Source organism: Peribacillus sp. FSL K6-5616 (assembly GCF_038008245.1).
In the GTDB taxonomy this organism is placed as follows: Bacteria; Bacillota; Bacilli; order Bacillales; family DSM-1321; genus Peribacillus; species Peribacillus frigoritolerans.
Genome location: NZ_JBBOYT010000001.1, coordinates 1,661,600 through 1,719,270, shown reverse-complemented (window position 1 = coordinate 1,719,270; position 57,671 = coordinate 1,661,600). Strand labels below are relative to the sequence as shown.

The following is a 57,671-nucleotide window of genomic DNA, read 5'->3' as shown; positions in this document are numbered from 1 at the left end:
TTCTATTTTATAAGATAATATAGTTTAAGTTTCAATCAATTGTTTATCATTGAAATAAATGACTTCACTAAGGATTTTACAGCCTTCCATTACCTCAAATCTTTCCCTTGCTTCCTTTTCTGTGCTAAACTCAAACATTTTTATGCCTTTTTTCGAATGGATAGTGATTATCCACATAAAATTCCCTCCACATGGAAGATTCATTTCCACGAATTCCTTAAAATACTTTCATTAAATCTCACTGTAAAGTGGTAAAGTGTTTAATGCTGAAAATGCGTAGGATGATAAATTTCATCCTACTATTCAGCACCATTACATTTGTTAATACTTCCAAAAGCCCATTCCATCCCCTGAATTTTTCAGCGGATGGAATGGGTAGACATTGATTGAGAATACTGATTTTTAAAGGCCCGTAAGGCTTTTGGATCCAGACTTCACTTTATCATTCACAACTTGAACACCGTTTTTCCATACTGTCTTAACATGGTTAACCCCAAATAAATATTGCAACTCCTGATAGTTTTCAACATTCCATAAAACGACATCCGCTTGTTTTCCCACTTCAAGTGAACCTATCTTTTCCTGTCTGTTGATTGCACAAGCAGCATTGTATGTTGCCGCGGTAAGCGCTTCAGCAGGGGTCAGTCGCATCGAGATGCATGCCAGGTTCATGACAAGCGGCATGGAAGTCGTCGGCGAGGATCCGGGATTGCAATCGGTCGAAATGGCAACAGCTACACCTTCATCAACCATTCGCCGTCCTGGGGCCGCATCTTCCCTTAAATACAAAGCTGTGGCTGGAAGCAAGCAGGCAATGGTTCCTGACTTAGCCATGGATTGAATTCCCTCTTCGGAGGCCTTTAATAAATGCTCGGCTGATATAGCCCCGATTTTAGCAGCAAGTTCCGCTCCCCCGTAAGGCTCAATTTCATCAGCATGAATTTTAGGGATCAAGCCGTACTTTTTCCCCGCCTTTAATATCCGCTCTGATTGTTCAGGGGTAAAAACCCCTTTTTCACAAAACACATCATTGAATTCAGCAAGCTTTTCTTCAGCGACGATTGGAAGCATATCATTAATCAGGTGATCGACAAATTCATCCTCACGGCCTTTATAATCCTTTGGAACCGCATGGGCTCCCATGAAGGTAGGAACTAGATCAATCGGATGCTCTTCCTGTAACTTCTTCATCACCCGCAACTGCTTCAATTCGGTTTCCAAATTCATTCCATAACCGCTTTTACCTTCTACTGTAGTCACACCATGAGCGAGAAACGAATCAAGGCGTCGTATGGTTTGTTCCATCAACTCTTCTTCACTTGCTTCCCTTGTCATGCGGGTGGTTGCATGAATGCCCCCTCCCCCGTTCATGATGTCCATATATGTTGCACCTTCCAGACGCATTTCGAATTCACGCTCACGACTTCCCCCATATACAACATGCGTATGGGGATCAACAAGCCCTGGTGTCACCAAATGGCCAGTAGCATCGAAAACTTCAGCTTCATGCATTCTATCAGCATAGAGTTTTTCCAATTCCTTGGTTGTCCCGACAGCTTGGATCAACCCAGATTCCATCCATATACTTCCATCCTCTATCAAACCAAGCTCCGACATTCCCTCTTTGGAACGCGGCCCTTTCCTTTCAGAAGTAAGGGTAGCAAGTTGAGTGGCATGTTTTATCCAAATTGGCTTTGTCATTTTTTATCAATTCCTTTACCAAGCATCGGGATATTAATACCTCTTTCACGGGCTGTTTCCTCTGCAAGTTCATATCCTGCATCAACATGGCGCACAACGCCCATCCCAGGGTCCGTTGTCAGCACTCGCTCAATCCTGGCTGCTGCTTCTTCGGTTCCGTCTGCCACAATTACCACGCCAGCATGCATGGAGTATCCCATTCCTACGCCACCGCCATGATGTACGGATACCCAGGTTGCACCTCCCACTGCGTTCACCATTGCATTTAAGATCGGCCAGTCAGCCACTACATCCGAACCATCCTTCATGGCTTCCGTTTCACGATTCGGAGAAGCGACAGATCCTGAATCCAAATGGTCACGTCCAATCACGATCGGGGCCTTCAATTCACCGCTTGCAACCATATCATTAAGGATTTTACCAAAACGGGCGCGCTCCCCATAACCAAGCCAGCAAATACGGGAAGGAAGACCTTGGAACTGGATTTTGTCTTGAGCCATTCTAATCCAGTTACATAAATGCTCATTATCAGCGAATTCACGTAAAATGGCTTGGTCTGTTTTATAAATATCTTCTGGATCACCAGATAAAGCGACCCAACGGAATGGACCTTTTCCTTCACAAAATTGTGGACGGATATATGCTGGAACGAAGCCAGGGAAGTCAAAAGCATTTTCTACGCCTTCATCTTTCGCAACTTGACGGATATTATTGCCATAATCAAACGTCACGGCTCCTTTTTCCATCATTTCAAGCATCGCTCTTACATGTTTGGCCATTGAAGCTTTAGAGAGTTTAATATACTCTTCTGGATTGGCATTCCTTAATTCTGCCGCTTCCACCATTGACATACCTGAAGGTGTATATCCATTAAGCGGATCATGGGCGGAAGTCTGATCCGTCAAGACATCCGGAATGAAGTTCCTTGCAATCATTTCCGGAAGAATATCTGAAGCATTCCCAATCAAACCAATCGATAATGCTTTTCCAGCAAGTTTAGCTTCTTTGGCTAAACGAATGGCTTCATCCAAAGAATCCGTTTTCACATCGGTATAACGAGTCTCGATTCTCCGGTCAATTCTTGTTTCATCAACATCAATTCCGATACAGACCCCGCCGTTCATCGTAACTGCCAGTGGCTGTGCCCCACCCATGCCGCCTAGACCAGCCGTAAGAGTGATGGTGCCTTTCAACGAGTTATTGAAATGTTGTTTTGCTAGCTCGGCAAATGTCTCGTATGTACCCTGTACGATGCCTTGAGAGCCAATATATATCCAGCTCCCTGCAGTCATTTGCCCATACATCATCAATCCCTTTTTATCAAGTTCATGGAATGTTTCCCAGTTCGCATACGCCGGGACGATATTTGAATTGGCAATCAGGACACGGGGTGCATCCGTATGCGTTTTAAAAATTGCTACCGGTTTCCCAGATTGGACAAGTAAAGTTTCATCTTCTTCAAGCTCTTTTAGTGATTTGACGATTGCATCAAAGCATTCCCAGTTACGTGCTGCTTTCCCAATCCCTCCGTATACCACCAAATCCTCAGGACGTTCGGCGACTTCAGGATCCAAATTATTCATCAGCATTCTAAGCACTGCCTCTTGTTGCCAACCTTTCGTATTCAAATCAGTGCCTCTATAGCGTATAACCTTATTTGTAATCGTATTCATTCTCATTTCCCCCTTGTTTTTGTTATATTTTCATTCTATAAGAAAAATTCAGAATAATTTATTATAATTTAATGATAATTTTATAATTTGTTTCACTATTTTGTAGTTAACTTTATTTTTTTATGAATAATTCCATCAATTACATTGTTATGAAATAAATAAAAAAGGACGATTCATTTTTTGAATCGTCCTTTTTTATAAGCCAGACCGATATGCTGATGGTGTACAGGCTTCAAGCAATTTGAATTTGGCATTGAAATAGGTTTGATGTGAATAGCCGGCCAATTGTGAGATTTCCTCCAATGATAAATCCGTTTCCTTTAATAAACGTTTAGCTTCCCTAATTCGAACTTGGTGCAGCGTATTTCGAAAAGACTCGCCGGATTCAGCCGCAAATCGACGGCTGAGTGTACTTTTATTGATTCGCAGAGTATCTGCACAACTCGCTAGATTCCACTGGGCGTCCCAATAGTTGGACTCGATCAGCTCCCTTGCCTTTTCGCTGATTGTGCGTGCCCCTTCCTGTAATTGTCCATGATCCTGCAGAAGCATATGGGTGGTGAACGCATGCAGCTCTTTCACTATTTGATGTATGACAGGTTTATGTACAATTTGCTGAAATACATCATAGTATATGGCTTCCAGGGAAGCATTTTGCAAGTTGTATGATTTCATATGCCTGCGAATCTGTGCAAGTACGCTTGTAAGTCGGATACGAACGATTTCCGGGTCGGGGTATGGTCGTTCGAAGGTAAGGAATTCACGTTCAATCCAGTTCCTGATAGCCTTCGCATCCCGTCGTTCGAGCATTTCTATCCATAGTCTTTGTTCAAGAGGAGTGAGGAATGGATCCATCTCTCGATGCGAAGTCTGTTGACTTTCGGCTAAGATGATATCATATCCATCGAAAAAGATTTGTCTCGTAAATTCACGAGTTTGCTGATACATCCTTTTTAAAGACTCGTCTGAAGTTGCCGCCTTTATTATGATGGCAAGGGGCTCATCCATTCTATCTTTCCAATGGGCAAGGAAGGCCTGATACTCTTCCTTATATATCTCCATTTCCTTTGTTTCCTGGACACATAAAATAAAATCCGATAAAGCGAAGATTTGATTCTTCCCAGTAAAAGAATATCGTTGCAGTTCATCATAAACTAATGGAAGGGTCTTGTTATCAGGTGTCAAGAAAGCGACCATGGTTATCCGGCTTTCATGCTTCCGGTCAGTCAAGAAGAAATCTGGATACCCAATATCCAGAGCATTCTCATCATCCATGGTGTTTGAAGAGATATGACCTGGACCATTTCTCAATTGAAAACGTAATTGTTGGATATGTTTTACCAAATCTGCCGAAGAAAAAGGACGGAATAAAACATCTTCAGCTCGAAAACGTAAGGCTCGATAAGCGGTTTGGAAGATTCGCTCAGATGAAATCCCTAACCATCGAATTCCCTTCCGCTTTAACGAAACACCCATCGCCTCACTTTCATCCGTCCAAATATCCATATCCAAAATAACGAATTCAGGTTGCTGATTGCGTATGCCCTTTTCGAATTCTTCAATCGTTTTCCATAAGATCAATCTAACTCCCGTTAGGTGGGACTCCACGATCCAACGAATTCCTTGAGCCTCAATCTCATCTTTTGCCACCAAATGTATTTCCACATCATCACCTCATTTCTGCTGTTATTCCACTAATGAATAATAAAAAGTCAGCACATGAATAGAAAAGGGTTCCCTGATCTTTTCGAAAGCACTTTCATCTCATCTCCATTCTAATCCCGCCGAAAACTACAAACAAGTCTTATTAGGCAGAACCTGCGATTTAGATTAAACTTTGACATTCTCAACTGATATTTTCACCCCATATATATGTGCTTAAATAAAAAAAGAAACATCGTGGAAACGTTGTGATTTCCAATGATGTTTCTTTTTTATCATTTTAATCTTCAATACATCTAGAACCTTTATAATCAATTAATATTGACATCAACTTCTTTACCTATGTTTTCTTCCGAAGCATCCGTCAATTTTAATGATAATAGGGTGATGACACCTATTATAAGTAATCCAGATAAAATAAACATCCCTTGAGTAAATGCAACAGTTCCGAGAATCATCGGTCCTACAAAACCGCCTAAAGCCGCAAATGAATTGACTATGGCTATTCCAACTGGGGCAGTGGACTCAGTGAAGAAAAATGTCATATAGGCAAAGAAACATCCACTGAACCCGTATAACCCGAAAGATGTAATCGTTAACATAAGCACCATCATAAAAACACTATTTGAAAAGCCGCATCCGATAAATCCGACTACCGCTATCATGAGGCAAACGAGCAAATGTGTTTTATGTTCATTAGTCCGATCTGAATTCCAGCCTACAAACATAACCGCAGGTATACCGACTAAAGATGGAATCATCGCTAACCAGCCTATTTCTAAATTAGTTGTTGCGTTTTCCGATAAAGATTTTATGATGGTTGGCATCCAAAATGACAATCCATAGATGGATGTGTATCCTGCAAAATAAAAAAGGGCCAACTTCCAGATTTTCGAATCTTTCAGCATATCAAGCTTCGTGACTTTATTTATTTTCGAGCTAACTTTTCTTTCCGCACTCAATTCGCCTTCTAACCAATCACTTTCTTCCTTTGATAACCATTTAGCGTTAGACGGTCTATTAGTTAAATAGAAAACAACAACAATTCCTATAATAATGGCCGGAATGCCTTCAAGAATGAACATCCATCTCCACCCAGCCATACCGAACCAGGAAATATTGTCAAGAATCCAGGTGGACACAGGCGCACCAATCAATCCGCCAATCGGAAGGGCTAAAAGCAAAACCGCTGTTGCCCTTCCTCTTTCGCGGGCCCTGAACCAATAAGTTAAATACAAAATTATACCAGGGAAAAAACCAGCTTCGGCAACACCTAATAAAAAACGGAGAATATATAAATGCATCGTTGTTTGGGCAAAACCTGTTAATATTACCACAAGCCCCCACGAAATCATTATACGGGCAATCCATATCCGAGCTCCCACTTTATGCATGATCATGTTGCTAGGAACTTCAAAAAAGAAATAGCCGATGAAGAAAATACCAGAAAGCAATCCAAAAACTTCAGCGGATAAGGCTAATTCTGCATTCATTTGTAAAGCAGCATAGCCTAAATTGACCCTGTCCAAGTAAGCGATGATATACAAAAGCAGGATAAATGGAAGAATGCGTTTCATCGTCTTACTGATCGTTCGTTTCTCTATTTCACCACTGGAATGATTCAAGATTATTTCCTCCCTTTTCATGCTACTATTTCCCAAAAAAGTTTACTACAACTCTTTTCCAGCTTCCCGACACTCTGGTTCATTCCTAGCTCTCAATTTATCCTGAAAACCACCACCCTCCATTTACATATACTGAATCCAACAATATTATTAATACACTCCATATACTCAGGGCTAAAGAGGAATAAGCCTTTCTGCAAGACAGTGACCGATTGTATAGGAATCCTTGAAAACCTCCTATTTAAACTGAATTAACCTTCCCAATACTTGACCCCAAATACTTGTAAGCGCTTTCCTAATGCGTGAAAACCATTTAAGAAAGCGTTGTGATTATTCATGATCTACGTTAGATTAAATAGACCAGCAATCATTTAACTAGACTGTAGTCTGATATTAAACTATATAGGAATATTCTGTCAATTATCATTTGGAGGTTTTTTATGATTGAACCAAGAAAGAAACAACTTAGGGGAGAAAAGACTCGTGAAAAAATTTTACAAATATCTCTAAAGCTATTTAGCGAAAAAGGTTACGATAAAGTTACCGTTGACGAAATCGTGAAAAAAAGCGGTTCATCAAAAGGGTCATTTTACCAACACTTTTCAGCGAAATCGGACATTTTTTTAGTAAGATTCATAGAAGTCGATGATTACTATCGCGAAGTCTTCCGTTCGTTCCCAGTCGATATGGACGCTACCGAGAAATTGTTTATTTTCATTCGCAAATTGATGCGTTTTCTGGAAGTAGAAATGGGCAAAGATTTAATGAAAGTGATTTACAGTTCCGCTTTAGATTCGAAAGAACATACTTACTTTTTAAATTCAAACCGCTCACTCTTCAAAATCATTCGTTCATTAATTGAAGAGGCGAAAGAACAAAACGACATTGGCACTGACCAATCAGTTAACGAAATTTCACAACTTATCATCCAAAGCCTGATGGGAATCATCTATCATTGGGGATTAAACAACTCAGAACAAAGCTTGGAATCACTATCCATACCGCTAACCAAAACAATCATTAATGGGCTTAAAACCAAGAACTAATAGATAAATCAAAAGATTCATTTCTAAAAATCTGACATTTAATTCAATATTAACCCCAACCTTACTGAATAGTCAGGGAAACTCCATTAATATATAAGGTTCATACATTTTCTTTATTTCAATTAAGTGTCAAACAAAGTAAACGAGGAGTAGAATGCCAGATATCATGAAACGATTTTTATTTATCACCCTATATGCACTATTATTTGGATTATCGCTGCAGGCTTTTAATTTCAAGCTTGACCACCCTATTGCCAAAGATATAAGCCGTCTGATGCCAGTTAAAATGAAAGTGATAAAGGCAGAAGATAGTGAAGAAGAAATCAAAAAAGTCGTTTTGGATGCCGAAAAAAACGATGATCCCATTTCCATTGCCGGAATGCAGCATAGCCAAGGAGGGCAGACATTATATCCAAACGGGATCCTGCTCGATATGAAGAACTATGATAAAATACTTGATTTGGATGTAAAAGAAAAACGCATCACGGTCCAAAGCGGAGCAACCTGGGCTGCTCTTCAGGAATACATCAACCCATATGGACTTGCACTGCAGGTCAGTCAATCTCAAAACATTTTTACCATTGGCGGTTCTTTGAGCGTTAATGTCCATGGCCGGGATATTCGTCATCATGCCTTGATAGAAACCGTGGAATCTTTTAGATTTCTTGACGCAAAAGGACAAATCCTATCAGTGAGCCGCGAAGAAAATTCGGAGCTCTTCCATACGGTTATTGGCGGGTATGGATTGTTTGGAGTCATACTCGATGTAACACTCCACCTTACCGATGACGAACTTTATAACATTAAAACTAAATCACTTCATTATGATGAATATACGTCGTACTTTAAAAGAGAAGTTCTTCAAAACGATGATGTTAAAATGCATCTTGCAAGAATATCTGTTGCTCCTGGCTCCTATTTGGATGAAATGTATGTAACGGATTATTATAGGGCAAATGACCAAACAAGGCTATCTGACTACAATACTCTCAAACGGGAAACAATCATTGCCGTGCCTAAATTCTTTCTTGGCCTCTCACGTTTTAATGACTGGGGTAAAAAAAGGTTTTGGGAAACTCAAAAAGCCTACACGGCCAATATTGATGGCAACTTGGTTTCGAGGAATAATGTGATGCGGTCGGATTCAGCATTCATGGATTACAGCAACCCCACCAAAACTGAAGTGCTGCAAGAATACTTCGTTCCGATTGAACAATTTGCTGATTATATCGATGACTTAAGAAGAACCTTATCTGATGAGAAAGATTTTAATTTATTAAATATCACAATTCGTTATGTGGAACATAATGATGAATCACTCATGTCCTATGCCAAGGATGATATGTTCGCTTTAGTGATGCTCATCAATCAAGGGACAGATGACGAAAGCAAGGATAATACAGGAAGGGTCATCCGTAACATGATCGATGTGACGCTTGACCATAACGGCAGCTACTATCTGCCCTATTATGGGTATCCAACCAAGACACAATTATTTGAAGCGTATCCGCGTACTGAGGAATTCTTTCGATTAAAGAAGAAATATGATCCTGATAATCGCTTCATGAATCTTTTCTATGAGGAGTATCATCCATGAATTATAAACGTTTTGTTTTTTACCAAGGCACTGTTGGAATGGCTGCCAGCATGATTTTCCCCTTTTATATTTTGCTAATCAAAAATGTGGGCACCAGTTATTCGCAATTCGGGTGGGCATATGGAATATTCTCATTGACTGCAGCGCTTAGCTATCCTTTAATCGGAAAATTCACTGACAAAACAGGTGACAAAGCATTTCTCCTTATCTATTCATGGGGGATGGCACTTATCCTGCTTGCCTTTCCTCTCGCATATGAAATTTGGCATGTCTATCTCCTGCAAATCATTATGGGAGTACTTGGGGCAGTACAAAGAAACACTGAAAAAACGGTACTGGCAAGATATGTAACGAAGAAAACCGCGGGTGCGGAAATCGGGAACTACCATGTTTGGACCTCCGTCGGTGCTGCAGCTGCGGTGATTGCAACCGGATATTTAGTCGACTTTTTAACGATCGGCAGCATCTTTTACATAGCCTCCCTAATGTTTGCCTGGAGTGGATTTATTATAATGAAGATGGAGGAAAATACATCACTATCTAATGCAGAAAAACTAAAAATATAAGCATTTATTACTGGTAGCGCCAATAAATCAGTTACCCCTTTTAAAAGAAAAGCATCTGCATTAACCTCAGCAGATGCTTCTTTTACCATATATTCATTTGCTGATCAAAAAACTATAAATGATCTTACAAAAAATATTAAACCTGCTGCCCATTTTTCAATTTGGTTTCGTTATATATACGAATATTAGTACAATTAAAGATAATGGACATTAGCACATATAATAAAATACTACTTTCTTTTCAATTTGATAATTATTTTTTCGTCTAAAAAAACTAATGACAGCATTATTATACCCATTCCAATCAATTGATGAATAGACAACGCTTCATGTAAAAAGAAAAAGCCTAAAATCATTCCGATGACAGGCACTATATAATTACTATATGAAGTAAATAATGCGCCTTCTTGCCGAATCAGCCTGTTAAATAATGCATAAACAACACCTGCATGGAAAATGCCTAAAATCGCTAAGTAGATAGATTGAGATCGTGCTATATCCATTTTGAAAGATTGCTCTAACAAAAGGGACAAGGGTATGAGCAATGCACTGGCAATCAGTAATACATTTCTCATATGAATGACGGAAGATCCCTCGTTTAATTTCTCCATGAAAATCAATGATAATCCAAAACTCATAGCAGCCAATATCATGAGGATGTTCCCCTGAATACTGTTAGAAAGGTCTTGGATTCCTTGTGTCGGCCAGGAAAGGAAGACAATACCTGCAAATCCGAATAGGATACTTGTAATCTCCGGCCTTGTGCTTTTTCTTTTGAAAAATGCTAGTAAAAAAAGGATGGTAAAGATGGGAACCATTCCTATCAGCACCGCTGCGATACTGCTAGGCACCGATTTCTGGCCTTGTGCAATAAAGACGAATGGCAGTACAACCTCGAAAAAAGCAATGATTATATACCATTTATAATAACTCCTGGGTACTTTTCGCTCTGCTTTTGATAAAAACAAACCAAAGAAGAGTAAACAGATACCGCCGATGCATGCTTTGATGGCAGACAATGTAATAACACCAACATTTTCTATGACTAATGCAATAAAGAAGAATTGAGATCCCCATATACCACTAATCATGAGTAACAACAAATATTTATTCATTACTTTCCCTCCCTTTTCAGCAATGGGTCGGCAAAAGTCTTACCATTATGCTTGGATTGAATTCCACCAAAATAATTCGTGCCGATTACCCCAGCAAGAATGATCATTGCACCTATTACATGATAATAATGAATCGATTCATGTAAGAAAATCACCCCTGCCATTATCGTAATCAATGTCGCTAAATTACTAAAAACGCTCATTTTAGATGCTGGTAATATAGATAATGAATAGTTTGATAAAAAAGCAGTAAGCAGTGACGATAATACCCCAAGATATACGATTGAAATGAGAAATGCACCATTTGTGAAGGGTAATAAAAAGCTGCTGATAGATTGGTTAATTATATGGTTGATGACGGCCATACTATTAAAAGTCACAAAACCATAGAATGTCATCACATACGTTAACGTAAATAGTGAATATTGCTTTGTTACCTTCCTCGCTACCACATTATAGAGAGCGGCAGCAATCGAGGATAATAAGATCAGGATCGTTCCTTTCAAACTGTGAGCCGCATGTTGCAAGTCATTCATGACAAAGATAAAGATAACTCCCAGCACAGATAAACAAAGAAAAAATTTCTGACCTCTACCTGCGTATTCTTTCAAAAATAATGAAGCTGATAATAATGTAAAAATTGGTATGGTCGCTTGGATAATACCCGCTTCTGAAGATGAGGTATAAATGAGACCAAACACTTGAAATGTAAAGAATAAAATTGGATAAAGGAACACCAACGGAAGAATTTTCACAGAATCCTTTGCACTCATTTTCACTGATGTCCTCCTAAATAGCTTAATAATTATGGCGATCAACAAAGCCATCGTAAATCGATGTGCCAATGTATCTAGCGGACTAGCTTCCATTAATGATATTTTTGTAAAGAAAAATGAAAATCCAATAATAATGGCATATAGTATCGCCGCAAGATAGGCTTTTTTATTTTCTGGCATATTGAGTAATCCTCCCTTTCAACACCCGGCCGGTTGTTAGTATCGTATTAAAAGTTCCACTACGATACAATACAAATATGAAGCATCTGTAACGGTACAGTTTTAGGAGGTATTCATGCTAAAATACGTAGCTTTGTTTAATGAATTTGAATCTCTCATCCAGAATGGACGGCTCAAAGCGGGCTTTAAACTCCCATCTATTCGTCAATTAAGCGATCAACATCAATGTAGTAAAAGTACAGTCTTGAAAGCCCTGCAAGAATTGGAAAAGAGGCATTTAATCTACGCGGTTCCTAAAAGCGGATATTATGTCGTACAAAAAGAATTTGATGGTAAACGCGAACCCACAACGGACATCGACTTTGTTACCTCCGCTCCCGCTTGGCATCAATTTCCGTATCATGACTTTCAACATTGCATTAACAAAGCCATCGATACCTATCAGCAAGAATTGTTTATCTATGGTACTCCAAAAGGACTGCCCTCTTTAATTAAAGTGATACAAAAACAATTAGAGCAGTATCAGGTTTTCGCAAAAGAAGAACAGGTTTTCATTACTTCTGGCGTGCAGCAAGCACTTTCCTTATTAACGTTAATCCCCTTTCCAAATGAACGTACTCATATACTCGTTGAGCAGCCTAGTTATCATCTATTTGTGGAGCAATTGAAAGCGTACAAGATTTCCGTGCGAGGAATCGAACGAACAGCAGAAGGTATTGATTTAGAGGAGTTAGAACGGATTTTTAGTGATCAGGAAATTAAATTCTTTTATACGATGCCACGTTTTCATAATCCGTTAGGGACTTCTTACTCTAAAATGGAAAGAGTGGAGATACTAAAACTTGCGGTAAAGTATGGTGTCTATATTGTAGAAGATGATTATTTAGCGGATTTCGAAGAAAATATGAAGGTAGACCCTATTTTTTCCGAGGACACCCATAACATGGTCATTTATTTAAAAAGCTTCTCTAAAATAATGTTTCCAGGATTACGCATAGGTGTGGCCGTATTGCCTAAACCATTAACGGACAGCTTCCAACTATATAAAAGAACAGCTGATATTGATAGTTCCATGATTTCACAAGCAGCCTTGGAAATCTACATAAAAAGCGGTATGTTTAAACACCATAGAAACAAAGTGCGACTTTCCTATTCATTGCGTGCAAACATGCTATATGATGCTCTAGAAAAGTACTCTGCTCCAGGCTTTTATCGCCCAGCATCCATATGTATGAACGCTCATATCGTACTGCCTCATCGTTTAAATAGTACTCACCTCATCAATAACTTACAGAATCAACAAGTACTGGTAGAGACGATGGGTCAAAATTATATAGATGGCTTTCACCAGGAAAAAATATTAAAACTAAACGTGTCCAATACAAATATACAAAAACTTGAGCAAGGAATAGCTCTTATTTTCAATGAATTGAATAAAAAGAAGAATTATTACTTATAAAACTTTTACATAAGGTATAGTCACTTTCCACACAACAAAAAATAGTGAAAATATTTTTTCTTATTGTAGAACTGAAAAAATATGGGAAAATGAGCACAAACAAAAAAGAGCCAATTAGAATCGGCTCTCAACAAAGTTTTATTTATAAAATTTGATACGATCCTCAAGTGGTTTGAATTCTTTATCACCCGGTTGAGCTGTTGGATTTCCAAATGGCATTTGCGCAATCAATTTCCAATTGCTTGGAACATTCCATTCTTTTTTCACTTCATCATCAATTAGAGGATTATAATGCTGTAAAGTTGCTCCCAATCCTTCTGCTTCAAGTGCCGTCCAAACAACTAATTGATGCATGCCTGATGTTTGTTGTGACCAGATTGGGAAGTTATCGGCATACGTTGCAAATTGTTCTTGAAGTGATTTCACTACAGATTCATCTTCAAAGAATAATATTGACCCATATCCCGCTTTGAAGGAATCCATTTTTTGTTGAGTGCCAGAGAAATCTCCCTCACCAACCGCTTTCCTTAAAGCCTGCGTCGTAATATCCCATAATTTATCATGTGCCGATCCTGTTAAAACAACAAGGCGGGAGGATTGGGAATTAAAAGCCGATGGCGTGTGTTTTACCGCAAATTCAACTATTTCTTTAATTTTCTCATCCGATACTTGGACTTCTTTATTGATTCCATAATATGATCGTCTCTCTTTAATGGCTGTGTAAAAATCTATTGTCATGATTCATTCCTCCAGAACATTTTTTCTATTTCAAATGATTATTCCATTTTTTATTTCTACCTATTTTAGTATGGTCATAAACCCATATATCATTCGCAATTATTCTTTAATGTATTCCTTGGTGCTTCTTACTGTATCAATGGGACGGACCAACTTTTCGATTTGATCCCTTTTCGGTTCCAAGAACGGTGGTAAAGATAACTTTTCCCCAAGCGTTTCATACGGCTCATCCCCCATGAATCCAGGACCATCCGTGGCAAACTCGAATAAAATTTGCGGCGCCACTCTTACGTAAAGCGACTCAAAGAAGTGACGATCGACATAACCGGACGTATGAAATTGGAAGCTTTCCATTCGTTTGATCCATTCTTCCAGAACGGAACGGTCTTCAACACGGAAGGCTGTATGGTGAACAGTCCCAGAACCCTGCCGTGCCTGAGGAAGGATCGAATTATGCTCGACGATCACTTGTGCACCATTCCCGCCTTCCCCTACCTCAAATAGGTGAAATGATCCTTCCTTGTCTATTTCTTTGAATAAAAGGACTTTTTCCATCATTTCTTTAAAGTAATCGAAATTGGCGATCCGAATGAAAATTGGTCCTAATCCTGTAATAGCGTATTCCAGAGGAATCGGCCCTTTTTGCCAAGGGATTCCAGCTGCAACCCCTTCATTATTTTCATCTGAGATCAATTGATATTGCTGATCATCAAAATCCACAAATGAAATGATCTTTTTGCCAAACTGTTCTTGGATTCCTGTATTCTTTACCTCTAATCGGTCAAAGCGTTTAACCCAATACTCCAATGCCGCATCAGTCGGTACACGGAAGGATGTTTTGGAAATCTCATTAGTCCCATGCTCTCCTTTAGGAATACCAGGAAAATCGAAGAATGTCATGTCAGTACCCGCACCGCCAACATCGTCGGCAAAAAACAGGTGATAGGTTTGGATATCATCTTGGTTAACAGTTTTCTTGACTAAACGCATGCCTAATATATTTGTGAAAAATTCATAATTTTTTTCAGCACTACTTGTTATGGCCGTTACGTGGTGTATACCTTTTAAACCATTCATACATAATTCCTCCCATTAAAACGATTCAATTTATGGATATTCAGCGTTTTCCTTAATCCCCTATATTTTTCCTTAAAAAAAGAGTGGCTATTCATTAAAGGGGTTTGATAAGGTGTTTCTTATTATCTTGAATTAATATATCTTTATTTAAAGATAATTTATCATGAATACCCTTCACTGTCAATAAGATTGTCTCAAATTAATATATCTCAAAATAAAAATAATTTCAGCCAAAAAACTTTTTTCCTTAAAGTAAAGACCATTCTGTATTGGGTTAATGTCATAGCTATAAATAGCGGCAAAGACAATCAATTCTTTGGCAATAATGAAGTAACACTATTAATGTGTTCCCATACGAAAGCCCCCAACATAAAGCAAACTCTTTACGTGAGGGCTATTTCGTTTTGATTACTTATTTTACTTGATGCAAATCAGCTTGTTTTCCAGATGAAGAGTTTGTGCCATCATTTTCTTTTGACCTCTTAGAGGAAAGATAAACTCCTGCGAAAATAATCAGCAGGCCAATGATTACATTAGGATTAATCGCTTCTCCAAGCAGAATATACCCCCAAACCATAGCGGTAGCAGGAATAAGGTATGTAACAGATGCGGCTAACTCAGGGCTGCCATTTTTATTGATGTAGAAATAGATCAGCTGGCCGACCCCAGAGCCAAAGCAACCAAGTCCGACTATGGCGAAAATCGTCAGCGGTTCCATCAGCATCACTGGCTTAAACGGCTCTGTTAGTAGCATCCCGATCAAACCGATAACGGCACCCGTGAGCAGCGTAAACGTCGTAATGATCAATATGCTGGTACTGGAAAGAAATCTTTTCGTAAAATGACCGGCAAAACCATAACAGATGGACGCTAGCAGCATTGTCCCAATCCCGATGAATTCCCTTCCGAAAAGCTGACCGATTTGAAAATCCATCAATACTAGAATTCCGAAGAAACCAATTAGAATGCCCATCCATTGTCGGGGGGTTAGAACGTATGAAAAAATGATAAATCCGATGATTCCCGTCCAGATCGGAGTGGTTGCATTTAGAATCGATGCCGTGCTGCTGTTAATCTCCGTTTCACTTAAAGGTATTAATCCCCATGCTAATCCGCAATTGAAGATTCCGACAACGACCAGTGCTTTCCATGGCAATTTCCAATTGATTTCCCTCCGCTTCCACCATAAGATGGGAAGCAGAACAACAGCACCCGCCAAACAGCGGAGAAATACAATCCCCCAAATGCCCGCAGGCGGTAGCAGCCACTTCATAAAAACAAACGATAAACCCCATATCAAACTAAGGCCGATTAAAGCCCCGTATAATCGAAGCATGATGCTCCCCCTTCCTACTTTCCTATTATGACAAACATTGTTAGGGATTTCATAAAAAAATCTTGCTATATAAGATGAACTTGAAATTTTTTTCAGCCAAAATGAAACAACAGCCTATAAAGGCAAGATAAAGATGTCTAAAAAAAAGTGGCTTGAGTTCATTAAAGAAGGCAAGCCACTGTGCAGGCTTGCCTTCATCTAAAAATGATGTAAAAAACGCAGCTTATTATTTCGTTTCTTCAGCCTACCGCCCGTTTAAATTTCTGTGCTAAAGTTTGGGATAATACCTTTTACTTAAAATTTTCTCTTATACCCATAAGCTAATTTGATATTGATATTAGTAATAAGTACGTTTTATCTGCTCAAATATTTACGTTTGTCGCCTAATAAATCAAGTGATTATTATATTTTTACATCGGCATCAGAATTGACCATTATTTTCATATTGGCGATGGCTACAGTTTCTCCATTTTGTTTTTTTATTTCTTGGTTGATTGTTACAACACCTTGATAGTCCTTTTCAAAAAGATCAATCACCTTTAATTCTACATGTATCGTGTCCCCAATAAAAGTAGGGTTTGTAAATCGTACTTTCTCCAAACCATAAAATGCAACGACGATTCCTGGTTCAAATTGAAATAAGCCGGTTGCAGCCGAAAGTATAAGCATTCCGTGGGCTATCCTTTGCTTAAATTGGGTATTTGCTGCATACTCCTTATCAGTATGGAGAGGAAACCAGTCACCGCTAAATGCTGAAAACATTACTAGATCTGCTTCGGTTATAGTACGTCCTTTCGACACCCATGTTTCTCCGATTTCATATTGATGGAAATATTTATTAAACATTTTTCCAATCTCCTTCTACTTGGGCTTAAATTAGCAGGCGGAAAATTCAGATATTAAATACTATAGAATATATAATTTAGTGATAGTTTTTAAAATCAACAACTATAAAAAATGTTTTGAAGACGTACTATCTGATGTAAAAAGCGTTTAAATCTAGAAATCGAAACTTATTTTCCAATGCTCACCGGCAAATATTTAAACGATGGCAAACAAGCTGAATATACCAATTACAAAGAATACAGCAAGTGTCTTTATAATGGTAATAACAAAAATGTCTTTATATGCCTGGCGATGAGTGAGTCCCGTAACAGCCAGAAGAGTAATTATAGCTCCATTATGTGGCAAAGTATCAAATCCACCAGCTGACATAGCAATGACACGATGTAAAACTTCCAACGGAATGTCAAAATGAGCAGCTGTTTGTATATACGTATCCGCCATTAGGCTCAACGTAATGCTCATCCCACCAGATCCAGAACCAGTAATGCCGCACAAAACATTTGTCATGATCGCCCCATTAATTAAAGGATTCGAAAACATACCAGTAAGATAGTCTTGTATCACAGTAAAGCCGGGTAAAGCAGCAATCACACCCCCAAAACCATATTCGGTTGCCGTATTCATGGTTGCAAGCAATGCCCCACTAATCCCTATATTAATACTCGAATTGAAATTTAATTTGACAGCTTTTAAGTTTAATAAGACGGTTGCTATTATTCCGAGAATAAGAGCCATCTCTACAGACCAAACACCGATAACTTTAGACATATCAACATTTCCATAATCTTTTAGCCCAATATTAGCAAAATCAAACCCTTTGGCATACCAAAGAGGAAACGACTCAGTAAAAAACTTATTCATTACTCCAACTAACACTAACGGAATAAAAGCAAGCCAGTCTTTTCTACTGATAGCTTTTTCAGAATCCATCCCCAACTTATTAGTCGTTTCAACCGATAAAGCAGAACTAGCTGCCATTTCTGCTTCAGCAGCTTCCTTATCAATAGCTTTATCCCCAATTCCAAAATACCCTTCACCATTTCTAGCTGCCTTATGTCGACAATGATTTAGATATAAAAGGCTCAAGGAAATGATAAATATTGCCCCAATAATCCCCAATGTCGGTGCAGCATAGATGTCAGTTTTAAAGAATCCCGTTGGAATGACATTCTGAATTTGCGGAGACCCTGGAAGTGAATCCATTGAAAAGGTAAAAGCACTAACTGCAATTGTCGCAGGAATTAAACGCTTTGGAATATTAGCTTCACGAAACAGCTGAGCAGCAAATGGATATATGGCAAACACTGCAACAAACAAACTAACTCCGCTATATGTCAGGATTGCGCCCATTATCACTATGGCTAGAATGGCTTGTTTAGCCCCGATAAAACGGACAATAATTTTAGCTATGCTCTTTGCAACACCGCTTATTTCAACCAATTTCCCAAAAATAGCACCTAGTAGAAAAACCGGGAAGTATAATTTAACAAATTCAACCAACTTAACCATAAATATATTAGAGAAGAAAGGTAAAACATGTCCAGGATCCGTTAAAAATACAGCAAACAAAGCGCACAATGGTGCAAAAAGAATAACAGAAAATCCTCGATATGCTAGAAACATAAGTAATCCAAGTGAAATAATAATTATCATTACATCCATATTGATTTCCCCCTTTTTCTCAAAATATAATATGTTATCATTTGTTGCTGGTTAGAATGCATTGCCCCAAGACTTCTTTGGCATCATAGTTCACTTTTCTAGTGAACATAAAGTAAAGAACTCTAATTAATTTCCCGAATAGATTTTTTAAAAAATAACATTATCTATTTAGTTTATTAACTAAAATCAGTAACTGCACAATCTTCTTTTTTCAAAAATTGGACTTCACTCTGATTTTGTCATGCTGGATTACTGATCAACGAAGTTCGGCTCTCTTTTACTAATAAAGGCTTCAACGCCTTCCTTAACATCCTTCGTCTGAAAAACATGACCAAAGTTTTCAGCTTCAATCATGAGTCCATCTTCAAGTGTTTGTTCATAGCCATAATCAATGGAATGCTTTGCAAAAGTTAAAGATTGTAAAGAATAATTGCAAATACATTTTGCGATTTCCATTGCTTTATTTATGGATTCCCCCTTTGGCACGACATGATTAACAAGCCCTATTTGTTTGGCCTCTTCTGCATTCAATGGCTCGCCAGTAAAGATCAATTCTTTTGCTTTTGCTTTACCTATCAGTCTAGGAAGTCTTTGAGTCCCCCCTGCCCCTGGAAACAATCCCAATTTAATTTCAGGAAGTCCAATCCTAACTTGTTCCTCCGCAATTCGAATGTCACAACTTAAGGCAAGTTCACATCCTCCACCTAATGCTAATCCGTTGATTGCAGCAATGGTTGGACGAGATAGACGTTCAATTTTATTAAGTGGTTCCTGTAGCCAAAGTGATTTCCCCTTTCCTTCTTCGACTCCTTTTCCTATCCATCCTGGAAATTCTTTAATATCTCCACCAGCAACAAAAGCCCTTTCGCCTTCACCTGTAAGGATAATGACCTTAACCTTGAAATCGCTTTCAATTTCATCCACCACAAGATTCAATTGTTCTATAACATCTGCGCTTAATACATTAACAGGTGGATTATCAATAATAATCAGTGCAATATTACCCTGTTTCGACCATGAAACAACTTGATTTTTATTCTTCATCGGCTTTCCTCCTTAACCTTATTTGAACTTTTGGGTTCCAGATGTTCTTGTATTGTTGAAAACGTGCATCAGTGGGTAAACACAGATATCTTGATAGAATCCATAGTGGTTATGTGCATTTTTTAAAAATTGAAATAATGTATTTATAAAACCTGTACCTTTTTGGATATTCCTTATTTATTCCGTACCACTAAACTGTTTTCGAAGAATATACTTTTGAACCTTACCGGATGGGGTACGTGGAATTTCATCAACAAATGTAACCTTTCTAGGTTTTTTATAGCTAGCAAGATGTTCCTTACAGTAATTAACAACATCTTCTTCCGTAAGTTTGGATCCTTCTTTTTTTACAATAACAGCACATACAGCCTCAATGTATTTCGGATCAGGAATACCAATTATAGAAACTTCCTTCACCTCCTCATGGCGGTATAAGACGTCTTCAATTTCCGCTGAGTAAATGTTTTCACCACCGCTTCGGATCATATCTTTTTTTCTGCCTGCAATTGATAGATACCCATCATGATCGAATTTTCCCAGGTCTCCTGTTTTACACCAACCATTCACAAATGTTTCCATTGTGGCATCAGGTTTCCTCCAATACCCCTCAGAAACCGCTGGACTTTTAATAGCGATTTCACCAATTTCACCAACAGGCATGGGTGTTCCATCTTCATCAATAATATTAATTTCTGTAAGCGGCATCGGCTTTCCAACGGTATGGCCTTTTGTAAAAGCATCCTGTGGTTCTAGCGATGCCGCAATTGGTTGTCCTTCAGTTAACCCGTAAACTTGAACAACTCCAATATGAGGAAACCTCTTTTTTAATTGTTCCAATGCCCATGGCATTAGCGGGTCACCACCTGTATATATAGTTTTTAAAGATTTTAGCTGATACTCTTCAATTTCAGGCAAATTTAGCATTTCATAAATCATAAAAGGGAATAAAAAAGCATCAGTCACATTTTCCTGTTCAATAACGGAAAGAATTCTTCCAATCTCGAATTCTTGGCTTTTTGTAATTATTACGCTGCCACCCATCATAAGAATAGGAAGTGCGATATCTTCCATCGCTCCAACATGGTATAGTGGTCCTGTCGTCATCGCAACTTCTATCCCTGTAAATTTCCATTTCAGCGCTTGAATCGTAGAAAACCAGAAAGTTGTATCATGAGTCCAAATCGCACCTTTAGGTCTTCCCGTTGTGCCTGATGTGTACATCAGCATGACCGGATCGTTTAATTTAATGTTATCGACTTTGACCTCATCTACCGAACCACTTTCTAAAACACTCCATGACTCAGACCAACCTGGGATTGAGCCATTTCTATGAGGAAGACAAAAATAACGCTCAACCGAAACATGATTAAAAACTGATTCCAGCTGACTGGCTAAGTTCGAATGGAAGCACAATATTTTTGTCTGTGAATCATTTAATGCATACTCAAGCTCAGCACTTGATAGCCTAAAATTAAGTCGAACGGCAATTGCGCCGATTTTCGCAATGGCAAAATATAGACTAAAATATTCGAGACAGTTGTAAAGTAAAATACCGACACGATCCCCTTTTCGAACTCCTAATTCGTAAAACTTGTTTGCATACGCATTTGATATATGGTGGAGATCCATGTACGTCATTGACTTTCCTACTTCTTCTTTTATTGCTATTTTTCTAGGATTTAAATTATTTAAATCATTTGCCATTTTTCTTGTTATAAAACCGACATCCAATGAAATTCCTCCTTTTCAGTTTAAGCAGATTCAAATTATAGTTTATCGATTCCTTTCCTCCTTTCTTCAAATTTGAATGCAAGATTCATTCCAACACGTAACCCCCCTATACTGACTTACTTTTTCTAATTATCGTGGAATATTCAATTATTTATTTTCTGATTTTTCAGAAAATAAATAAAAAAAATCAACTGAATTTAGATCAGTTGATTTTTTATTCATTAATTTTCATAATTTAAATAAAATTTAAATCTGTTCTATAGTCTTTTTCTCCTTTAATGTGAACTTTACCTACACTAATATTGAAATTAAAATATTTATCCGGGATTTCGGAATGAATTCTGAAATCCCGGATTAATTTTTATTGGTCAGAAATCTGATATTTTTTTATTTTATCGTAAAGGGTGGAATTCCCTATTCCAAGAGTTTCCGCAACCCGTTTTTTATCAAACTTAAACCTTCTTAACGCTCTTTCGATTGCCTTCTTTTCTGTTTCCTCCACAATATCCTTTAAACTTTCTTCTTTCATTTTAACGTTATGACGTTTTAGATAATCAGGTAAAGCATCTTTTCCGATTACTTCGTCATTTGATAGGTGAACACCTGCATCAATCACATTCTCTAGTTCTCTGATATTCCCTGGCCAGTTATATTGCTCTATTACTGAAAGCACCTCAGGATGTACAGAAGTTACTCGTTTTCCTATTCGAGCTGTGACTTTTTTTAAAAAATAATCAACAAGTACAGGGATATCTTCAATTCTATCTCTTAAAGGGGGAACAAATAATTGGACTGCATTAATTCTATAAAATAGGTCTTCACGAAATAGCTTTTCTTCCACCAATTTTTCTAAAGGGCGATTTGTTGCAGCAATCACTCGAACATTTAGTTTTTTTGGATAAAGCGAACCTACAGGCTCAAATTCCTTTTCCTGAAGAACCCTTAATAACTTGACTTGCATATGCTGAGGCATATCACCAATTTCGTCAAGGAAAACAGTTCCACCATCAGCAAATTGAAACTTTCCTATTTTCCCTCCCTTGTTTGCCCCTGTAAAGGCACCTTCTTCATAACCGAAAAGTTCAGATTCTAACAAGTGTTCCGGAATTGAAGTACAATTTATTTTCACAAGTGGTTTGTCACTTCTCCCACTTAACTGATGAATGCTATGTGCTATTATTTCCTTGCCTGTACCGCTTTCTCCTCTAATTAGTACAGAGATATCACCTCTAGCAACCCTTTTCACAAGTTCTTTTAACTGTTGTATTTCTTGTGAATTTCCAATTAAATTGTGTAAGGAATACTTTACTCCATTTATAACATCTCTTTCATTTTTGTAAAAATTATGTTTTGTCAGTATCTCCTTAATGTGGCTATTCATTTTGTTCCAGTCATCAAGATCACGAAACATTATTGTCCCAATCGCACCAATTATTTCCTTATTCTCGATAATAGGAATGCGATTAGCTATAACAAAATCACCCCGAAGAAAATGTATATCAGCGATTTCCGATTTACCTATTTGCACCACTAGGTGTAGCCTTGTATTTTCAATTATATTCGTCACATGTTCACCAATCACTGTACTGCGTTCAACATTTAAAAATTCACAATATTTATTGCTAATATATTGAATTTTTGCGTGACTATCGACAATTACAATTCCATAATATGTACTTTCAAACACCATATCTAATAGTTTATTATTGGATAATTGTCCAGTATTCATCATTAGTTCTCCTTTACCTAGAATGCTTTACCATATAATACCACGCAATCCATTCAATATATATTTACGAAGTGAGAATTCCCCAAAAATCACTGAGTTTTAAATGCCCTCTCTAGCCTAGGAATATTTTTTCCATATAGATGATTTATTTACCGCAAAAAAAAAGCCTGGCAACCTTTTTTATAGTTGCTAGACTTAAGTTCATTTTAAGATCAATCCCAATTAACAGCAATTTTAACGGATGCGAAAGGTTCGTTCCTCCACGCAGACCATTTAATAGGCAGCCAGGTCCCGCAGTGCCTTTTCCACTTTTTCAGGATTCACCATGAATGATTTCTCTAATGATGGTGAATATGGCATAGCAGGAACATCCGGGCCCGCGAGTCTCATGATTGGGGCATCAAGATCGAAGAGGCAGTTTTCTGCAATGATCGCCGATACTTCACTAATGATGCTTCCTTCCTTATTATCTTCAGTAATCAATAGGACTTTTCCTGTTTTAGATGCAGCTTCCATTATGGCTTCTTGATCTAATGGATAAACGGTTCGTAAATCAAGTATATGAACGGATATGCCATCACTGGCCAGCCTTTCAGCTGCCTGAAGCGCAAAATGAACACAAAGGCCATAAGTAATCACAGTAACGTCCTCGCCTTCACGTTTTACATCCGCCTTACCAATCGGTAAAACATAATCATCATTCGGCACTTCTTCTTTAATTAGGCGATAGGCTCTTTTATGTTCAAAGAAAAGGACAGGGTCATCATCGCGAATGGCGGCTTTCAATAACCCTTTCACGTCATAGGGTGTAGAGGGCATGACAATTTTAAGTCCCGGTTGATTGGCAAAAATGGCTTCAACGGATTGTGAATGGTATAACGCCCCATGTACACCACCGCCGTATGGAGCTCTGATGACGATAGGACAATGCCAGTCATTATTGGAGCGATAACGGATTTTTGCAGCTTCCGAAATGATTTGGTTGATTGCTGGCATGATAAAATCAGCGAATTGCATTTCCGCAATCGGCCTCATTCCATACATGGCCGCGCCGATGCCGACTCCTGCGATTGCGGATTCAGCAAGCGGTGTATCAATGACACGCTGTTCACCGAATTGTTCGTATAACCCTGAAGTCGCTTTAAACACGCCGCCCTTTACCCCTACGTCCTCACCTAATACAAATACACGGGAATCACGTTCCATTTCTTCCCGCATCGCCATTATCACGGCATCTATATAAGATATCACTGCCATCTTCTTTCCTCCTTACCTTTCTGCGTAAACGTATTTTGAGAGCGTGTCTTCATTTGCAAATGGAGCATTTTCCGCATAATCCGTCGCTTCGTTCACAACTTCCATTATTTCCTCGTTCAATTGTTTTTCCATTTGATCATCCATGATTCCCACTGCTTTTAAATAGGCGCCAAAAGTAATGATTGAATCTATTTTTTTTGCCTCCGATACTTCATCAGGCGACCTGTATTGACTATCATCATCATCGCTTGAATGTGGTGTAAGCCTGTATGAAACCGTTTCGATTAAGCTTGGGCCCTCACCACGCCTTCCTCTCTCAGCAGCTTCTTTCACCACCCGGTATACTTCGATCGGATCATTTCCATCAACCGTCACCCCTGGCATGCCGTAACCAATGGCCCGGTCGGACACTTTCCCGCAAGCCAATTGCTTTTCAATAGGGACGGAAATGGCATACTGATTATTTTCGCACATCAAGATGACCGGAAGTTTATGTACACCTGCGAAATTCGCTCCTTCATGAAAATCACCTTGGTTTGATGAACCCTCACCGAATGTAACGAATGAAACAATATCTTTTCCTTCCATTTTTGCAGCGAGTGCAATCCCCACTGCATGTGGCACTTGAGTCGTAACTGGCGAAGATCCCGTCACGATTCGATTCTTTTTTTGCCCAAAATGCCCAGGCATTTGACGCCCGCCTGAATTTGGATCTTCTGCCTTGGCAAAACTGGATAACATTAAATCCCTGGCGGTCATCCCAAACGCGAGCACCACCCCTAGATCCCTATAATAAGGAAGGACATAATCATTTTCACGATTCAACGCAAATGCTGCACCCACTTGAGCTGCTTCTTGCCCTTGACAAGAAACGACAAATGGAATTTTCCCAGATCTGTTCAACAGCCACATCCGTTCATCCACTCTTCTTGCCAACAACATAATTCTATACATCTCAAGCACCTGCTCATCACTAAGACCTGCCTGTAGATGGCGGTTTTCAACCATATGTTCATCCCTCCTAATAATTAAAACGGTTTTCTGTTAAAACCAGAATGTTCTCCTCACGCTGTCACCCAATATATAAATGGGTCTATATAAATTACTAACCTTTCATATTTAGCTGTTTGTTTGTCTCGCAAACTTAAATCCTATATGTATCTAAGGAAGGAAAGAAAAGCCCTTTTATGTATGCATGCTTGCCATTTAACACCCTAAAATGCGTTATCATCTACTATTATTACCTGGTACTAACTCAATGCAATATTATCCTACCACTTTTCATCTCACATTTTCAAGTTAATTTCACTTTGTATCGTTGTTTTCACGAGAAAACCTTTCTTTAACAAAAATACAATGGGTTTAACAGTTTTGGCCTGACCTGACTTTAACTCATTTCCATATACGCACCAAGACTAGATAAAAGCCGGTGGGTTGAAGTTATTGACTAAGCGGAAGAATAGCTGTAAATTAAAATGATTCATAAAATTAAATGTTCGAAATGGAACAGTTCAATACAGAAAGAATGGTGATGTTGAGTGGAGAATGAAAAACAATTAATGCGTTCCGTACAACTATTGCGTTCATTTTGGAACGTACAGAAAAATATCATGCGGTTCGTTCAAAAGACAGCCGCAGAAAATGGATTAACAGTTCCTCAATATTCCATTTTGATGACCATTACCCTTTACAAAGAGACCTCCCAAAAAAATGTCGGGGAGAAAACATTTCTTCCAAAAAGCACCTTGAGCCAAGCGGTCGATGGTCTAGTTCGCGGAGGCATGCTCCATCGTGAGCATGTGGAGGGCAACCGGCGTGAGATTCAATTGTCAATCACCGATAAGGGGGAAAATTTATTAAAAACGATTCATTTTCACGAAGGAAGCATTCATCAAGTCTTTCAAACGGCCATTGAAATCCTTTCCGAAGAACAGTTTGAAGAGTTGCTAAAAACGCATCTGCAAATTACAAACTTTTTAGAAGCACGAGCAACCGAACAGGGAGAGTGTACAAAATGATAAAAATACTGAAAAATTTATCAGTATATAAGTGGATTATTTTAGCAGTTATCGGTCTGGTCTTTATTCAGTCCATGTCGGACCTCTTTTTGCCTACACTAATGGCTGATATTATTGACAAGGGCGTTGTTCGAGGAGACACTTCTTATATTTGGAAAATCGGTGGTTTTATGCTGTTGGTTTCCGCACTTGGCGCTTGTGCATCCATAATCGCAAGTTACTATTCGTCCAAAGCAGCAATGGGAATGGGACGCGATCTCCGCCTGAAGGTCTTTAATCACGTTGAAAAGTTTTCGTTACAAGAATTTGATGAAGTCGGTACGGCATCATTGATTACACGAACGACCAATGATATAACACAAGTCCAGCAAGTGGTTATCATGATGCTTCGTATGGTTATCAGTGCACCTATCATGTTAATCGGCGGAGTAATCATGGCTGTATCCATGGATGCAAAATTATCACTTGTCATTGTTGTCACAATGCCTTTTTTGATTGGTTCAATCTTGCTTATTCTATATAAAGGTGTGCCGCTCTTTCAAACGGTGCAAAAACGATTAGACCGGTTGAACCTTGTATTACGAGAAAATTTAACTGGAATTCGCGTCATTCGTGCCTTCAATCGTGAAACACAAGAGAAAGAACGTCTAAAGAAAGCGAATAAAGAATTAACGGATATCTCAATCAAAGTCAATAAAATCATGGCCTTCATGATGCCTGTAATGATGCTTGTCATGAACTTGACGGTTGTTGGTATCATTTGGTTTGGTGGAGTCCGTATTGATAACGGCGGTATGCAGATCGGGGACTTAATGGCATTTATCCAATATGTTATGCAAATTATGTTCGCTCTCGTTATGGCATCCATGATGTTCGTTATGGTTCCGCGAGCTGCCGTGTCGGCAACAAGGATAAACGAAGTCCTTGACATGAAACCTTCATTCCTGGATGAGGGGACAGAAAAGGCAGATCGTGTACACGGTACCCTTGAATTTGAACATGTTACGTTCAGTTACCCAGGAGCAGAAGAACCTGCATTATCGGATATTAGTTTTTCTGCAAGTCCTGGTGAAATCACCGCAATAATCGGTGGAACTGGTTCCGGGAAAACGACGCTTGTCAATTTGATCCCTCGCTTCTATGATATTTCAAGCGGAACGATTCGCGTCAATGGTGTTGATATACGTAAGTCATCACAAGATGAAGTCCGTTCAAAAATTGGCTTTGTACCACAAAAGGCCTCCCTCTTTACAGGTACTATCTCTGAAAACATTCGCTTTGGAAAACAAACAGCCACACAAGATGAAGTTGAGCATGCCGCTCGGATCGCGCAAGCGGAGGATTTTATCAGCAGCATGAAAGGCGGCTATGAGGCAGAAATCGATCAAGGCGGTTCAAACCTATCAGGAGGGCAAAAACAACGGCTTTCTATTGCAAGGGCACTCATTCGAAAACCGGATATTTATATATTCGATGATAGTTTTTCTGCACTGGACTACAAGACGGATGCCAACCTTCGCGCAGCCCTGAAAGATGAAACGAAAAATTCGACGGTACTACTCGTTGCCCAGCGTGTCAGTACCGTCGTGGACGCTGACCGAATCATTGTGTTAGACGAAGGCCACATTGTAGGCATGGGAACACACCAAGAGTTGCTTAGCACAAACGACATTTACCGTGAAATTGCCTTATCACAGCTTACAGAGGAGGAAATTGCATGAGTAATCAAAAGAAACCTCAAGGCGGCGGTCAGGTCGGGCATGGTCCTGGTGGCGGTAACATGATGATGATGGGTCAAAAAGCAAAAGATTTTAAAGGAACACTAAAACGCTTATTGACCTATTTAAAACCGAGGCGCAACAAATTGATTTCCGTGTTCTTCGCTGCAATCATGAGTACGATTTTTATGATTGTAGGACCGAAGATCATGGGAAATGCAATTACAGAATTATTCGAAGGAGCATATGGAAAGTTCCAGGGAATACCAGGAGCAGCCATTAACTTTGATAAAATTGGCCAGATCCTTCTACTCCTTGCCGGACTTTATGCTTTAAGCAGCCTTTTCAACTATGTACAACAATACATTATGTCAAGTGTTGCACAAGACACGGTATATGACCTTCGAGAAGATGTGAACAAAAAGCTCGAGAAACTTCCACTCAAATACTTTGAAGGACGTCCAAATGGTGAAACACTTAGCCGAATGACAAATGATATTGATACAATCGGGAGCACACTTCAGCAAAGCTTAACGCAATTCATAACATCAATCGTAACGATTGTGGGGATTATCATCATGATGCTTTCGATAAGCCCGTTATTGACATTAATCTCGATAATCAGCTTACCTTTGTCAATATTTGCAATCCGGCCTATTTTAAAAAGATCCCAAAAACATTTTGCCGATCAACAGCGTAAACTCGGACAATTAAATGGCCACATTGAAGAGATATATACCGGCCATCAAGTCGTTAAAGCATTCGGATATGAAAAAAAGGCGAGTGCCCAGTTTACTGAAGTTAATGAAGGATTGTATAAAGCGGGAAGCAAAGCCCAGTTTATATCGGGTATCATCATGCCCGTAATGTTCTTTATCGGAAATTTGAGCTATGTCATCATCAGCGTTGTCGGCGGAATATTGGTAACTCAGCGTTCGATTTCAATTGGTGACATTCAAGCATTCATCACATATTCAAAGCAGTTCACCCAGCCAATCACACAAACGGCTAACATCGCTAACATTATTCAGTCGACGGTTGCAGCCGCTGAGCGTGTTTTTGAACTACTTGATGAAGAAGAGGAAATGAAAGAACAAACCACAGTTAATATAAAAAGGGCAAATGGTGCTGTCTCTTTTGAACATGTGGACTTTGGATATGGGGAAGAAATGTTAATTGAAGATATGAACATCGATGTCCTGCCTGGACAGACGGTTGCAATCGTTGGACCGACTGGTGCGGGAAAAACGACCATGATAAATCTCTTGATGAGATTTTATGAACTCATCGGCGGAAAGATTACGATTGATGGTCTTGATACACGGAATATGTCACGTAATGATCTTCGAAAGAATTTTGGTATGGTACTTCAAGATACCTGGCTCTTTAATGGTACGATTAATGAAAATATCGCTTATGGCAAAAATGGAGCAACTGATGAAGAAATTTTTGCAGCTGCTCGCACGGCACATGCCGACCATTTCATTCGGACACTGCCAGATGGTTATGAGACAATCTTAAACGAAGAAGCTTCGAACATCTCACAAGGCCAAAAGCAGCTTTTGACAATCGCCCGGGCTGTTCTAGCAGATCCGCCAATCATGATATTGGATGAAGCGACATCTAGTGTGGACACTCGGACAGAAGTCTTTATCCAAAAGGCCATGAACCGACTGATGGAAGGAAGAACCAGCTTTGTCATTGCCCATCGTCTCTCAACGATTAAGGATGCAGATTTGATTCTTGTTATGGATCAAGGAAAAGTGATAGAGAAAGGAACGCATTCAGACCTTTTAAGGGAGAATGGTTTCTATGCAGAGCTATACAATAGTCAGTTCACTGAAAATGTAGCTGGATAATAAGAAGGAGGCTCAATTCCGAAACGGAGTCGAGCCTCTTTTTTATTATGTATCAATACCCCCTTTTATTTCCCTTTTTCACAAATTCCCAATCTACCTCAATATTTTTTCTAACCCTTTGAAGAAGATGAAGCATCGTTTCCGTTTCTTCCAAAGAAAATCCAGATAACGCAACCTTGTCAGTATACTCCCCTTCTTTTTTCAAATAAGGATAGACCTTTTCACCTTTATCAGTTGCAAATAGCTTTTTAATTTTTTTGTTTTCCTCATCATTTTTCTTCTCGATTAACCCTTGTATTTCAAGTTTTTTAATGGCACGAGCTGCTGTCGTTCGGTCTACCTTTATCATTTCTGCTAACTTTTCCTGAATGATACCTGGGTTTTCACATATTCGAACAAGATACAAATACTGTCCTTTTGTAAGGTCAAATTCTTTAAATTCGATATTACTTATAGAGTCCAATGCCCTTGCTATCATTCCAATTTCACGGAGTATTTCCTTCATACAAAAAGCCCCTGACTTTTTTGTTGTATTTACAACAAAAATAATTTCATTTATACTAATATAGGATATACATTTATTATGACTTGTCTTTTTAAATAAATCTAGAAAAGGAATGAAGAACATTGGATTCAAAAAGAATAACTACTGAAAATGATTTAAAAATAGCCTTTCATATCAGAAAAGAAGTATTTGTCGAGGAACAAGGTTTCCCATTAGAATTTGAATTTGATGAATTCGATACACTTAATGCTTTATCTGAACACATATTAGTCTATTATAATGAAAAGCCAGTTGGAACTGGAAGATTAAGAGTTGTTGATGGGTTAGGTAAATTGGAGAGAATTTGCATCTTGGAGCCTTACCGTAAATTTGGTCTCGGGAAAATAATACTTAAAACGTTGGAAGAAATTGCAAAGGAACAAGGTATTACTCAGGTTAAATTACATGGGCAAACACAGGCAGAGGGCTTTTATAAAAAACTCGGCTATCGGACTTCATCCGATGTCTTTATGGAAGATGGCGGTCCACATCTATTAATGATAAAGGAATTGGTTAACGAATAAGTGTTAAATGTGAGTAGAACAAAAAATAACCTTTGATGGGGATCTTACTATTAACACTAGGTTGTTCTTTAACCATCCAACAGACAATTCTCTTTTAAAAGGGCAAAGAACAGAATGATTAATCTATTAACTTTGTATTGTGAATTATACCCCGGATAAGGGACACACATAAAAAGTGTCCCTTATCCCACCCTTTCCAACTCTTCAAAATAAAAGGAAAGTTTGGTTTACAAGTTTCAGATTTACATTTAACCCCAAAATCACTCGGCCATATTTTGCATTTTATGAGAGATATACAACAAAAAGACGAAGCTGTTTATAACATAAACGGCTTCGTCTTTTTATTACAGAACGGGTGCTTTTTCTTGAACGAGCGGGTGAAGGGCCTGGGTTTCATCAATATAAATAAAAGCATCGTATCTATCTGACATTACAGAAGGAACATAGTTACCATATTGTTCATATTCCGGTCTGTATACAACCCCAATCGCCCGATGTCCAATCCTCCCTTGGAATAGCTGACGATTTTCATCGGTGAAAATGAGCAACTTATCATAAGCCCCCGAAAGGTGCATCGCCTCCTCCCAACTTCCCTTCATTGCCGGGGGTACTGTTTTTATTTCGAAATCCATGCCCCACTCCTCTGCTGCTATAACAGTTCCTCTATAGGTTCCGAAACCTGTGATAAATACATCTTCAGTCGGGTTTTGCTCTCGAATGACCTGGCCGACATTAATCATCCCGGAATCCTTCATATCAGTAGCGCTGGCGTCACCAACATGGGTATTATGTTCCCATACAATGGCCTTGCCTTCAGAGCCGTAAAAATCCATAATTTCATTAAGTGCATCAACCATATGCATATCTCGAATATTCCATGATCTATCATCATGGACGACCATGGTCCTGTAATAATTTTCGGCATTGTATGCTACCAATGCATTTACTTGAAGATTCAAATTCAATTCTTCGTGATGGGGGTATTTTTCTTTTTTTCGTTGAATAGTCGTCAGTAATTTGGCTACTTCCTCTATACAGTCTTCCGAAAAAATGCCTGCAGAAACTGCGTACTCCTCGTTATTCCGATTGAATGGCTCAAAACAAGTGAACGCCTGTCTGGCAGCTTCAAGGTCAGTTGAATCAATTTGTTTTAAGTAACGGATAACTTCATCCATGGATTCCCAAAGACTGTAGATATCTATCCCATAAAATCCAACTTTCGTTTGATTTTGTCCAGACTCATTGTATTCTTTCATCCATTCAATCAGGTCGATCATTTCCTCGTTTGCCCACATCCAGGTCGGCCAGCGGTCAAAACTTTTTAGCACATCCTTTGCGGATTTAGTCACTAGGTCATAGCCTTTAACATACCTATTTATTGCCTGGCAAGCGGGCCAATCGCCTTCAACGGCTACAAAGGTGAACCTTTTTTCTTGAATCAGCTTTTTTGTTATTTCAACTCGGGCCGTGTAAAACTCGGATGTCCCATGTGATGCCTCACCCAGCAAAACAAATTTTGAATTATGAACTTGTTGAATGAGCTTATCCCAATCTGCTTCACTTGTAAGCATGACTGATTGTTCGACTATTGACTGAACAAGATTATGTTTCACCGTTTATCCTCCTTGTTATCTTACGAACATTATCGTTTGTACTCGGCATTATAAGAATTGGAACCTGCGTGTACGGACAGTAAAGTATCAGCGTATCCCACTAGACGATTTATAAGTTCATCACAAATAGAGTAAACCAGCTGAAAATTTTCTTCCTCAAATAGAACAGGGTCATCCAGTATGACCGTGGTGTTAATGAACATATCTTTGTTTCCATATAGGTTATAGTGAACTATAGCCTTTCCAGCAGCTCCCCCTGTACCTGGATCATTGAAGCCAGGTATGAAAACGAACCATTCTTCTGCAGTAGCGGACCTGAAGTTTTTTGTGAAAGACATTCTCTCGGTTACCGTCATGATCTTTTGTATCTCTTTCGGATTCATATCCTTGATCTTGTTCATTCCATTGCCACCTTAAAACCATGTTAACTATCTTCCGTTATATATTTTCCTTAAGGTTCCCATCCTATAAATATTAATATGAAATAGTGACCTTTTCCGTAAAAAAACAAGCCTGAATCCACCTCGGATATGATGCTTCCTCTGAACTCGAACACAGCAAAAAGTGATATCATGATTCATTCATCATGGAACTGTGCATATAAAAAATATTTTTGGGGTATCAAAAGAGGGAAGATAAATTCCCGGATTGGGTTGGGTTGGACTGGTCTGGAGTGGAGGAGTTGCTCATGGAAAAGATGAATCGGGGAATTTTAACGGCGCTGTCGGCGATTGGCATTGCGCAAGGGCTGAAAATTTTAACGCATTATAAGCTGACGGGAAAGTGGGACCTAAAGCAGGCTTTCACAACAGGTGGCATGCCTAGTTCCCACTCTGCGGGAGTGGCCGCCCTGGCATCATATGTGGCAGCGAATAAAGGATGGCTGCATACGGAAACATCGCTTGCGACAGTTTTTGGCGTGATTGTGATGTACGATGCTCAGGGGATTCGCCGCCATACAGGCGAAATCGCTAAGCTCGTGAATGATCTTGAAGATAATATGGCCAAATTTTCCGGAGAGTTTCCGAGCTTTGAGTATGTTGAGCGTGAGAAGGAACTGAATGAACTGCTCGGACATCAGCCTGTGGAAGTGGGAGCAGGTGCGTTGCTGGGAGTTGCCCTTGGGCTTATTTCGGCTAAATTGGAGGATGGCAAGCCCTCAAAACCGAACGGCTGAAAACGGTGGGCAAGCATTGATATTCTAGATTTTAAAGTAAGATATGTAAGGAACAATGTAACAGTAAAAGAATGTCCAAGATTTATAAATTGCCAACATAAATATAGATATTTTTAATATGAAAATAAACCATCTCAGTAAGGTGTTTACTATCTTTTCCTTCTTGCACCGTGAAAACAAAAAACCTCTAAGTGGTGTTAGAGGTTTTTTTGATACTTTAAACACTTGTAAATAGTTAAAAATCATTTTTAAACAAAATTGCTTTGCAAAACCAGGCTCAGTAAAGAATGTTAAAAATAAGCAGCAACATCAACACACTATTTATAATTTTTGTTGTTTTTTTATCCTCATTCTATATAGATTCCTGTACCTCTATTTCCATTTCCAATAAGGCGTAACTCAAACTTTTCCCATGTGTATCCATTCCGAGTGATATTGTAACTCCGCCAAGCAAAGCTTGATGGCAAACGAACTGAAGAGCAGCGATATTTGGAACCTCGTATCGAAAAATTTCACCATCAACAATGTCCTTAAAATGTTGTTTTACTCTCTCTATTGTTACTTCTTTGCATAAATGGGAGTAGTCTTTTTCCTGATATGGAATAAGCGAGAGCATCAAAATATTCCCTTTATCACCGGCGCGACTGTGGGCAACCTCATACAGTTTTCTCTTCATGCAGTACACTCTCCTTTATTACAACACTCACTTCAATTTCTTCTCGAGGAAGTAGAGAAGAAACAATTCCTAAAACTTCCTGTGTGTACTTTCTTGCTCCTCCTCCACCGGCTGGCCCGTTTGTGTAAAGAGATTCAACCTCTTCACCAATTTTAGCAGCTTCGCTTAGACTGCATGTTTTAGCTGCGACCCTCAGTCGGACTTCGTATGGTTCATTCCATTGTCCAAACGTATTACGGTGTGTGGATGAAACACCGATATAATCAATCCGCAATTCATCAAAACGCTTCTCAAGTCTCGTTCTCATAACGTCTCCTGCTAGTTGTGCTCGTCCCCATGCATTTGAACCTGCATAAGAAATTTCCCCTTCTCCAATAAACCCTGCATGGTAACCGACGCTTACTTTTAACGTTTCCGGCCGTTTCTTTCCTTTCCCTCCTGTTACTTCAATTCGATCCGGCCCTGCCTCACGAAGCTTTACTGACGTAAAATCGGCAATTACATCAGGTGTAATGTATTCGTTCGGATTTGTGACTTCATATAAAAGCTGTTCTTTCGCCGTCATCAGATTGATAACTCCACCTGTATTTGGAACTTTTGTAATCAAGGCAGAACCATCTGCTTGTACCTCCGCATACGGAAATCCTAAGTTCTCCAAGTGTGGAACATCCTTTTTTCCCGGATCTGCGTAATAACCGCCAGCAATTTGACCACCGCACTCCAAAAGGTGGCCAATAATGGTTCCCTGTGCAATTAAATCTGCATCGTCAACCGACCACCCGAAGTGGTGTACCATTGGCGCTAAAAATAAGGATGGATCTGCCACTCTCCCGGTCAGAATAATGTCTGCTTCTTTTTCTAACGCAGGTAAAATTGCTTCCACACCGAGATAGGCATTTGCCGATAAAATTGGGCCATATGAATGTAGAGGCTTATTTGTTTCCATAGACAGTGCATCTGTATCTAGGAATGCCAATACATCATCTCCTGTCACAGCCGCGACTTTAATAGAAAGACCTAGTCGTTGGGCAATTTCAATTACCTTTTCAGCGCCACTGACCGGGTTGGCTGCTCCCATATTTGTAATTAACCGCACACCATTTTGAATGAGTGTTGGTAGTAATAGCTCCATCCTCTTTTCAAGCAGCGGATCATATCCTAATGAAGAATTCTCTTTTTTTCGCTTGTGTGCCAGTGCGATTGTCCGTTCAGCCAAACATTCCAACACTAGATAATCCAAATTCCCTTTTTCTGCAAGAAGTAATGCGGGTTCCAACCGATCACCTGAAAACCCTGCACCTGAACCGATTCTAATCAACATAATCACCTCAAATAATAGTAATAGCTCCTGTTAGCAGGGCTGCGATAGTCATGATAATCGTTGTTCCAAATGCCCATTTAAAAATAAAACGCTGATGGTCCCCTAAATCAACGCCTGTCATTCCGATAAGAATAAACGTAGAGGCAGTTAAGGGACTTAATGGGAAGCCGGTTGTCATTTGCCCGAGTATAGCTGCCCGGCCAACTTCAATGGGGTCAATTCCAAAATTAGAAGCGGTTTGACTTATGATAGGTAAAACTCCAAAATAGTAAGCATCCGGTGTAAAAACTAAACTAAGAGGCATGCTTGTAATCGCTGTCAAAATAGGTACGTAGCCCGCCATCGCTTCAGGAATAATCGACACCATCGAAAGCGCCATAGCATCAATCATTTTTGTACCAGTCAAAATACCGGTAAAAATCCCCGCCGCAAAAATCATGGTCGAAACCATAACAACGTTGTTTGCGTGACTTGTGATACGCTCCAGCTGTTGTTTTTGGTTTGGGTAATTCACCAATAAAGCGATTGCAAAAGCAATAATAAACAAGGTAGGAAGTGGCAGCCATACTTTGATTAAAGCGATGAGAAGAATCAGTGTCAAAATAAGATTGAACCAAAAAAGTTGGGGACGTTTAAATTCTAACGTCGCTACCGCTAATTCTTGAAAAGCTATGTTGTCCTTTTCCTCCATATCTATAATCCCTAATCTTTCCCTTTCTCTTTTTCCAAGCAAATAGGATGAAAACAACACCCATAGGATGCCTGCAACCATAGCAGGTAGAATAGGATTAAATAGTTGAGCAGACGTGACATTCAACGTTGCCATCGCCCTTGCTGTTGGACCGCCCCATGGTGCAAGATTCATGACCCCGGCTCCCAGAGCCACTACACCTGCTAAAATCAGAGGGTTCATCTTTAATCTCTTATAGAGAGGTAGTAAGGCCGAAACAGTAATCATAAAAGTTGAAGCACCATCTCCATCTAACGATACAAGCATCGTGATAACTGCCGTGCCCACCACCACTTTTAAGGGATCTCCTTTCACGATCAGGAGCATCTTAGATACGATTGGATCAAACAAACCCGTGTCCATCATCAGTCCAAAATATAAAACAGCAAAAGCCACCATAATTCCGGTAGGAGCAACCTTTACGATACCCGCTAGCATCATTTCTCCTATTCCCAAGCCAAATCCGCCAATCAAAGCAAAAACGATTGGCACCAACACCAGAGCAATTAAGACCGATAAACGTTTTGTCATAATAAGGTAAAGGAAAACTCCTATTGTCAAGCAACCTAAAATAGCTAACACATTAATCCCCCCCACAAGGCATATTTACTAAAGATTCCATTGCCCTTTCTAAAAGAATTTTGCTGTGTACTATTCTTTTTGCAAGAACCATGCCTAAACAAAGAAAGTTAGATTAAATTATTATTTAAGTTAGATATTCTTAGGTGTTTGTTCACTCTAATGCTGATTTATCAGCTATTTAAGTACTCACTAAGAAAATTGAAAAAACAAAAAAGGAAAGCGCTTTATTGTTAGCGCTTTCCTTAATGGTAGATCAATTTCTAATTTTTTAGAAAATATAACTAATCATTCTCAAATAAATAATTTTATCCCCTAATTCTATGGCCTTGATGGATTTCTAATTTTTTAGAAATCTATTGATATTATTCTAATTTTTTAGAAATCACTTTAAATAATACGGTATTTTTTCATTTTATTATATAAGGTGGCCAAAGACACCCCTAGAGAATTTGCTGTTTTTTTTCTTCCTTCCATATCATTTCCGAACTTTCCCAAAATTTCTTGAATGTGTTTTGATTCTGCTTCTTCCGTTATGTCTTTTAGTGTTTGACCATTTGGTTTTAGAGTAGAATCTAAGCGATTCATTTCAAGCTTCATCATTACATCTGGTAAATGGTGGATTTTTATTTCCGTACCTTCCGCCATACAAGTTGCATAGTCAATAACATTTCTCAATTCTCGAACATTGCCAGGCCAATCATATGACCGAATAAATTCTAAAGTTTGTTCGTCTATCGTATACATAGAACCATCCCTTGCTGATGGAGTTAATGACGAACGAAGCAATGAATGAACCAGTTCAGGGATATCTTCTCTTCGTTCCCGAAGAGGTGCTATCTTTAAGCTTATAACATTAAGTCTATAAAACAAATCTCCGCGAAAATGATTTTTATTTACAAGCTGTTGTAAATCACGGTGTGTAGCGGCAATAATCCTGACATCAATATTTCGCTCTTCTGTTTCTCCTACTCTTCTGATCTTACTTTCTTGTAACACCCTGAGTAACTTAGCTTGGAGATCATATGACATATCACCAATTTCATCCAAAAAGAGCGTACCCTGGTCTGCCATTTCAAATAAACCGATTTTACCGCCCTTTTTAGCATTGGTAAAGGCCCCATCTCCATAACCGAATAACTCACTTTCTAATAAAGAAGGTGGAATAGATGCACAATTAACTGGAATAAAAGGCTTATTACCACGATGGCTTTCATGATGAATAGCCTGTGCGAATAATTCTTTTCCTGTCCCACTTTCGCCGATAATTAAAATTGGAAAATTGGAATCGGATACCCGTTTTGCCACATATACAACGTCCTTCAACCCGCCATCTTTTCCTATAATGTCATCAAAAGTGTATTTTACTTTATAAAGCGCATTCATTTGCTTTTTAAGCTGCCGGACTTTCTCGTTTTGTTTTTGAAGTTCAAGTGACAATTTATGAACTTCAGTTAAGCTTTTGCAGACGGACACAGCACCAACAATCTGTTCATTGATAATTATTGGAGCCATATCGACCACATATTCCCGGTCTTTTGTTTTTCGATAAACCCCAACACGACACTGGCAATCTTTTAGTGTTTTTGTAAGTTGCGCTCCGGGCCGATATTTTACCAGTGGCTTCCCTATGATATCAGGTGTAACACCAGTAATACGTGTATATTCAGGATTAATCATTTTTACGTACCCATTATGATCAATTACTAGAACACCGTCATTGATTGACTCTAAAATTGCTTTCCACCAGCCTATGCTATTTTCACTAATTAAAGCAGTGTTTTTATTATCTGATCGCTCTTTCAAGGAATTAACTCCTTTCACCCTTATATACTAATGTTAATCTAAAATTATTTCTTAATTTTATCTCTAAACCTTACATTCGTGAACATTCCCTTTGTGGTGTTATGTGTATTCCCATTTCTTCAAATAAAACCTCTCAATGTGTACGTTGAATACTATAATACTTAGATATTGTCTCTACTAAGTTAAAAATCAGCCATATTTCTATCTTAAAACTACCTTGAACCCGTGGGAAATCATTTTGTAACTAATAGGGTTTATTAGAATATCTTGACTGGAGTTTTTAAACGGTTCCAAACCGACTAACTCAATGATTTTAGAACCGAAAATGACCTAAGCCTCTCTGCTTCTTAGAAAGGCTTAGGTCATTTTATGCGGAATTCAATTCTTCCGGGACATTTTCATTGCGAATGAATACATATCCGATCGGAATAACCCTTTATAATATTCTACTAAGTTACCATCAGAATCAAAAATCATTCGTTCTGTAATCAGTAAGCACATCGTTTCGGCTATACCCAAATGTTCTGCATCTTCTTTTGTTGGAAAGCCGCAGGTTATGATTTGTTCCGCTTCACAAAAGTCAATGTTTAATTCACCTTCGAGTGCATCATACAATACGGTTGTACTTAAATCGAATTTCGTCAATTTTTTTCCTAGGTCCAAAGAATAATAATGCAATTCTATGGCTATTGGGACATCCCCCTGTAACCGCAGCCTTTTAATATGGTAAGATTCATCCTCAAACCCATTTGCATCAGCTATATTTTCAGGTGTCATTACACGGCCATGATCTAGCAGTTTAATCCCCATGCTTTTAGTGGTTTCCGTAAAACTTATCATCTTAAGCCATTCTTGCACAGGTTTAAGGGAGACGAACGTTCCCTTCCCATGCCTCTTTTCCAATATTCCCTCACGAACCAGGATGGAAACGGCTTCCCGTACAGTGCTCCTGCTGACAGAATACATATCCATCAGTTCCCTTTCACTCGGGATTTTGTCTTTATAATAACCTTCCAAAATCTGATTTTCCAATATGGTTTTCAATTGAGCATGTAAAGGGATTGGATTTTTAAAGTCTAGCTCCATAAAATTTCCTCCAAACAGAAAAAGACATCGTAATGTTCGTATCAGTTCTTATATTGTAAACCAAATAGTTATAATATTCAAACATGCCAACGTTCAATTTTTCCCTTAAATTAGGATTATGTTGAGTTTCCGCGTTCATATACCGTTTTTCTTCGAGTGAATAAAAAAAACCTGAATAGCTCTATGTATTCAGGGCTTATCCTATATGCAACCTTCATCACATTTCAGGCATATATGAAAGCTTATATATTAAATGATAAAGTACGAAATTATGGAAAGCAGCAAAGAGGTAATGGTCATGGCCAAAAGAGGACGCATGGCTTTTGTTCGCAGTGCCTGCAGGCTAACATTCAGTCCAAGACCGATCATGGCCATAGTCAATATAAATGTAGTAGCTTTGGAAATGCCATCCATTACGAGAGGTGAAACCGTAATATAGCTTCCAAACACATAACTTCCTATTAGGCTCATGATTATAAAACCAACGAGGAACCATGGAAAATCAATTTTGGCATCATGGCCCATTTTCCCGGATGTTCGCTTTTTCATCCAATACATAAAAATGAAACATAAAGGGATGAGTAAAAAGACACGGCCCAATTTGGCGAGGAGTGCAATCGCTAGCGCATCTTCACCAGCCGGTGCTCCTGCCAAAGCAACATGGGCGATTTCATGAAGACTGATCCCAGACCAGATTCCATAATCCAAAGCAGATAGCGGAAGGATCGGACGTAAAAGTGTATAAACAATGGAGAAAAGGGTTCCCATTAAAGCGATTATCCCGACGCCTATGGCTGTATCCTCTTCCTTCGCTTTCACGATTGGAGATATTGCCGCGATGGCTGCTGCACCGCATATCCCGGTTCCTACAGCAAGAAGAAGGGAAATGGAAGAATCTGCCTTAATCCACTTTGCAATCAGGACCATCACGACTATGGCGAATGTTACTGTCCCTATGTCACGTACCAATAATGGCAGTCCCTGATTAAAAATCACATCGATATTTAATTTCAATCCGTATAAAATAATGGCAAAACGCAAAAGTTTTTTTGCGGAAAATTCGATTCCCGTCCGGAACTTTTCTGGATATCCCGCAATTTGACGATAAATCACGGCAATGATGATCGAGCATGCAAGTGGACCGATTCGATCGAATCCTGAAATCTTCGACAGCCCCAAGCCTAAGAGGGCAATGAAAAAAGTGAAAGCGATACCGCTCAGCCACAAAAGCACCTTATTTTGAAGTGGGTTTTGCTGCACCTGTGGTGTTTCTTCCAATGGCTCATATTTTTCTAATTCCATACATTCCTTCCCCCTTTCCAGATAAACTAAATATCATCCCATCCTTTCAATCGTTTGAAAAAAATCGGTTTCTTCTAGATTAGGAAGTGAATTCCCTTTGATAAAATACTCGGATTCCTTTAAAAAAGGCAAGCTTGGATTTTGATTCGTCCACAATTCAGGAACCGCTAAAGTCTGGGAACGATGTGACCTTAAGGCACGGATTTTTTTCTTTAAAGTCCCTGCTATATTGACTTCTGTGACACTGCCCGGCCCGTTTTCCTTTAACCATTCATCATAAAAAGCATGCCAAAGGACAAAGTACAAACTATGAACCTTAATAGCTGGAAATAATGGATCTGGATAAAAATCGGGATCACCGGAGTTTAAGAAAGCTAATGCGGCAGCACGGCCAATCGCACAATGGTCTGGATGCCCCCCGTATTTCTCATGGAATGTAATTAGTGCATCCGGTTGAACTTCACGAATCACCTTTACGATTCTCTCCGCCAATAAATCGAAGCTTTCAAATTCAATCGTTTTATCCCTTATGTTTAAAAATCGCAGGTCACTGATCCCCAATTCTTCACAAGCTCTTTTTAACTCCTCCACCCTTAGTTCTGGCAATGCCTCCCTTGTTGTTACAATGGGATTTCCCATTCGTCTGCCCATTTCGCCTTTTGTCGCACATAGTAAAGTTATCTGAACACCTCGCTCAGACATTTTAGCAATGGTTCCCCCACACAGGAATGACTCATCATCGGGATGTGCCAGAACCACCAATAACCTTAGTTGTGATTGCATATTTCCTCCTGTTTTGGATTCCCCAGTTTTCCCACACTGTTAGACTCAATATGAAAAAATGGACATGGATGTCAAATCAGCTAGACATATCATGCCCATCTTCATTTTTTTCTTCTATATAGATAGCACCCTATACCTTATCCTCTTTTTGATTAGCATAATTCACATAAAACGGATTTAACCGTTTCTATGACAAAGCGTAAATCTTCAACGGTCGAAGATAAAGGCGGTGCAATGATGAGTACATTACCATATCCAGGAACCGTATCACCATTACGTCCGATGATAAGACCCTTTGCCTTGCAAGCCCCGATTATTTCACCCATGAACTCTTCGGAAACAGGCATTTTTGTCTTTTTATCTTCCACTAATTCAATGCCATATAAAAACCCAACTCCCCGAACTTCCCCTACTTTATCCAGAGCTGTCAATTCAAAGAGCGCGCTAAGTGTCGACTCACTAAGTTCAGATACTCGTTGAACGATGTTTTCATTTTCCAAGATTTCAATGTTCTTTAGCGCAACTGCGCAAGATGCAGGGTGGCCTCCATATGTTGACACATGCCTGAAATGATTTAAATTTCCGTTGTCTTTGAACTTCTCATAAATCCTGGAATTCACTGCCGTTGCCCCAAGTGGAAGATAACCGCTGGTCAAACCCTTTGCCATCGTAACAATATCCGGTTGAACCCCATCTGAGTGCATGAACCCAAACATTTTTCCGGTTCTTCCAAAACCTGAAACCACTTCATCCACAATTAATAGAACATCATGCTTCTTACAGATTTCCGAAACCCTTGTTAAGTATTCTTTTGAAGGAATAAGGACCCCGCCACCAGAGATGAATGGTTCAAGGATAACACCCGCTACCGTTTCAGCTCCTTCAAAGTTAATGACCTGATCGATATATTCAGCTGCAAGCAAATCGGAGTTTTCAACGTTTTCCCCAAACGGGCTTCGATAACTGTACGGGGGTGGAACATGCAGGAAACCTGGAACCGCCGGATCATATTTCACTCTCCGATTAGCCTGTGCAGTTGCGCTGAGAGCGCCAAAAGTATTGCCATGATAAGCTCTATACCTTGAGATGAACTTGTATTTACCCTGATTTCCATTTTGGGAATGATATTGCCTGGCTATTTTAAAAGCTGTCTCATTCGCCTCAGAGCCGCTGTTCGTAAAAAAAGTTGTATAAGGGCCCATTAAATGTTCACTTATTTTTGCAGATAATTCGATTGCCGGCCTATGACTTAATGTTAAAGGGAAGTAAGATAAGTTAATCATTTGTTCATAGGCTGCCTGGGCAATCTCTTTTCGTCCGTGACCAAGGTTCAAGCACCATAATCCGGAGACACCATCTAAATATTTATCCCCTTGAGTATCTGTGAACCATGAGCCGGATCCTTCTGTAGCCATCATGGGAGCATCCTTCTCATTATATCGATGCATCGCATGCCATAAATGGTCTTTATCCATTTGAACAAGGTCTTTCGTTTCAGTTTCCATCTTCACTTTTGAAACCCCCTTATTATTCATTGAATGCAACTAAGTTAAGTTCCCATGCTGTTACAGACCTTTTAAAGTGAATTGGTGATGGTGCGATGACCCAAATCGTTCATCAAGTCATCGCAGCTGTCCTATCACCTTTTCTTATTTATCCCAGTTTTTATGATCTAAATGAGAATATTTTTCTAATAATCTAGTAGGCATTTTTAATGCATCTTTTCTAAATGGCGGAGCCAATTGTGTTCCATCCACTTGTATATCAATGACAGTCGGTTTGTTTGATTTTATTGCTTTTTCAATGACAGCGCCTAACTCGTCTGCTTTTTCCACCCTAATACCTACAGCACCCATTGATCGGGCAACTTCTGCAAAATCAGGATTTTGGATATCGGCCCCTACAAAACGGTTATTATAAAAATCGACCTGATTCTTTTTCTCTGCGCACCAAGCATTATTATTGAAGACACATGCTATGACCGGTATGTTTTCTTCAACGGCCGTACTCACTTCATGTAAGCTCATGCCCCACGCGCCATCTCCAACAATGGCTATAACAGGCGTATTCGGCTCAGCTAATTTGGCACCTAGTGCAGATGGGTATGCAAATCCAGTATTCCCGAATGTAAGCGCAGCGATATGCCTGCGTCCCTGATTGAATTTCAAGTAAGCGTTTGCAGTTGAAGATACATTACCGATATCTGTAGTAACGATGGCATTTTCAGGCAACACTTTTGTCAATTCCAATAGGGCCCGACGCGGATTGATCGGGGTTCCATCGATCATCGCAAGATTCACCAATTCTTCTTCCCATTTTTGTTTTTCATTCGTAACTTCTACTATCCGCTCTTTTTCTTGTTTTAGGTTTGGTTTATTAGCCTTCAACCGTTTCAAGATTTCACGACTCGCTTCGCGGGCATCTCCGATGATCCCCACTTCCACAGGGTGCGTCCTCGCTATTTGCCTTGGGTTGATATCAATTTGGATGATTTGCGCATCTTTAGGGAAATAATCAATGTCATAGCATGGTAACGTTCCAAATACCGATAATCTTGTGCCTACCGCCAATATGACGTCCGCTTTCTTAAGTGTATTCATGGCAGCCTTTGAACCCATGTAACCGATTGGGCCGACTGACAAAGGATGATCAGCAGGAAAAGCATCATTATGCATATATGAGACAGCTACCGGAGCCGTTAAATATTCTGCCATATTCTTAATTTCCTCAATGCCATCTGAATCAACCGTTCCCCTACCGGAAATGATCACCGGATACTGTGCCTCGGCTAAAATTTCTGCCGCTCTATCCAAGGATTCAGAAGACCCGCAGCCCCTTTCATCCACGCGATATTGATGTGGTTGAAGTATTTGATCTTCCACTTCACCATAGAAGTAATCACGAGGGATATCGAATAAAACCGGTCCCCTCTCGGCATAGGCAATCCGAAACGCTGTCCTTAGGCAATCAGCGACCCGGCCTGGGTGTGTCACTCTAACCGTTTCTTTCGTGATTGCCTTGAAGATGGAAACCTGATCGCATTCCTGAAAACCATCCCATCCAACTGTTGGTGTACCAGCTGAAGGTGATATGACCACCATTGGAGTATGAGCTTGATTGGCCGCTGCGACAGAGGTGACCATATTCGTCATTCCAGGTCCGTTTTGCCCGATGACAACTCCTGCAACACCAGAGACACGACAATAAGCATCTTCCATATGTGCTGCACTTTGTTCATGGCGGACACCAATGAAACGAATGCCTGCAGTTGGCAATAAATCAAGCATATCCATGAAAGCAGATCCCAAAATTCCCGAGATATGTTTAACTCCCTCGGCCACTAATGTCTCAACGATGGCTTCACTTGGTGTCATTTTTACTTTCGTACCTCTTAACATTTTTGTTTCGACCATAGCACATTCTCCTTAATTAAATTTATTTCTGATAATGACGTTGCAACGTCCGTACCAGTTATAAGATGTATAATACTACCATTATGCGTAACAGTCAATGAATAATTTGAATATTTCGAATTAATTTAAAATATCTGTCCAACATAGGCACCAACACATGTATTTAACTCTTTTTTAACCAATAAATATATCCTTTTTTTCAGTCAATCTGTAGTTGATTCTATCGATGATCTCCAATAAATCACCTATTTCATCAATTACGAAATCAGCACCTGCATTCAAAAAACGGTTTTCTGCATGCTTCATCCGTTTTTGCAGTTCATAAGGGTCCATTTCACTGATTTCTGCTTCTGAAAGGCCGATCTCACTGCCGCCCTTCAATACGGCAACAGTCCACATTCCCGCAGAAATGCCTTCTTTGATGTCACTGATCGTATCACCCACTTTAACGATTTTGCTGAGTGGATACACTTGGAGATTCATCGCCGTCTTAAAGCACATCCAAGGAGCAGGCCTACCTGAAGGCACTTCGGTGGACGCAACGATGGAATCGGGTTTATAGCCCCATTTCTCCGCCTCTTCTTTAACAATATTAATCATTTCACGAGTATAGCCCGTTGTCGAACCGATTTTTATTCCTTGTTGCCTTAAACGGCTGACTAATTCAATTACGCCGGGTATTGGCTTGGCGTTGTCCTTTAGAACATTAAAAAGCAAAGCCTCAAAGTCCTTATATAATGAATTTAGATCTCTTTCGTCCGGTTCTTTTCCGAATTTAGCACTCCACAAATTAGAGATTCGTTTCATTTTCAGGAGTTCCATAATATGATCCATTTTCAATAAACCCATATGTTCCCTTGCTTCCTTAATGGTAATATCAATCCCCCTTAACCTGAATATCTCGACAAATGCTTGGACTGGTGCAAAACAACCATAATCCACCGTCGTTCCTGCCCAATCGAATATCACTGCTTGAACCTCTTTGCATTCTTTTGCCCTTTCCAATCTATGCTCCCCTCCTCCAAAATCACCAAACTTGCTAAACCAGGGTATAAAGAGAATTCAATTAACTTCTTCCAAAAATAACTGTAAATCTTCCTTTGTAGCTTCAGAGAGTCGTTTAATCTTTTCAAGGTCCTTTTCCGGATTCCCTGACTCCCCAATTAATGGGTAAAGGTTTTTCTCAATCCTTTCATACCAATCCGGGTATTCATCTTCCACTTGCTTTTCTATCGAATCCCAAACAGAGCTCATTTCTTTTCCCATTTCTTGAATTCTCTCTGGATCCGCCTCCGCACTTAATTCTGTTTCCAATCCTTTTATGGATTGAATCACATCACCGACACCTTTTTTAATGACCTCCGCATTTTGGGTTTCACCCGTATTTGATTCCGGATTTTCATTCATGACTGGACTTTTTTCTTGTTGAGCCTCGTCCGGTTCAGCTGAATTGCCGCAGCCTGACAGCAATATGGCTCCAAGGACAACTCCACTGGTTATTACACGGAAACCATTCAACATAACACCTCCTTCATTTAAAAGACAGATGGCACCAAGCACTTATTGGCACAATTCTCTTTTTCTATTGGAATCATATTCTAGCTGATTAGTGAATTGAAGAATTTTGTCTGAGGAATTCCATAGAAGTAACCTTAAATTAAACCAATGGTGTAGAGCCAAAGCTATAACTTTTCAGAATTAGGGGAACCAGAAGCAATATTTAATTCATTCTCCAAATACTTCGCTTTTTTTCGCCGAATGAAAAAGAATGAACAAATAACGATCAAGCTAAATAGCATGGTAAAGATGAACTGCGGACGCTGCGAATCGATAAAAGCCATTAATATTAACACGGAAATCATGGAAATGATGGTTGCATAAGTCAAATACGGGAATAACCACATCTTGATCTTGAATATTCCGGGATTCTCTTTCTCCATTCTCTTCCTTAATCGGAGATGGGAAACCGCAATGGCCAGATAAACAAGAATTCCGACTCCGCCCGAGGAATTCACTAAAAAGAAAAAGATTTTATCTGGTGAAACATAACTGAAAATGGTGCTGATAAAGGCGAATATAGTAGAGCCGACTACAGCAAATATAGGGACACCGTTCTTGCTCACTTTAGAAAATAGCTTTGGGGCGTCACCCTTTTGTGCAAGTGAAAATAACATGCGTGAACTCGTATATAATCCCGAATTCAAACAAGAGAGCAATGCAATGAGAATCACTATATTCATGATCAGGGCAGCAGAAGGGATTCCCAGCATTTCAAGTACGGCAACAAATGGACTTTTCAGCAAAGAAGCCGAATTCCATGGTAATAGCGTCACTAGAATGGCGATGGACCCAATATAGAAAATCAGGATTCGCCAAACCACACTATTCAATGCACTTCTAACTGATTTAACCGGATCACTGGTTTCACCCGCGGCAATCGCTGGAATCTCCACTCCAACAAATGCATGAAAAACGATTGCAACACCAACAAGCACAGAACTTAGCCCATTTGGAATAAATCCGCCAAAGTTTAAAAGATTGGAAGCTCCGGGTGGTTTTATCGTAGGGATAAACCCTAATATCACGGCCACACCCAGGCACAAGAATAGTATGATACTGATTATTTTAATGATTGAAAACCAGTATTCGAACTCACCAAACGATTTTACGGAAAAAATATTCGTCATTTTCAATAGGATGATCAATGATAGACTAATGACCCAGACGGGAACGGAAGGAAGCCAGCTGTGAATGATTGCTGCTCCAGCCGTTGCTTCCAAAGCAATTACGATAACCCAAAAGAACCAATATAACCAACCTGTTGTAAAACCGGCCCATTCACCTATCCCCTCTCTTGCATAAACCGCAAAAGATCCAGTATTGGGATTCACTGTGGCCATTTCCCCAAGCATCCTCATGACTAACACAACGATCAAGCCTGCCAAAACATATGATAATATCGCCCCGGGGCCCGTTTGACCAATAATGATACCGCTTCCTACGAATAAACCAGCTCCTATGACACCACTCAAAGATATCATCGTTAAATGTCTTTGTTTCAGACCTGGTTTCAGTTCTTCCTGTTGATGTTTCATACCCTCCACCAACTTTCAATAATTTGGGGAATCAACTAAGATAATCGCTACTTGAATGTAAAGCAGGCTTTTCAGCTGCCTGTCCTTTACACTTTCACAAAGATAGTGGGAACTGGAAACATGGCATTTTCAAACAACACAGGGTATGACGCTATGAACTTAAGATTCTATATCACTAGTCCTCCTTCCTTAAGGCTATATTAAAAAACGAAGCGGATCTAACATCACTACGTCATGATGTTAGTACCACTTTCTATGTGTATAATACACTCTGATTTTTTTAAAGTCAATTTAAAAATCAGAATATTTAGATAACAAAATGAAAATTTTCATATAAAAAACGATGTCCATTAAGTCTGCAATTTTAGTTATTTTACTTCATTTACCTTTGGTGTTTCATCCAACACACTTTCCGTAGCTGACGTTACTGCCTTCTGCTTCCTATCCAGCATTTTCTTTAAAAGATATGAAAAAAGCAATGTAAAAGCAATTCCCTTAACAATCGATGCATAACCATAAACCAGAAGGCCCAATATCAGTACGATAAGATTAATAATCCTTATTGTCGCAGCAATATCTATTTTTTCATTTTTGTGATGTAAAATTAAGGCGAGCACGTCAAAGCCAACAGTGGAGGCATTTGCAGTTATACATAAATAATATCCTATCGCTATCAAAATCGACGAAATGAAGATCACTAAAACGATATTCATATCAAACTGAATGTTCAATGAATAAAAAAAATTAAAAAACACCATATAGCTAAGGGAACTTACGATCGACTTAAAAAAGTACTCTTTCCCTAGGAAAACTAAACAAATGATTAACAGTAATCCTGTAACCAAATTGGCGAGCATGGCAATGTTATAACCCAATAACGCATTCAATAATAATGCCGAGCTAGTTACCCCGCCATTGATGATTTCATTGGGGACGATTAAATAAGCATAGGCAAAGGTCATGGAAATGTTTCCTGCGATAATTTTCAATAAATCCTTCATACATTCTCACCATCCTGTTCGATATTTTGATAATGCTCTTTCCCCCCCTAAATATATATTTATACTTGAACGATAATAAGATTCGAACCTTTCACCTTTCGATATTTTGGAGTGCTATTACGAAGAATGCATATTTCTATTCAAGTGATTACAATTATTCGCTAACCAGAATCCTCTCTCCTTCTAAATAAATAAAATAAAACATCCCCTTAAAACTTGAAGATGTTCATGTCTACTACCTAAACATTTAGACATTGAAGAGTTTCTGTACAACTTATGTAACTTGTGATTACCTTCAAACCCCAAAACCTTTGATTTACATGGAATGATTTAAATTCCATAGGGTTGGACAAGAACAAGGCTTTTACAGGGTAAAGCTTCGTCCCCTTACATAATTACATTGGTTAGAAGGCAAATATGCAAAAGCATACCCCCTAATCATTCCCAAAAAGTATTATCCCACAATAAAAAGCTGAGGGGGCCCCCTCAACTTTTTATTGTTCCATTAATTATTTCCCAAGAAATGTTACTTTCAATAGGCTGCGATTATCCTTTTCATGTCACGGATAATGCTGATTCATCTTTCATAAGCCTTTTGCGATAAACCATATTGGACAGCTGTACACTCACCTCATAAAGCACAAGTAAAGGGACGATAACCAAAATGTCCGAAATTATATCTGGAGGCGTAATCAGGATTGAGATGATGACCAGGACGAAATAAGAAATCTTGCGAGACTTTTTCAACACTGCTGGATTGATGATGCCTAATCTGGTCAGGAACATGACCACAAGCGGCATCTCGAATAAAATCCCGAAAGGTAAGATCAAATTAATCATGAAGCGAAAATACTTTTCCGCAGTGAACATCATCTCGAACTGCCCGGCCGATAGGGAAGTTAGGAAACCCAGAACTATTGGAAACAACACAAAATATCCAAATGAGATACCTGTGATGAATAGAATGAACAGTCCGGGTATGAAGCGAAATGTAACCCTTCTTTCTTCCGGTTTCAAAGCTGGAGCCACAAAACGCCATAACTGATAGGCTGCCAGCGGAATCGTTGCAGCAATTGCGCAAACCCCAGCGATAATCATATATACCCATAGGATCTCACTCGGGCCGAGCACGGCAAGCTTTCCTTCCAAATCTTTAATAAGTAAATTATAAATATCCTGTACGAATATGAAGCTCATTATGAAAAAAGCCACAAAACCTATCAGTGTTTTAATGATTCTGCTTCGGAGTTCCTCCATATGCTCAATAACGTGTAAATCCTTACTCTCCACTTTCACTCCCCCTTTTTAGACATATTATTTGCCATTTTGCAAATAGCGCTTCCCCTCTAACCATTCTCATGAAAAGAAGCAGGCGAGTCTTTCCGCCCGCTCTATCTCATTTACTTCATCCCTCTTTTTTAACAGCTCTTAATGCAGCTTTATTCTCATTTTCTTCTTCTTTTTCTGTATCATTCACCAATCCTTTGGTTGCACTTTTGAATTCGGACAATGTCCGGCCAAATGCACGGCCTATTTCCGGCAGTTTGGACGGTCCAAAAATAATCAGTGCAATCACAAGGACAATCACCAAACCGGGTATTCCTATATTTGAAAGCATTCTTACTCACTCCTTCGATCTTCTCATTTTTCTTCGCTATATTCCTGTCAAGCATCATAAGGATTCCCTATCAATTAGTCACTTTCCCCTGACTTTTCATTCTTTGTTTTTCATGTGCGCGATTATGGGCACGTGTTCGATCTTCCTCAACTTCGTTCGTTTTTTGTACACCTTCCATAACCGCTGCTGAAGCAACCTTTCGCAGCCCTGTTTGATCCTTATCAAAAACAAAAGATGCTCTTGTCGATATATCCGCACCTGGTTCTGTCACGAATGGGACTACACGGTAATCCGCCTTCCATTGTTCTGGTGTTACTTTGCACCGTACATATCCCCTGTAATCATTAAAGAACTTTATATGCGGATTCTGACTTAGTATTTTATCCGTGTCCGCACGCTTATCCGCACCATTTCCACCAGATGTGATCGAAGTGCCGACAAACTCCACTCCGAAAATCTTTGAATTTGGATCATCGAAATCCACCTTTAAATTGGCGGCCCAGCTTGCATGTACATCACCGGTCAATACGACCAGATTTTCCAGGTTGTTGCTTTTGATTACATCAATTAAGCGATCGCGTGCAGCCGGGTAACCATCCCAGGAATCCATGCTGAATTTTGGGGCTGTTGGTGTTCCATAATTCCGTTGTGCAAAGAAAATCTGCTGAGGCAGAACATTCCACTTCGTTTTTGAATTTGATAGATTGTCAGTTAGCCACTGTTCCTGCTCTGGACCTAGTAATGTCCGTTTCGGATCAAGTGACTCAGGCGTTTGCGGTGAACTTCCATCACCGTTTGCCTGATCATCCCGGTATTGACGTGAATCCAATACAAAGAAAGAGGCCAGGTCGCCATATGTGAAATTTCGGTATAACCTCATATCCGCTCCCTTAGGCAATGATGATTTACGAAGGGGCATATGCTCATAGTAAGCCTGATAAGCGGCGGCCCTTCTCTTGATGAAAGCTTCTACCGATTGTCCTTTTTCCGGTATGACATTTGCATAATTGTTTTCAACTTCATGATCATCCCAAGTCACCACCCATGGGAAAGCTGCGTGTGCCGCTTTTAAATGGGTATCAGAGCGATATTGTGCGTATCTATTCCGATAATCTTCAAGTGTAATGATCTCTGGTCCACTATGTACACGGACATTACCTGTAGAAGAAACATATTCATTTGGTCCATATTCATATATATAATCGCCAAGGTGGAAGACAATATCCAGATCTTCCTTTGCCAAATGTTTATAGGCCGTATAATAACCATGCTCAAATTGCTGGCATGAAACAAACGCGAATGACAAGCTCGAAACACTTGAACCTATTGGCGGAAGTGTTTTCGTTTTCCCGGTCTGACTTACTTCCCCGCCGCTTTTAAAACGGTAAAAATAGACTTTATCAGGTTTTAACCCGCTTACTTCCACATGTACGGAGTGGCCAAGTTCCGGCCTGGCTATTTCCTTGCCTTGCTGGACAATCTTTCTGAAATTCTCATCCTTTGCCACTTCCCATTTCACCGAAATGGCTTCTTTTGGCATTCCCCCTCCATTCAACGGATCCGGTGCCAACCTTGTCCATAAAACGACACTGTCCGAGAGCGGATCTCCTGAAGCAACACCGAGAGTAAATGGATAATCACTGAATTTCGGGGCAGCATTCACTTCAATACCGCCCATTGATTGGGCAAGAGCAAGACCTAATGAAAGTCCGGCAAGCTTACTCGCTCCCTGGATAAAATTTCGGCGGTCCATATTCTTACCTAATTCGCTCCAATTCTTAATTAAATCATCCATTGCTCTTTCATTATTCATTGATCTTTCCCTCCTATTATTTGAATCTGGTTCAAGTATAGAAGGCCATTTTTAAAGGTGTATGAAGATGTGTAAATCAATAAATCAATAAATTAGGAATTTTTAGGCAGGTCTTATGATACCCATTAAATACAAAAAGAGTTTTGATTCACTCATACATTTACATAGACCTACAAACTTTTACATATAACGACAGTCTTTCAGCCTAGTTCTCTTAACGAATCATTTATTTAATCGTTACAAATAACTTCCATGGGCTATTCTATTTTTACAATAAACCTTTAAAACTATAAAAGCCTAAAGAAGCCAGCGAAATAATGGAATAAAAGAAAGATCGCCATTACTTGGTTGGATCCCACCGCAGTAAGGAAACCTTGATTCAAAGGAAGGTTTAGAAATCATCATAGTCATATGTAATCGGACAATAATGCTTCAGCAATATTTTTATAAGTGAATACTCACTTTTTGTTTAAAAACATCCTAATTTATGTAATAATAGTTTCATAACAAAAAAAGAAAGCACTTGAGGATTCTGCATTGGAGAGTATGGAAGCATTATTTGAAAAAATTGAGGTATTGAGGAAAGAACTAATAACCACCGGATTGATTTATGGATTTACTGCCCCAAAAACATTACATAAAAGCCAGGAACTAGATGAACTGTTGAATTTACTTACAAATGAAAAAGAACCAAATGATTTAGAATATGTCTAAAAAGCGGAATGAAGCCGGATTGATTTTTCTACTAATACTTCATGGAATCATCACTGTGTAGTTCATGCTTCTCTTACCTCTTATATTTTTCTTGGACTTGTGGTCTAATTTTTATGTAATATCCGCTAAATCATTAGATAATTGTTAACATCATCACTCTTCCTAATTAAAAAGCATCCAAAATGAATGGATGCCTTTTTTTATCAAAGATTCTTTTACTCAAATCATGGACAACTTAATATTTCCGCTGTGTTAATGATTTTTTACTATTTTAGTGACTGAAGGCCTTTCAATTCAGGGACAACATTGCTTATCTCCCTTCCAGTAACAACTGCAACGAGGTTCTTCGCCGCAAGCATGGCCATATCAAATCGTGTTTGATGTGTAGCTGAACCTATATGGGGCAGGGTTACCACGTTAGGCATGGCTAAAAGCGGATTGTCATGCGAAACGGGTTCCTTTTCAAATACATCCAAACCGGCTGCAAGGATTTCCTTATTTCGCAGTGCTTCTATGAGAGCCTTTTCGTCCACCGTCTGACCACGGGATGTATTGATAAAGATAGCTGACTTTTTCATCAGTGCGAACTGCTCCCGTCCCATAAGATGCCTCGTCTCCGGAGTATAAGGGACCATTAATAGAACGAAATCGGATTCCCGTAAAAGGTGATCTAAAGAGGAATAGGTTGTACTGAGCGTTTCCTCCACTTCGGATTTCCTTCGCCGATTATGATACAAAACTTCCATGTTAAAACCGAATTTACCTCGTCTTGCAATAGATTCCCCAATCCTCCCCATACCGATGATGCCCAATGTTTTTCCATGAACATCAACGCCAAAGAGGGGTTCATCGCTTTTATTTCCCCACTTGCCATCCTTTACAAGCTTGTCCATTTCCGGTAGACGACGGGCTGCTGAGAGCATTAAGGCTAAAGCTAAATCGGCCACGGTTTCATCGAGAACACCAGGTGTATTTGTACCGATTATGCTTCTCTTTTTCATTGCCTCCAGATCAAAGTTATTGTAGCCTACCGAGATATTGCTGACAGCCTTTAGACGTGGTGCATGGTCCAGAAATTCATCATCTATTTTTTCCCCAGTGATGAGCAGTCCCTCCGCATCAGAAATTTGCTTTAACAGTTGGCTTCTGGTAATGGGTTCAGGGCCGTTCCATTTTTCATACTGGCAATACTTCGAAATAAATGCCTCTACCTCGGCCGGTACTGGTCTTGCTATATACACTTTTGGCTTCAATTTATTTCCTCCTCGATAATACTATTCTTGAATAGGATGTTTCACAATAAACCAATAACAGATTGCTGCGCATCCAGCGATTAAACCGCCAGATATAAAGGCAAGAGAGTAAGAACCAGTTGCATCCACTATCATGCCTGCAACAACAGGGGAAAAGGCTCCACCAAAATAACCGCCAAAATTCTGAATTGCTCCTACGGAAGCAACCATAGAAGGAGGGGCAATGTCGCCGGCGAGTGCCCATGCGCTGCCTGTAATGGCAGAAATAAAACAAAGAGCAAGTGTCAGTAAAAGTAAGGTAATAGCGAGCCCTTTAACAAGTGGAACTGCACATACAACAATAGCGGCCAAGATGGCACATATACTAATTAAGGCACGCTTTGCTTTAATAGGTGTAGTAATTCCCTTGTCGACCCATTTTTTAGTAAGATATCCTCCGAAAATATTGCCAAAGATTCCGCCAAGCCAAGGAATACCAGCATATATACCCATTTCTTTAAGTGAGACATGATGGACATCAAACAAATAAAGGGGAAGGAATACAAGGAAAATATTCCAGATCCAGATGGTACAGAAGAATCCTAGAATCATCCCCCATACGCTTCGATATTTAAATAACGAGCCCCATTTTATTTTTGATGATTGAATGCCTTGCTCCACTCCACCACCTTCCGACTTAATGTATTCAAATTCCTCCTTGGAAAGTTTTTGGCTTTTTTCAGGATTTTTATAAAAAATAACAAAACCGATCGCGAAAATGATGCCGATTACACCAGTAATATAAAACAACGCTCTCCACCCAAAAGTCACCATAATGAAAACGAGAAGTGGCGGTGCAATGGCAGGTCCCCATTTGGAGGAAGAATCCCAAATTCCAGTTGCCAGGCCACGTTCCTTTTTTGGGAACCAATACGATGTAATCTTAGCCATCGTAGGAAAACACGGTGCTTCTCCCACTCCAAGTAAAATCCTTGCAGCAATAAATGAACCCATTTTATGAACGGCCCCCGTTAAAATGGTCGCACCACTCCACCAAATAAGCGCAATTGTATACACCTTTTTGGTTCCGAACCGATCGATCAGCCAGCCTGAAGGAAGCTGCATTAATGCATAACTCCAAGAAAAAAAGGTTCCCAATAACCCGATTTCGGTCACGCTTAGCCCGAGTTCCTTCATCATTTCGGGAGCTGCAATGGAGAGATTGGCCCGATCCAGATAGTTGATTATTCCCCCAATCAATAACCAGATGACGACTGTCCAGCGAAATTTCCGGCCAAAATTTAATGGCTTTGCTTGCTTTGTTTCCATTCTTGCTTCCATACCTTATCCCCCCTTGTTATATAAAACGCCTAAATTGGCAGCGCTTCCAAAATAAGAAAAACCAGAGTTCACGCTTGGAGAATATGTATATACAAGGAGGTCTTTGTTTTATAATATAAAACAGAGTTTTGGTTTTATGATAAAAAAATAAAAAGATAATTCCTATTATTCTGTAAAGTATCGTATTATGAGGATGTGTGAATGTCAATCTTTATTCTTATTTTCAGGATTATATTCCTAGTAAACGTTATATGCCAATGTAGAAAATTGATAGCCGTTTTTTTGAGTAGTAAAATCATAATAGACTTTATTTTTCCATCTCTAGCTTTGCTTCCGGGATGGCTGAGATTCCATTCTATCTCTCAAAAATCTCAGACAACGATAAACGACGGTTAAGCTTTTATTATTTTTCTATAAGAAAAGCAAGCGCCGCTAATACATGTGGTGGCCCTCAATAGACGTACCTGTTAAAGCAGCATGCAGTCTACCAGATAAGCGGGATATTAATTGTTCGCTTGGCGCAACTGTATCCACTTTTCTATTGGGCTTACTAAATCTTAATGAAAGCCGGGATGGTTAACTAAGATCCAATCCTTTCTCACTATCTATATTTTTTGTCTCATTCTCCGCTCCTCACAGTGCATTGAGATACGCCAACTACTTCTCCTTGAGGATCTATTCATTGAATTTCATAATCTTTATTCCAACTTTGTTTTCTTCTTTTATTCTTTGTTTTCCGTTTATTCATTTAGATAATTTTAAAATAATATATTATATTAATTTTTTATGATTGTAATTCCACTTATTGCTTTTGAATTAAACGATTGATTCGTTCATCAATAAGAAAAAGAGCCGTTGTAACAGCTCCTTGTCCCCTCTTTCCCCCTT

Annotated in this window: 48 protein-coding genes; 10 read left to right on the top strand and 38 right to left on the bottom strand. The window is 39.3% G+C overall.

Translation table 11 applies throughout. The features are described 5' to 3' along the window. Positions 1-24: 24 nt before the first annotated feature. The 5 genes from MHB45_RS08195 to MHB45_RS08175 all read right to left on the bottom strand — a co-directional run bounded on the left by MHB45_RS08195 (position 25) and on the right by MHB45_RS08175 (position 6,661). Entirely contained in the window at positions 25-177 is a 153-nt protein-coding gene (locus MHB45_RS08195; protein ID WP_174878728.1) for a hypothetical protein, read from the bottom strand. A gap of 225 nt (positions 178-402) precedes the next feature. Then, the gene (hutI, locus tag MHB45_RS08190) at positions 403-1,701 is read right to left on the bottom strand and encodes an imidazolonepropionase (protein ID WP_072272880.1); all 1,299 of its coding nucleotides are present in this window, start codon (positions 1,699-1,701) and stop codon (positions 403-405) included. After that, positions 1,698-3,374 carry a urocanate hydratase gene (hutU, locus tag MHB45_RS08185; protein ID WP_048677985.1) on the bottom strand — a complete coding sequence of 559 codons (1,677 nt, stop codon included), beginning with the start codon at positions 3,372-3,374 and terminating at the stop codon, positions 1,698-1,700. The genes hutI and hutU overlap by 4 nt, the downstream gene beginning before the upstream one ends. A gap of 195 nt (positions 3,375-3,569) precedes the next feature. Next, positions 3,570-5,039 carry a helix-turn-helix transcriptional regulator gene (locus MHB45_RS08180; RefSeq protein ID WP_048682348.1) on the bottom strand — a complete coding sequence of 490 codons (1,470 nt, stop codon included), beginning with the start codon at positions 5,037-5,039 and terminating at the stop codon, positions 3,570-3,572. 308 nt (positions 5,040-5,347) lie between these two features. Continuing rightward, the gene (locus MHB45_RS08175) at positions 5,348-6,661 is read right to left on the bottom strand and encodes an MFS transporter (protein WP_048682352.1); all 1,314 of its coding nucleotides are present in this window, start codon (positions 6,659-6,661) and stop codon (positions 5,348-5,350) included. Positions 6,662-7,101: 440 nt separating this feature from the next. Here MHB45_RS08175 and MHB45_RS08170 point away from each other — a divergent pair, with 440 nt between their 5' ends. The 3 genes from MHB45_RS08170 (at position 7,102) to MHB45_RS08160 (ending at position 9,870) form a co-directional block, all read left to right on the top strand. Further along, positions 7,102-7,707 (top strand): TetR/AcrR family transcriptional regulator, encoded by a 606-nt coding sequence (locus MHB45_RS08170; protein ID WP_048682354.1) that lies wholly within the window; start codon positions 7,102-7,104, stop codon positions 7,705-7,707. 154 nt (positions 7,708-7,861) lie between these two features. After that, complete coding sequence (locus tag MHB45_RS08165) at positions 7,862-9,304, top strand: FAD-binding oxidoreductase (protein WP_373689725.1); 1,443 nt, start codon at positions 7,862-7,864, stop codon at positions 9,302-9,304. After that, positions 9,301-9,870 carry an MFS transporter gene (locus tag MHB45_RS08160; protein ID WP_048682362.1) on the top strand — a complete coding sequence of 190 codons (570 nt, stop codon included), beginning with the start codon at positions 9,301-9,303 and terminating at the stop codon, positions 9,868-9,870. The genes MHB45_RS08165 and MHB45_RS08160 overlap by 4 nt, the downstream gene beginning before the upstream one ends. Before the next feature lie 230 nt (positions 9,871-10,100). Here MHB45_RS08160 and MHB45_RS08155 read toward each other — a convergent pair whose 3' ends face one another. Both MHB45_RS08155 and MHB45_RS08150 read right to left on the bottom strand, forming a co-directional pair. Further along, positions 10,101-10,985: a DMT family transporter gene (locus MHB45_RS08155; protein ID WP_048682365.1), complete on the bottom strand. Its 885-nt coding sequence runs from the start codon at positions 10,983-10,985 to the stop codon at positions 10,101-10,103. Further along, positions 10,985-11,941, bottom strand: coding sequence for a DMT family transporter (locus MHB45_RS08150; protein WP_048682369.1), 957 nt, complete (start codon positions 11,939-11,941; stop codon positions 10,985-10,987). The genes MHB45_RS08155 and MHB45_RS08150 overlap by 1 nt, the downstream gene beginning before the upstream one ends. A gap of 115 nt (positions 11,942-12,056) precedes the next feature. On the opposite strand from MHB45_RS08150, the gene MHB45_RS08145 reads away from it, so the two are divergent. Next, positions 12,057-13,400 (top strand): aminotransferase-like domain-containing protein, encoded by a 1,344-nt coding sequence (locus tag MHB45_RS08145; RefSeq protein WP_072272879.1) that lies wholly within the window; start codon positions 12,057-12,059, stop codon positions 13,398-13,400. A gap of 138 nt (positions 13,401-13,538) precedes the next feature. Here the strand turns inward: MHB45_RS08145 and MHB45_RS08140 are convergent, their stop codons facing one another. The 10 genes from MHB45_RS08140 to MHB45_RS08095 all read right to left on the bottom strand — a co-directional run bounded on the left by MHB45_RS08140 (position 13,539) and on the right by MHB45_RS08095 (position 25,828). Then, positions 13,539-14,138 (bottom strand): nitroreductase family protein, encoded by a 600-nt coding sequence (locus MHB45_RS08140; protein ID WP_048682375.1) that lies wholly within the window; start codon positions 14,136-14,138, stop codon positions 13,539-13,541. A gap of 99 nt (positions 14,139-14,237) precedes the next feature. Further along, positions 14,238-15,215 (bottom strand): ring-cleaving dioxygenase, encoded by a 978-nt coding sequence (locus MHB45_RS08135; RefSeq protein ID WP_048682378.1) that lies wholly within the window; start codon positions 15,213-15,215, stop codon positions 14,238-14,240. 412 nt (positions 15,216-15,627) lie between these two features. Further along, positions 15,628-16,551 carry a DMT family transporter gene (locus MHB45_RS08130; protein ID WP_048682381.1) on the bottom strand — a complete coding sequence of 308 codons (924 nt, stop codon included), beginning with the start codon at positions 16,549-16,551 and terminating at the stop codon, positions 15,628-15,630. A 402-nt stretch (positions 16,552-16,953) separates the two neighbouring features. Further along, entirely contained in the window at positions 16,954-17,397 is a 444-nt protein-coding gene (locus tag MHB45_RS08125) for a MaoC/PaaZ C-terminal domain-containing protein (protein ID WP_048682384.1), read from the bottom strand. Positions 17,398-17,592: 195 nt separating this feature from the next. Next, positions 17,593-19,059, bottom strand: coding sequence for a GntP family permease (locus MHB45_RS08120; RefSeq protein ID WP_072272878.1), 1,467 nt, complete (start codon positions 19,057-19,059; stop codon positions 17,593-17,595). 249 nt (positions 19,060-19,308) lie between these two features. Then, positions 19,309-20,103, bottom strand: a complete 795-nt coding sequence (locus MHB45_RS08115; protein WP_072272877.1) for an enoyl-CoA hydratase/isomerase family protein — start codon at positions 20,101-20,103, stop codon at positions 19,309-19,311. A 177-nt stretch (positions 20,104-20,280) separates the two neighbouring features. Continuing rightward, a complete protein-coding gene (locus tag MHB45_RS08110; protein WP_072272876.1) occupies positions 20,281-21,834 on the bottom strand; it encodes an acyl-CoA synthetase in 1,554 nt (517 codons plus the stop codon). 361 nt (positions 21,835-22,195) lie between these two features. Beyond that, positions 22,196-23,566: a sigma-54 interaction domain-containing protein gene (locus MHB45_RS08105; RefSeq protein ID WP_072272875.1), complete on the bottom strand. Its 1,371-nt coding sequence runs from the start codon at positions 23,564-23,566 to the stop codon at positions 22,196-22,198. 270 nt (positions 23,567-23,836) lie between these two features. Then, positions 23,837-24,820: an alpha-ketoacid dehydrogenase subunit beta gene (locus MHB45_RS08100; protein ID WP_048682397.1), complete on the bottom strand. Its 984-nt coding sequence runs from the start codon at positions 24,818-24,820 to the stop codon at positions 23,837-23,839. A 12-nt stretch (positions 24,821-24,832) separates the two neighbouring features. Next, positions 24,833-25,828, bottom strand: a complete 996-nt coding sequence (locus MHB45_RS08095; protein WP_072272874.1) for a thiamine pyrophosphate-dependent dehydrogenase E1 component subunit alpha — start codon at positions 25,826-25,828, stop codon at positions 24,833-24,835. Between the two features lie 530 nt (positions 25,829-26,358). On the opposite strand from MHB45_RS08095, the gene MHB45_RS08090 reads away from it, so the two are divergent. The 3 genes from MHB45_RS08090 to MHB45_RS08080 are packed head-to-tail and all read left to right on the top strand — an operon-like array spanning position 26,359 to position 30,415. Then, complete coding sequence (locus MHB45_RS08090) at positions 26,359-26,838, top strand: MarR family winged helix-turn-helix transcriptional regulator (protein ID WP_072272873.1); 480 nt, start codon at positions 26,359-26,361, stop codon at positions 26,836-26,838. Beyond that, positions 26,835-28,559: an ABC transporter ATP-binding protein gene (locus MHB45_RS08085; RefSeq protein WP_072272872.1), complete on the top strand. Its 1,725-nt coding sequence runs from the start codon at positions 26,835-26,837 to the stop codon at positions 28,557-28,559. Before MHB45_RS08090 ends, MHB45_RS08085 begins: the two co-directional genes overlap by 4 nt. Then, positions 28,556-30,415 carry an ABC transporter ATP-binding protein gene (locus MHB45_RS08080; RefSeq protein ID WP_048682411.1) on the top strand — a complete coding sequence of 620 codons (1,860 nt, stop codon included), beginning with the start codon at positions 28,556-28,558 and terminating at the stop codon, positions 30,413-30,415. The genes MHB45_RS08085 and MHB45_RS08080 overlap by 4 nt, the downstream gene beginning before the upstream one ends. Before the next feature lie 52 nt (positions 30,416-30,467). On the opposite strand, the gene MHB45_RS08075 is transcribed toward MHB45_RS08080, so the two are convergent. Further along, on the bottom strand, positions 30,468-30,920 hold the full coding sequence (locus MHB45_RS08075; RefSeq protein ID WP_340907638.1) for a MarR family winged helix-turn-helix transcriptional regulator: 453 nt from the start codon (positions 30,918-30,920) through the stop codon (positions 30,468-30,470). A 122-nt stretch (positions 30,921-31,042) separates the two neighbouring features. Here MHB45_RS08075 and MHB45_RS08070 point away from each other — a divergent pair, with 122 nt between their 5' ends. After that, the gene (locus MHB45_RS08070; protein ID WP_063593175.1) at positions 31,043-31,483 is read left to right on the top strand and encodes a GNAT family N-acetyltransferase; all 441 of its coding nucleotides are present in this window, start codon (positions 31,043-31,045) and stop codon (positions 31,481-31,483) included. 344 nt (positions 31,484-31,827) lie between these two features. Here the strand turns inward: MHB45_RS08070 and MHB45_RS08065 are convergent, their stop codons facing one another. Then, positions 31,828-33,096, bottom strand: a complete 1,269-nt coding sequence (locus MHB45_RS08065) for an erythromycin esterase family protein (protein ID WP_226990402.1) — start codon at positions 33,094-33,096, stop codon at positions 31,828-31,830. 29 nt (positions 33,097-33,125) lie between these two features. Then, on the bottom strand, positions 33,126-33,479 hold the full coding sequence (locus MHB45_RS08060) for a hypothetical protein (protein ID WP_105718894.1): 354 nt from the start codon (positions 33,477-33,479) through the stop codon (positions 33,126-33,128). A 305-nt stretch (positions 33,480-33,784) separates the two neighbouring features. On the opposite strand from MHB45_RS08060, the gene MHB45_RS08055 reads away from it, so the two are divergent. Next, positions 33,785-34,273, top strand: a complete 489-nt coding sequence (locus MHB45_RS08055) for a divergent PAP2 family protein (RefSeq protein ID WP_048679385.1) — start codon at positions 33,785-33,787, stop codon at positions 34,271-34,273. 352 nt (positions 34,274-34,625) lie between these two features. On the opposite strand, the gene MHB45_RS08050 is transcribed toward MHB45_RS08055, so the two are convergent. The 16 genes from MHB45_RS08050 to MHB45_RS07975 form a co-directional block, all read right to left on the bottom strand. Beyond that, positions 34,626-34,949: an AtuA-related protein gene (locus tag MHB45_RS08050; protein WP_048679382.1), complete on the bottom strand. Its 324-nt coding sequence runs from the start codon at positions 34,947-34,949 to the stop codon at positions 34,626-34,628. Beyond that, positions 34,930-36,270, bottom strand: a complete 1,341-nt coding sequence (locus tag MHB45_RS08045) for an acyclic terpene utilization AtuA family protein (RefSeq protein WP_311199173.1) — start codon at positions 36,268-36,270, stop codon at positions 34,930-34,932. Before MHB45_RS08045 ends, MHB45_RS08050 begins: the two co-directional genes overlap by 20 nt. A 7-nt stretch (positions 36,271-36,277) precedes the next feature. Continuing rightward, positions 36,278-37,582: a CitMHS family transporter gene (locus tag MHB45_RS08040; protein ID WP_072272871.1), complete on the bottom strand. Its 1,305-nt coding sequence runs from the start codon at positions 37,580-37,582 to the stop codon at positions 36,278-36,280. A gap of 387 nt (positions 37,583-37,969) precedes the next feature. Beyond that, complete coding sequence (locus tag MHB45_RS08035) at positions 37,970-39,385, bottom strand: sigma-54 interaction domain-containing protein (RefSeq protein WP_237766605.1); 1,416 nt, start codon at positions 39,383-39,385, stop codon at positions 37,970-37,972. Positions 39,386-39,763: 378 nt separating this feature from the next. Next, positions 39,764-40,471, bottom strand: coding sequence for a GntR family transcriptional regulator (locus MHB45_RS08030; RefSeq protein ID WP_034312712.1), 708 nt, complete (start codon positions 40,469-40,471; stop codon positions 39,764-39,766). Positions 40,472-40,720: 249 nt separating this feature from the next. Further along, complete coding sequence (locus MHB45_RS08025; protein ID WP_081088587.1) at positions 40,721-41,773, bottom strand: YeiH family protein; 1,053 nt, start codon at positions 41,771-41,773, stop codon at positions 40,721-40,723. Between the two features lie 33 nt (positions 41,774-41,806). Beyond that, positions 41,807-42,556 carry a PIG-L family deacetylase gene (locus tag MHB45_RS08020; RefSeq protein ID WP_053087360.1) on the bottom strand — a complete coding sequence of 250 codons (750 nt, stop codon included), beginning with the start codon at positions 42,554-42,556 and terminating at the stop codon, positions 41,807-41,809. A gap of 152 nt (positions 42,557-42,708) precedes the next feature. After that, positions 42,709-44,061 carry an aminotransferase gene (locus MHB45_RS08015; RefSeq protein ID WP_340908154.1) on the bottom strand — a complete coding sequence of 451 codons (1,353 nt, stop codon included), beginning with the start codon at positions 44,059-44,061 and terminating at the stop codon, positions 42,709-42,711. A gap of 144 nt (positions 44,062-44,205) precedes the next feature. Continuing rightward, positions 44,206-45,969, bottom strand: coding sequence for a sulfoacetaldehyde acetyltransferase (gene xsc, locus MHB45_RS08010; RefSeq protein ID WP_054396365.1), 1,764 nt, complete (start codon positions 45,967-45,969; stop codon positions 44,206-44,208). 174 nt (positions 45,970-46,143) lie between these two features. Further along, positions 46,144-46,974: a phosphonoacetaldehyde hydrolase gene (phnX, locus tag MHB45_RS08005; protein ID WP_072272869.1), complete on the bottom strand. Its 831-nt coding sequence runs from the start codon at positions 46,972-46,974 to the stop codon at positions 46,144-46,146. A gap of 57 nt (positions 46,975-47,031) precedes the next feature. Further along, entirely contained in the window at positions 47,032-47,487 is a 456-nt protein-coding gene (locus MHB45_RS08000; RefSeq protein ID WP_072272868.1) for a hypothetical protein, read from the bottom strand. A 164-nt stretch (positions 47,488-47,651) separates the two neighbouring features. Continuing rightward, positions 47,652-49,064, bottom strand: coding sequence for an amino acid permease (locus MHB45_RS07995; RefSeq protein ID WP_072272867.1), 1,413 nt, complete (start codon positions 49,062-49,064; stop codon positions 47,652-47,654). 368 nt (positions 49,065-49,432) lie between these two features. After that, positions 49,433-50,065, bottom strand: coding sequence for a YitT family protein (locus MHB45_RS07990; protein ID WP_065421103.1), 633 nt, complete (start codon positions 50,063-50,065; stop codon positions 49,433-49,435). 555 nt (positions 50,066-50,620) lie between these two features. After that, positions 50,621-51,322 carry a twin-arginine translocase subunit TatC gene (tatC, locus tag MHB45_RS07985; protein WP_207118122.1) on the bottom strand — a complete coding sequence of 234 codons (702 nt, stop codon included), beginning with the start codon at positions 51,320-51,322 and terminating at the stop codon, positions 50,621-50,623. Positions 51,323-51,470: 148 nt separating this feature from the next. Then, a complete protein-coding gene (locus tag MHB45_RS07980) occupies positions 51,471-51,683 on the bottom strand; it encodes a twin-arginine translocase TatA/TatE family subunit (protein WP_034312740.1) in 213 nt (70 codons plus the stop codon). A gap of 70 nt (positions 51,684-51,753) precedes the next feature. Further along, positions 51,754-53,496 (bottom strand): alkaline phosphatase D family protein, encoded by a 1,743-nt coding sequence (locus MHB45_RS07975; protein ID WP_072272866.1) that lies wholly within the window; start codon positions 53,494-53,496, stop codon positions 51,754-51,756. 546 nt (positions 53,497-54,042) lie between these two features. Between MHB45_RS07975 and MHB45_RS07970 the strand changes: the two genes are divergently transcribed. Beyond that, the gene (locus MHB45_RS07970) at positions 54,043-54,210 is read left to right on the top strand and encodes an aspartyl-phosphate phosphatase Spo0E family protein (protein ID WP_081088586.1); all 168 of its coding nucleotides are present in this window, start codon (positions 54,043-54,045) and stop codon (positions 54,208-54,210) included. Between the two features lie 266 nt (positions 54,211-54,476). On the opposite strand, the gene MHB45_RS07965 is transcribed toward MHB45_RS07970, so the two are convergent. Together MHB45_RS07965 and MHB45_RS07960 are read right to left on the bottom strand one after the other, a co-directional pair. After that, positions 54,477-55,463 carry a 2-hydroxyacid dehydrogenase gene (locus MHB45_RS07965; protein ID WP_048679367.1) on the bottom strand — a complete coding sequence of 329 codons (987 nt, stop codon included), beginning with the start codon at positions 55,461-55,463 and terminating at the stop codon, positions 54,477-54,479. Positions 55,464-55,484: 21 nt separating this feature from the next. After that, entirely contained in the window at positions 55,485-56,783 is a 1,299-nt protein-coding gene (locus MHB45_RS07960; protein WP_048679362.1) for an MFS transporter, read from the bottom strand. Positions 56,784-57,671: the final 888 nt, after the last annotated feature.

Coding starts and splice junctions, on each gene's coding strand:
- hutU (WP_048677985.1), bottom strand. CDS start 3,374: ATGAATACGATTACAAATAAGGTTATACGCTATAGAGGCACTGATTTG.
- MHB45_RS07975 (WP_072272866.1), bottom strand. CDS start 53,496: ATGAATAATGAAAGAGCAATGGATGATTTAATTAAGAATTGGAGCGAA.
- tatC (WP_207118122.1), bottom strand. CDS start 51,322: ATGGAGGAACTCCGAAGCAGAATCATTAAAACACTGATAGGTTTTGTG.
- MHB45_RS08115 (WP_072272877.1), bottom strand. CDS start 20,103: ATGAAGAATAAAAATCAAGTTGTTTCATGGTCGAAACAGGGTAATATT.
- MHB45_RS08135 (WP_048682378.1), bottom strand. CDS start 15,215: ATGAATGGTTTAAAAGGTATACACCACGTAACGGCCATAACAAGTAGT.
- MHB45_RS08105 (WP_072272875.1), bottom strand. CDS start 23,566: ATGATGAATACTGGACAATTATCCAATAATAAACTATTAGATATGGTG.
- MHB45_RS08170 (WP_048682354.1), top strand. CDS start 7,102: ATGATTGAACCAAGAAAGAAACAACTTAGGGGAGAAAAGACTCGTGAA.
- MHB45_RS08195 (WP_174878728.1), bottom strand. CDS start 177: ATGTGGATAATCACTATCCATTCGAAAAAAGGCATAAAAATGTTTGAG.
- MHB45_RS08160 (WP_048682362.1), top strand. CDS start 9,301: ATGAATTATAAACGTTTTGTTTTTTACCAAGGCACTGTTGGAATGGCT.
- hutI (WP_072272880.1), bottom strand. CDS start 1,701: ATGACAAAGCCAATTTGGATAAAACATGCCACTCAACTTGCTACCCTT.
- MHB45_RS08095 (WP_072272874.1), bottom strand. CDS start 25,828: ATGGTTGAAAACCGCCATCTACAGGCAGGTCTTAGTGATGAGCAGGTG.
- MHB45_RS08045 (WP_311199173.1), bottom strand. CDS start 36,270: ATGTTGATTAGAATCGGTTCAGGTGCAGGGTTTTCAGGTGATCGGTTG.
- MHB45_RS08165 (WP_373689725.1), top strand. CDS start 7,862: ATGCCAGATATCATGAAACGATTTTTATTTATCACCCTATATGCACTA.
- MHB45_RS07980 (WP_034312740.1), bottom strand. CDS start 51,683: ATGCTTTCAAATATAGGAATACCCGGTTTGGTGATTGTCCTTGTGATT.
- xsc (WP_054396365.1), bottom strand. CDS start 45,969: ATGGTCGAAACAAAAATGTTAAGAGGTACGAAAGTAAAAATGACACCA.
- MHB45_RS08055 (WP_048679385.1), top strand. CDS start 33,785: ATGGAAAAGATGAATCGGGGAATTTTAACGGCGCTGTCGGCGATTGGC.
- MHB45_RS08075 (WP_340907638.1), bottom strand. CDS start 30,920: ATGAAGGAAATACTCCGTGAAATTGGAATGATAGCAAGGGCATTGGAC.
- MHB45_RS08120 (WP_072272878.1), bottom strand. CDS start 19,059: ATGGATGTAATGATAATTATTATTTCACTTGGATTACTTATGTTTCTA.
- MHB45_RS08140 (WP_048682375.1), bottom strand. CDS start 14,138: ATGACAATAGATTTTTACACAGCCATTAAAGAGAGACGATCATATTAT.
- MHB45_RS08020 (WP_053087360.1), bottom strand. CDS start 42,556: ATGCAATCACAACTAAGGTTATTGGTGGTTCTGGCACATCCCGATGAT.
- MHB45_RS08050 (WP_048679382.1), bottom strand. CDS start 34,949: ATGAAGAGAAAACTGTATGAGGTTGCCCACAGTCGCGCCGGTGATAAA.
- MHB45_RS08100 (WP_048682397.1), bottom strand. CDS start 24,820: ATGGCAGTGATATCTTATATAGATGCCGTGATAATGGCGATGCGGGAA.
- MHB45_RS07990 (WP_065421103.1), bottom strand. CDS start 50,065: ATGAAGGATTTATTGAAAATTATCGCAGGAAACATTTCCATGACCTTT.
- MHB45_RS08145 (WP_072272879.1), top strand. CDS start 12,057: ATGCTAAAATACGTAGCTTTGTTTAATGAATTTGAATCTCTCATCCAG.
- MHB45_RS07995 (WP_072272867.1), bottom strand. CDS start 49,064: ATGAAACATCAACAGGAAGAACTGAAACCAGGTCTGAAACAAAGACAT.
- MHB45_RS08015 (WP_340908154.1), bottom strand. CDS start 44,061: ATGGAAACTGAAACGAAAGACCTTGTTCAAATGGATAAAGACCATTTA.
- MHB45_RS08080 (WP_048682411.1), top strand. CDS start 28,556: ATGAGTAATCAAAAGAAACCTCAAGGCGGCGGTCAGGTCGGGCATGGT.
- MHB45_RS08025 (WP_081088587.1), bottom strand. CDS start 41,773: ATGGAATTAGAAAAATATGAGCCATTGGAAGAAACACCACAGGTGCAG.
- MHB45_RS08060 (WP_105718894.1), bottom strand. CDS start 33,479: ATGAATCCGAAAGAGATACAAAAGATCATGACGGTAACCGAGAGAATG.
- MHB45_RS08155 (WP_048682365.1), bottom strand. CDS start 10,985: ATGAATAAATATTTGTTGTTACTCATGATTAGTGGTATATGGGGATCT.
- MHB45_RS08125 (WP_048682384.1), bottom strand. CDS start 17,397: ATGTTTAATAAATATTTCCATCAATATGAAATCGGAGAAACATGGGTG.
- MHB45_RS08130 (WP_048682381.1), bottom strand. CDS start 16,551: ATGCTTCGATTATACGGGGCTTTAATCGGCCTTAGTTTGATATGGGGT.
- MHB45_RS08150 (WP_048682369.1), bottom strand. CDS start 11,941: ATGCCAGAAAATAAAAAAGCCTATCTTGCGGCGATACTATATGCCATT.
- MHB45_RS07960 (WP_048679362.1), bottom strand. CDS start 56,783: ATGGAAGCAAGAATGGAAACAAAGCAAGCAAAGCCATTAAATTTTGGC.
- MHB45_RS08085 (WP_072272872.1), top strand. CDS start 26,835: ATGATAAAAATACTGAAAAATTTATCAGTATATAAGTGGATTATTTTA.
- MHB45_RS08030 (WP_034312712.1), bottom strand. CDS start 40,471: ATGGAGCTAGACTTTAAAAATCCAATCCCTTTACATGCTCAATTGAAA.
- MHB45_RS07970 (WP_081088586.1), top strand. CDS start 54,043: ATGGAAGCATTATTTGAAAAAATTGAGGTATTGAGGAAAGAACTAATA.